The 56,473-nt window shown below is 74.3% G+C and carries 52 protein-coding genes and 1 pseudogene (1 of these 53 cut by a window edge); 29 read left to right on the top strand and 24 right to left on the bottom strand.

The genetic code is table 11. The annotated features are described in order from the left end of the window. Positions 1-1,784 carry the 3' portion of an alpha-glucan family phosphorylase gene (gene glgP, locus ABD223_RS08280; RefSeq protein WP_344035354.1) on the top strand. Its footprint begins 769 nt before the window's first position, so the window shows 1,784 of its 2,553 coding nt (coding positions 770-2,553); the start codon falls outside the window, past its left edge; the stop codon is at positions 1,782-1,784. A gap of 121 nt (positions 1,785-1,905) precedes the next feature. On the opposite strand, the gene ABD223_RS08275 is transcribed toward glgP, so the two are convergent. From ABD223_RS08275 to glgX, 4 genes are all read right to left on the bottom strand, one after another. After that, on the bottom strand, positions 1,906-3,003 hold the full coding sequence (locus ABD223_RS08275) for a hypothetical protein (RefSeq protein ID WP_344035353.1): 1,098 nt from the start codon (positions 3,001-3,003) through the stop codon (positions 1,906-1,908). Positions 3,004-3,244: 241 nt separating this feature from the next. Continuing rightward, positions 3,245-3,631 carry a rhodanese-like domain-containing protein gene (locus tag ABD223_RS08270; RefSeq protein WP_344035352.1) on the bottom strand — a complete coding sequence of 129 codons (387 nt, stop codon included), beginning with the start codon at positions 3,629-3,631 and terminating at the stop codon, positions 3,245-3,247. Next, positions 3,628-4,206 (bottom strand): cysteine dioxygenase, encoded by a 579-nt coding sequence (locus ABD223_RS08265; protein WP_344035351.1) that lies wholly within the window; start codon positions 4,204-4,206, stop codon positions 3,628-3,630. Before ABD223_RS08265 ends, ABD223_RS08270 begins: the two co-directional genes overlap by 4 nt. 284 nt (positions 4,207-4,490) lie before the next feature. After that, positions 4,491-6,599: a glycogen debranching protein GlgX gene (gene glgX / locus ABD223_RS08260; protein ID WP_344035349.1), complete on the bottom strand. Its 2,109-nt coding sequence runs from the start codon at positions 6,597-6,599 to the stop codon at positions 4,491-4,493. Positions 6,600-6,774: 175 nt separating this feature from the next. On the opposite strand from glgX, the gene ABD223_RS08255 reads away from it, so the two are divergent. The 4 genes from ABD223_RS08255 (at position 6,775) to ABD223_RS08240 (ending at position 10,515) form a co-directional block, all read left to right on the top strand. Continuing rightward, positions 6,775-7,545 carry an ABC transporter ATP-binding protein gene (locus tag ABD223_RS08255; protein ID WP_344035395.1) on the top strand — a complete coding sequence of 257 codons (771 nt, stop codon included), beginning with the start codon at positions 6,775-6,777 and terminating at the stop codon, positions 7,543-7,545. A gap of 72 nt (positions 7,546-7,617) precedes the next feature. After that, positions 7,618-8,397 carry an enoyl-CoA hydratase/isomerase family protein gene (locus ABD223_RS08250; RefSeq protein WP_344035348.1) on the top strand — a complete coding sequence of 260 codons (780 nt, stop codon included), beginning with the start codon at positions 7,618-7,620 and terminating at the stop codon, positions 8,395-8,397. After that, positions 8,387-9,364, top strand: a complete 978-nt coding sequence (locus ABD223_RS08245; protein ID WP_344035347.1) for a class I SAM-dependent methyltransferase — start codon at positions 8,387-8,389, stop codon at positions 9,362-9,364. The genes ABD223_RS08250 and ABD223_RS08245 overlap by 11 nt, the downstream gene beginning before the upstream one ends. Further along, positions 9,364-10,515, top strand: a complete 1,152-nt coding sequence (locus tag ABD223_RS08240; protein WP_344035345.1) for a THUMP-like domain-containing protein — start codon at positions 9,364-9,366, stop codon at positions 10,513-10,515. The genes ABD223_RS08245 and ABD223_RS08240 overlap by 1 nt, the downstream gene beginning before the upstream one ends. On the opposite strand, the gene ABD223_RS08235 is transcribed toward ABD223_RS08240, so the two are convergent. Both ABD223_RS08235 and ABD223_RS08230 read right to left on the bottom strand, forming a co-directional pair. Further along, positions 10,430-13,606 carry an NACHT domain-containing protein gene (locus ABD223_RS08235; protein ID WP_344035344.1) on the bottom strand — a complete coding sequence of 1,059 codons (3,177 nt, stop codon included), beginning with the start codon at positions 13,604-13,606 and terminating at the stop codon, positions 10,430-10,432. The two genes, ABD223_RS08240 and ABD223_RS08235, sit on opposite strands and share 86 nt — an antisense overlap. Positions 13,607-13,668: 62 nt before the next feature. Further along, positions 13,669-14,613, bottom strand: coding sequence for a nucleoside hydrolase (locus tag ABD223_RS08230; protein WP_344035343.1), 945 nt, complete (start codon positions 14,611-14,613; stop codon positions 13,669-13,671). 18 nt (positions 14,614-14,631) lie between these two features. On the opposite strand from ABD223_RS08230, the gene ABD223_RS08225 reads away from it, so the two are divergent. After that, positions 14,632-15,069, top strand: coding sequence for a GNAT family N-acetyltransferase (locus ABD223_RS08225; protein WP_344035342.1), 438 nt, complete (start codon positions 14,632-14,634; stop codon positions 15,067-15,069). A 9-nt stretch (positions 15,070-15,078) separates the two neighbouring features. Next, on the top strand, positions 15,079-15,828 hold the full coding sequence (locus ABD223_RS08220) for an acyltransferase (RefSeq protein WP_344035341.1): 750 nt from the start codon (positions 15,079-15,081) through the stop codon (positions 15,826-15,828). Here ABD223_RS08220 and ABD223_RS08215 read toward each other — a convergent pair. The 5 genes from ABD223_RS08215 to ABD223_RS08195 form a co-directional block, all read right to left on the bottom strand. Further along, positions 15,716-16,303, bottom strand: a complete 588-nt coding sequence (locus tag ABD223_RS08215) for a hypothetical protein (RefSeq protein ID WP_344035340.1) — start codon at positions 16,301-16,303, stop codon at positions 15,716-15,718. The genes ABD223_RS08220 and ABD223_RS08215 overlap by 113 nt on opposite strands. 47 nt (positions 16,304-16,350) lie before the next feature. Further along, entirely contained in the window at positions 16,351-17,151 is an 801-nt protein-coding gene (locus ABD223_RS08210) for an IclR family transcriptional regulator (RefSeq protein ID WP_344035338.1), read from the bottom strand. A gap of 246 nt (positions 17,152-17,397) precedes the next feature. Then, on the bottom strand, positions 17,398-18,648 hold the full coding sequence (locus ABD223_RS08205) for a glycosyltransferase family 4 protein (protein ID WP_344035337.1): 1,251 nt from the start codon (positions 18,646-18,648) through the stop codon (positions 17,398-17,400). Further along, the gene (locus tag ABD223_RS08200; RefSeq protein ID WP_344035336.1) at positions 18,636-20,183 is read right to left on the bottom strand and encodes a 1,4-alpha-glucan branching protein domain-containing protein; all 1,548 of its coding nucleotides are present in this window, start codon (positions 20,181-20,183) and stop codon (positions 18,636-18,638) included. Before ABD223_RS08200 ends, ABD223_RS08205 begins: the two co-directional genes overlap by 13 nt. After that, positions 20,180-20,926 carry a class I SAM-dependent methyltransferase gene (locus ABD223_RS08195; RefSeq protein WP_344035335.1) on the bottom strand — a complete coding sequence of 249 codons (747 nt, stop codon included), beginning with the start codon at positions 20,924-20,926 and terminating at the stop codon, positions 20,180-20,182. Before ABD223_RS08195 ends, ABD223_RS08200 begins: the two co-directional genes overlap by 4 nt. Positions 20,927-21,242: 316 nt before the next feature. Here ABD223_RS08195 and ABD223_RS08190 point away from each other — a divergent pair, with 316 nt between their 5' ends. Both ABD223_RS08190 and ABD223_RS08185 read left to right on the top strand, forming a co-directional pair. Further along, complete coding sequence (locus tag ABD223_RS08190) at positions 21,243-22,340, top strand: coiled-coil domain-containing protein (RefSeq protein WP_344035333.1); 1,098 nt, start codon at positions 21,243-21,245, stop codon at positions 22,338-22,340. Positions 22,341-22,469: 129 nt separating this feature from the next. Beyond that, positions 22,470-23,132 (top strand): hypothetical protein, encoded by a 663-nt coding sequence (locus ABD223_RS08185; RefSeq protein ID WP_344035332.1) that lies wholly within the window; start codon positions 22,470-22,472, stop codon positions 23,130-23,132. A 78-nt stretch (positions 23,133-23,210) separates the two neighbouring features. On the opposite strand, the gene ABD223_RS08180 is transcribed toward ABD223_RS08185, so the two are convergent. Both ABD223_RS08180 and ABD223_RS08175 read right to left on the bottom strand, forming a co-directional pair. Beyond that, positions 23,211-23,354: a hypothetical protein gene (locus ABD223_RS08180; RefSeq protein ID WP_344035331.1), complete on the bottom strand. Its 144-nt coding sequence runs from the start codon at positions 23,352-23,354 to the stop codon at positions 23,211-23,213. Between the two features lie 89 nt (positions 23,355-23,443). Continuing rightward, positions 23,444-24,286: a DegV family protein gene (locus ABD223_RS08175; RefSeq protein WP_344035330.1), complete on the bottom strand. Its 843-nt coding sequence runs from the start codon at positions 24,284-24,286 to the stop codon at positions 23,444-23,446. A 286-nt stretch (positions 24,287-24,572) separates the two neighbouring features. On the opposite strand from ABD223_RS08175, the gene ABD223_RS08170 reads away from it, so the two are divergent. The 4 genes from ABD223_RS08170 (at position 24,573) to ABD223_RS08155 (ending at position 28,146) form a co-directional block, all read left to right on the top strand. Then, positions 24,573-25,355 carry an electron transfer flavoprotein subunit beta/FixA family protein gene (locus tag ABD223_RS08170; protein ID WP_344035328.1) on the top strand — a complete coding sequence of 261 codons (783 nt, stop codon included), beginning with the start codon at positions 24,573-24,575 and terminating at the stop codon, positions 25,353-25,355. A 14-nt stretch (positions 25,356-25,369) separates the two neighbouring features. Then, positions 25,370-26,329, top strand: coding sequence for an electron transfer flavoprotein subunit alpha/FixB family protein (locus ABD223_RS08165; protein WP_344035327.1), 960 nt, complete (start codon positions 25,370-25,372; stop codon positions 26,327-26,329). A 147-nt stretch (positions 26,330-26,476) separates the two neighbouring features. Continuing rightward, positions 26,477-27,247: a GNAT family N-acetyltransferase gene (locus ABD223_RS08160; RefSeq protein ID WP_344035325.1), complete on the top strand. Its 771-nt coding sequence runs from the start codon at positions 26,477-26,479 to the stop codon at positions 27,245-27,247. Then, positions 27,244-28,146: a lysophospholipid acyltransferase family protein gene (locus ABD223_RS08155; RefSeq protein ID WP_344035324.1), complete on the top strand. Its 903-nt coding sequence runs from the start codon at positions 27,244-27,246 to the stop codon at positions 28,144-28,146. The genes ABD223_RS08160 and ABD223_RS08155 overlap by 4 nt, the downstream gene beginning before the upstream one ends. Positions 28,147-28,172: 26 nt before the next feature. Here ABD223_RS08155 and ABD223_RS08150 read toward each other — a convergent pair whose 3' ends face one another. Both ABD223_RS08150 and ABD223_RS08145 read right to left on the bottom strand, forming a co-directional pair. After that, positions 28,173-29,300, bottom strand: a complete 1,128-nt coding sequence (locus tag ABD223_RS08150) for a glycosyltransferase (protein ID WP_344035323.1) — start codon at positions 29,298-29,300, stop codon at positions 28,173-28,175. Positions 29,301-29,424: 124 nt separating this feature from the next. Then, positions 29,425-29,874, bottom strand: a pseudogene (locus tag ABD223_RS08145) (class I SAM-dependent methyltransferase); the annotation flags it as partial. Between the two features lie 56 nt (positions 29,875-29,930). Between ABD223_RS08145 and ABD223_RS08140 the strand changes: the two are divergent. The 4 genes from ABD223_RS08140 to ABD223_RS08125 are packed head-to-tail and all read left to right on the top strand — an operon-like array spanning position 29,931 to position 33,963. Continuing rightward, positions 29,931-31,301, top strand: coding sequence for an MFS transporter (locus tag ABD223_RS08140; protein WP_344035322.1), 1,371 nt, complete (start codon positions 29,931-29,933; stop codon positions 31,299-31,301). Continuing rightward, positions 31,301-32,476 (top strand): cysteine desulfurase family protein, encoded by a 1,176-nt coding sequence (locus tag ABD223_RS08135; protein ID WP_344035321.1) that lies wholly within the window; start codon positions 31,301-31,303, stop codon positions 32,474-32,476. The genes ABD223_RS08140 and ABD223_RS08135 overlap by 1 nt, the downstream gene beginning before the upstream one ends. Positions 32,477-32,481: 5 nt before the next feature. After that, entirely contained in the window at positions 32,482-33,567 is a 1,086-nt protein-coding gene (gene mnmA, locus ABD223_RS08130) for a tRNA 2-thiouridine(34) synthase MnmA (protein ID WP_344035320.1), read from the top strand. 36 nt (positions 33,568-33,603) lie between these two features. Continuing rightward, complete coding sequence (locus ABD223_RS08125) at positions 33,604-33,963, top strand: hypothetical protein (RefSeq protein WP_344035319.1); 360 nt, start codon at positions 33,604-33,606, stop codon at positions 33,961-33,963. Positions 33,964-33,994: 31 nt separating this feature from the next. Here the strand turns inward: ABD223_RS08125 and ABD223_RS08120 are convergent, their stop codons facing one another. After that, on the bottom strand, positions 33,995-34,870 hold the full coding sequence (locus ABD223_RS08120; RefSeq protein WP_344035318.1) for a serine/threonine dehydratase: 876 nt from the start codon (positions 34,868-34,870) through the stop codon (positions 33,995-33,997). A gap of 15 nt (positions 34,871-34,885) precedes the next feature. Further along, positions 34,886-35,392 carry a DUF6584 family protein gene (locus ABD223_RS08115; protein ID WP_344035317.1) on the bottom strand — a complete coding sequence of 169 codons (507 nt, stop codon included), beginning with the start codon at positions 35,390-35,392 and terminating at the stop codon, positions 34,886-34,888. 41 nt (positions 35,393-35,433) lie between these two features. On the opposite strand from ABD223_RS08115, the gene ABD223_RS08110 reads away from it, so the two are divergent. Together ABD223_RS08110 and ABD223_RS08105 are read left to right on the top strand one after the other, a co-directional pair. Next, positions 35,434-36,606, top strand: coding sequence for a hypothetical protein (locus ABD223_RS08110; protein ID WP_344035316.1), 1,173 nt, complete (start codon positions 35,434-35,436; stop codon positions 36,604-36,606). A 66-nt stretch (positions 36,607-36,672) separates the two neighbouring features. Further along, the gene (locus ABD223_RS08105) at positions 36,673-37,050 is read left to right on the top strand and encodes a hypothetical protein (protein WP_344035315.1); all 378 of its coding nucleotides are present in this window, start codon (positions 36,673-36,675) and stop codon (positions 37,048-37,050) included. A gap of 89 nt (positions 37,051-37,139) precedes the next feature. Here the strand turns inward: ABD223_RS08105 and ABD223_RS08100 are convergent, their stop codons facing one another. Beyond that, a complete protein-coding gene (locus ABD223_RS08100) occupies positions 37,140-38,486 on the bottom strand; it encodes a cellulose binding domain-containing protein (protein ID WP_344035314.1) in 1,347 nt (448 codons plus the stop codon). Positions 38,487-38,689: 203 nt separating this feature from the next. Here ABD223_RS08100 and ABD223_RS08095 point away from each other — a divergent pair, with 203 nt between their 5' ends. Then, the gene (locus ABD223_RS08095) at positions 38,690-39,700 is read left to right on the top strand and encodes a methionine synthase (RefSeq protein WP_344035313.1); all 1,011 of its coding nucleotides are present in this window, start codon (positions 38,690-38,692) and stop codon (positions 39,698-39,700) included. 161 nt (positions 39,701-39,861) lie between these two features. On the opposite strand, the gene ABD223_RS08090 is transcribed toward ABD223_RS08095, so the two are convergent. Both ABD223_RS08090 and ABD223_RS08085 read right to left on the bottom strand, forming a co-directional pair. Continuing rightward, entirely contained in the window at positions 39,862-40,365 is a 504-nt protein-coding gene (locus ABD223_RS08090; protein ID WP_344035312.1) for a GNAT family N-acetyltransferase, read from the bottom strand. Between the two features lie 34 nt (positions 40,366-40,399). After that, positions 40,400-41,314 carry a LysR family transcriptional regulator gene (locus tag ABD223_RS08085; RefSeq protein ID WP_344035311.1) on the bottom strand — a complete coding sequence of 305 codons (915 nt, stop codon included), beginning with the start codon at positions 41,312-41,314 and terminating at the stop codon, positions 40,400-40,402. A 72-nt stretch (positions 41,315-41,386) separates the two neighbouring features. Between ABD223_RS08085 and ABD223_RS08080 the strand changes: the two genes are divergently transcribed. The 5 genes from ABD223_RS08080 to ligA are packed head-to-tail and all read left to right on the top strand — an operon-like array spanning position 41,387 to position 47,551. Further along, positions 41,387-42,016, top strand: a complete 630-nt coding sequence (locus ABD223_RS08080) for a succinate dehydrogenase cytochrome b subunit (RefSeq protein ID WP_344035310.1) — start codon at positions 41,387-41,389, stop codon at positions 42,014-42,016. Positions 42,017-42,019: 3 nt separating this feature from the next. Then, positions 42,020-43,939: a fumarate reductase/succinate dehydrogenase flavoprotein subunit gene (locus tag ABD223_RS08075; RefSeq protein WP_344035309.1), complete on the top strand. Its 1,920-nt coding sequence runs from the start codon at positions 42,020-42,022 to the stop codon at positions 43,937-43,939. After that, a complete protein-coding gene (locus tag ABD223_RS08070) occupies positions 43,936-44,682 on the top strand; it encodes a succinate dehydrogenase/fumarate reductase iron-sulfur subunit (RefSeq protein WP_344035307.1) in 747 nt (248 codons plus the stop codon). Before ABD223_RS08075 ends, ABD223_RS08070 begins: the two co-directional genes overlap by 4 nt. A gap of 12 nt (positions 44,683-44,694) precedes the next feature. After that, positions 44,695-45,345, top strand: a complete 651-nt coding sequence (locus ABD223_RS08065) for a hypothetical protein (protein ID WP_344035306.1) — start codon at positions 44,695-44,697, stop codon at positions 45,343-45,345. Between the two features lie 31 nt (positions 45,346-45,376). Continuing rightward, on the top strand, positions 45,377-47,551 hold the full coding sequence (gene ligA, locus ABD223_RS08060; protein ID WP_344035305.1) for an NAD-dependent DNA ligase LigA: 2,175 nt from the start codon (positions 45,377-45,379) through the stop codon (positions 47,549-47,551). Between the two features lie 592 nt (positions 47,552-48,143). Here the strand turns inward: ligA and ABD223_RS08055 are convergent. Then, a complete protein-coding gene (locus ABD223_RS08055; protein ID WP_344035304.1) occupies positions 48,144-48,566 on the bottom strand; it encodes a protein-tyrosine phosphatase family protein in 423 nt (140 codons plus the stop codon). 127 nt (positions 48,567-48,693) lie between these two features. Continuing rightward, positions 48,694-49,941 (bottom strand): hypothetical protein, encoded by a 1,248-nt coding sequence (locus ABD223_RS08050; RefSeq protein WP_344035303.1) that lies wholly within the window; start codon positions 49,939-49,941, stop codon positions 48,694-48,696. Positions 49,942-50,064: 123 nt separating this feature from the next. Between ABD223_RS08050 and ABD223_RS08045 the strand changes: the two genes are divergently transcribed. Next, complete coding sequence (locus ABD223_RS08045) at positions 50,065-53,088, top strand: AfsR/SARP family transcriptional regulator (protein WP_344035302.1); 3,024 nt, start codon at positions 50,065-50,067, stop codon at positions 53,086-53,088. A gap of 102 nt (positions 53,089-53,190) precedes the next feature. Here ABD223_RS08045 and ABD223_RS08040 read toward each other — a convergent pair whose 3' ends face one another. Continuing rightward, positions 53,191-53,940 carry a Calx-beta domain-containing protein gene (locus tag ABD223_RS08040; protein WP_344035301.1) on the bottom strand — a complete coding sequence of 250 codons (750 nt, stop codon included), beginning with the start codon at positions 53,938-53,940 and terminating at the stop codon, positions 53,191-53,193. A gap of 149 nt (positions 53,941-54,089) precedes the next feature. On the opposite strand from ABD223_RS08040, the gene ABD223_RS08035 reads away from it, so the two are divergent. Then, complete coding sequence (locus ABD223_RS08035; RefSeq protein ID WP_344035300.1) at positions 54,090-54,590, top strand: GNAT family N-acetyltransferase; 501 nt, start codon at positions 54,090-54,092, stop codon at positions 54,588-54,590. On the opposite strand, the gene ABD223_RS08030 is transcribed toward ABD223_RS08035, so the two are convergent. Further along, positions 54,571-54,981 carry an SWIM zinc finger family protein gene (locus ABD223_RS08030; protein ID WP_344035299.1) on the bottom strand — a complete coding sequence of 137 codons (411 nt, stop codon included), beginning with the start codon at positions 54,979-54,981 and terminating at the stop codon, positions 54,571-54,573. The two genes, ABD223_RS08035 and ABD223_RS08030, sit on opposite strands and share 20 nt — an antisense overlap. 26 nt (positions 54,982-55,007) lie before the next feature. On the opposite strand from ABD223_RS08030, the gene ABD223_RS08025 reads away from it, so the two are divergent. Then, positions 55,008-55,715, top strand: a complete 708-nt coding sequence (locus tag ABD223_RS08025) for a 3-keto-5-aminohexanoate cleavage protein (RefSeq protein ID WP_344035298.1) — start codon at positions 55,008-55,010, stop codon at positions 55,713-55,715. Positions 55,716-55,761: 46 nt separating this feature from the next. Next, entirely contained in the window at positions 55,762-56,400 is a 639-nt protein-coding gene (locus tag ABD223_RS08020; protein WP_344035297.1) for a LysE family translocator, read from the top strand. Positions 56,401-56,473 lie beyond the last annotated feature (73 nt).

Raw genomic sequence — 56,473 nt, 5'->3', positions numbered from 1 at the left:
AGCAGGAGATCCTGGCGGGCGTCGGCGGCGTGCGGGCCGTGCGCACGTACTGCGACCTGACCGGGCACCCCTCGCCCGAGGTGTTCCACACCAACGAGGGCCACGCGGGCTTCCTCGGCCTGGAGCGCATCCGCGAGCTGGCCACCGGCGAGGGCCTGGACTTCGACCAGGCGCTGGCCGCCGTGCGCGCGGGCACCGTGTTCACCACGCACACGCCCGTGCCCGCCGGCATCGACCGCTTCCCGGTCGACCTCGTGCAGCACTACTTCGGCTCCGAGCAGCTGCTGCCCGGCGTGAACACGCAGCGGGTCCTCGCCCTCGGCGCGGAGGACAACCCCGGCCTGTTCAACATGGCGCACATGGGCCTGCGGCTCGCGCAGCGCGCCAACGGCGTGTCGCGGCTGCACGGCACGGTCAGCCGCGACATGTTCCGGGGCCTGTGGCCGGGCTTCGACACCGCCGAGGTGCCGATCGGGTCCATCACCAACGGCGTGCACGGCCCGACGTGGACGGCCACCGAGATGGGCGAGCTGCTCGGCGAGACCGACGACCCCGGCGTCGACCGGGGCGCCGAGCCGGTCACCGACCGGCGGCTGTGGGAGCTGCGCAACGAGCTGCGCGCCGAGCTGGTGGGCGAGGTCCGCCGCCGCACGCGCGCGTCGTGGTTGCAGCGCGGCGCCAGCGCGCTGGAGCTGGGCTGGACCGACTCGGTCTTCGACCCGGACGTGCTGACCGTCGGCTTCGCCCGCCGCGTGCCGACGTACAAGCGGCTCACCCTGATGCTGCGCGACGCCGAGCGGCTGCGCCACCTGCTGCTGCACCCCGAGCGGCCCGTGCAGCTGGTCGTGGCCGGCAAGTCGCACCCGGCCGACGACGGCGGCAAGGCGCTGATCCAGCAGATCGTGCGGTTCGCCGACGACGCGGGCGTGCGGCACCGCATCGTGTTCCTGCCCGACTACGACATGTCCATGGCCCGGTACCTGTACTGGGGCTGCGACGTGTGGCTGAACAACCCGATGCGCCCGCTGGAGGCGTGCGGCACGTCCGGCATGAAGTCGGCGCTCAACGGCGGCCTGAACCTGTCCATCCGGGACGGCTGGTGGGACGAGCTGTACGACGGCAGCAACGGCTGGGCCATCCCCACCGCGGACGGCGTCGCCGACCCGAACCGGCGCGACGACCTGGAGGCCGCCGCGCTCTACGACCTGCTGGGCAACCAGGTCGCGCCGCTGTTCTACGACCGCGGCGACGACGGCGTGCCCACCCGGTGGCTCGCGATGGTCCGGCACACGCTGGCCTCGCTCGGCCCGGCCGTGCAGGCTTCGCGGATGGTGCGCGAGTACGTGGAGAAGCTGTACGCGCCCGCCGCGGCGTCGGCGGCCTCCGTGGTCGGCGAGGGCTACCGGGGCGCGAAGGAGCTGGCGGCGTACCGGCAGCGGCTGCGGGCGTCGTGGACGCGGGTGCGGGTGCTCGACTCGGAGATGTCGCTGACCGGCTCGGCGGCGCCGCTGCTCGGCTCGCCGGTGGGCGTGCGGGCGCGGGTGGAGCTGGCCGGGCTGGAGCCGTCCGAGGTGGACGTGCAGGTGGCGCTCGGCCGCGTGGGCGACTCGGACGAGCTGTACGACGTGGTCACGCGCTCCATGGACTACGCGGGCCACGGCAACTACGAGGTCGAGGTGCCGCTGCCGCACGCGGGCGCGGTGGGCTACACGGTGCGCGTGCTGCCCCGGCACGACCTGCTGGCGTCACCGGCCGAACTGGGCCGGGTGGTCCTGGCGGGCTAGCCGCCCCCACCCCGCCCCGCCGGGCGCCCGGTTCTCGCCTCACCGGCGCCCGGCTGCTGCCTCTCGCCTCACCGGCGCCCGGCTCAGCCTCTCGCCCCCTCGACCCCGGTCGGGGGTCGTCTCAGGCGATGTTGAGCCGGGCGCTGGTCTCGGCGACGCGCGGCAGCCACCCGGCCAGCCGCTCGGCCTCGACCAGCGTGGCGCGGGCGGCCGCGTTGTCGCCGGAGGCCATCTGGGCCCGTGCCATGGTGGCCAGCGCGTCGGCCCGGTCCAGCCCGTCCTCGCTGGTCTGCCGGGCCTGGTTGGCGAGGGTGAACGCGGTGGCGTGGTCGTCCTCCAGCAGCGCCAGCCGGGCCAGCGCGCCCGCGCAGCGGTAGCGCGGGTAGCCGAGCTTGACCGCGCCGTCCAGCGAGTTGCGCACCGCGGGCGCACCCACCTCCAGGGGCACCAGGCCGACCTCCAGCGCGTTGACCGTGGACCCGGCCAGCTGCGCCATCACGAACGCCATGTCGCGCGGCCCGAGGTCCGCCCGACCGGCGAGCCCGCTGACCACCTGGAGCGCCTCCAGGTACCGGGTGCGCAGGCTCAGCACCGCCACGCGCGCCCCGGTGGACACCAGCAGCGCCGGGTACCGCCCCACCAGCTCGTCGGTCAGCGCCTCGGCCCGGTCCAGGTCGCCGACCGCGATCGCGTCGGTCACCTGGTTGAGGAGCGGCGTGGCCTCGTACTCCTCCAGCGGCCGACCCGACAGCCGGGGCAGCGAGAACAGGAACCAGCCGACCGAGGTGGTCCCGGGCCCGCGCCGCGGCCACAGCGCGTTGACCGCCACCGCCGTCCCGGCCACCGCGAACCCGCGCCAGAAGTCGCTCCCCCAGGCCCACCAGGCGGCGCCCGCCACCGCGACCAGCACCACCGAGGCCACGAGCGCCGTGCACCACAACCGAACCCGGACCGGCCCCCGGACCGAGGTCACCCCGACCGACATCAGCAACGGCACGTTCCGCAGCACCACCCGCCGCCCGGGCCGGGTCCACGTCCGCACCTCGCCGCCGACCCCGATCACCACCAGCGACACCCGGACCCCGGCCACCAGCGCCCCGACCAGCAGCCCGACCTGGACCGCGGCCAACACCGCCCACCACCCGACCGCGGCCCCACCGGCCGCCGCCACCGAGGGCCGCCACACCGCCAACACGACCAGGACAACCCCGGCCAACACCTTCCACACGCCACCCAGACGCACCCAAAACCCCCCAGGTTCCGCGAGTCGTACGTCCAGAACCCGCGAGTCGTACGTCCAGGACACCTGAGTTCAGCGTTCAGAACACGCGTGCCACGCACTCGGACCCGCCGAGTTCGGAGTTCAGCGGTTCCTGAACATGCAACTCAGGTGTCCTGAACGTACGACTCGGTGGTCATGGACGTACGACACGCTGGTTCTGGACGTACGACTCGCGGGGTCAGGTGATGGGGGGAGTCGGGGTTCGGGTGATGGGGAGGTTGGCGGCGGCGTAGGCGCGGAAGCCGCCTGCCAGGTCGGTGGCGTTGGGCAGGCCCACTCGTTGGAGGTCGCGGGCGGCGAGGCTGGAGGCGTAGCCCTCGTTGCACACGACCACCACGGTGGTGTCGGCGGTGAAGCCGGGGATGCGGTGGTCGCCCGTCGGGTCCAGGCGCCACTCCAGGACGATGCGCTCGATCGGGATCGAGCCGGGGATCTCGCCCTCGGCGGCCCGGTCGTGGTGGGGGCGGATGTCGACCACCAGGGCGTCCGGCAGGCCGGCCAGCTCGTGGGGCTCGACGCGGACGAGGTCGCGTCGGGACTCCTCCAGCAAACGCTCGGCGCTCACGGGCCCTCCTGCTCGGTCAGCACGCTCAACTGCTCCAACGGCAGCCGCCGGGCCGGCAGCGGCGGGATCCGGTCCGGGACGTCCAGCAGGCTCCGGTACTCGCGGGTCGGCACCAGCGGCGGTGAGTAAGCGTGCACGCTGGCCGCGCCCACCGCACCCCGGTTCACCACCCGGTGCGCCCGCCCGGCGCCGAACCCGAGCGCGCTGCCCACCGGCCGCGCCGCGCTGCGGACCGGCCCGCCGGGGTAGCGGTAGTCCTCGTGCAGCTCACCGGTCAGCACGGTGAACGACCCGGCCGCCCCGCCGTGGTCGTGCGGTTCGGTGCCCTGGCCGGGCAGCCAGCTCAACAGCCACAGCTCCACCCCCTCCGTCAGCCCCAGCCTGGCCCACCAGCGGCGCGCCGGGTCGTACTCCAGCACGCCCAGCAGCGGGGTGGTCAGCTCGGCGGCGACGGTGGAGGTCAGGTCGCGCAGCTCGCGCGGCGTCCACAGGTCTCGGGTCGGGTGGATCAGGTCGTGCAGCAGCGGCACGTCCAGTTCCGGGTGCAGGTAGGCGCCAGGGATCGTCGTGGTCACGACAGGTCGCTCCTCGATGGCTACGGAGAAGTGCGAGCAGCTGTCAGGACGCGACGCGGCGTATTCCGGGTGGGGGAACGTCGGCTCGCGGGTGGAGGGACGTCAGCTCACCGGCCGCGCCGCGTCCGGCTACAGCCGCACGACGCCACCAGCAGGAGGTCGACCGGGCGGTCGCACCAGGTCAGCAGCTGTCGGGCCATTCCGGAATGGTGGCACGGGGCACGCCGGCACGCAGCGCGTCCCAGCGACCGGGAATACCTCTGTGATAGAGGGAGGGGAAGGGGTTAGTCCGGGACGCGGAACAGCATCAGGGAGCGGGCTCCCAGGGGCACCTTCGTGCCGGCGGCCAGCGAGCCCGGTGACGCGGGGGAGCCGTCGGCCGTGGTGGTGTCCAGCACGGGTTCGTAGCGGCCGCCGTACTCGGGGCCCGGGAGGGTGACCTCGATCGCGTCCGGGCCGGCGTGCACGAGCAGCAGCCACGAGTGGTCCGACACCAGTTCGCCGTCGCGGGAGCGGGACAGCGACGTGGACCCGTCGATCCACATGCCCAGGAACCGCCTGCCGTCGTCGAACCAGTCCGTCTCGGCCATCTCCTCGCCGTCGGGGCGGAACCACACCAGGTCCGTCGCGCCCGACGGCGTGGTGCGGCCGTCGAAGAACTCCGGCTGCCGCAGCGCCGGGCTCTCCGCCCGCAGGTTGATCACCCGCCGGGCGAAGGTCAGCATCGACTCGGCCTCCGGCGACAGCTCCCAGTCGACCCACGACGTCTCGTCGTCCAGGCAGTACGCGTTGTTGTTGCCCAGCTGCGTGCGCCACTGCTCGTCACCGGCGGTGATCATCGGGGTGCCGGTGGACAGCAGCAGGGTGGCGAACAGGTTGCGCGCCTGCCGCGCCCGCAGCGCCAGCACCACGGCGTCGTCCGTCTCGCCCTCGACGCCGCAGTTCCACGACCGGTTGTCGTTGGTGCCGTCGCGGTTGTCCTCGCCGTTGGCCAGGTTGTGCTTCTCGTTGTACGACACCAGGTCGCGCAGCGTGAACCCGTCGTGCGAGGTGACGAAGTTGATCGACTGCCACGGTCGCCGCAGGTCGTCGGCGTACAGGTCGGACGACCCGGACAGCCGGTAGGCCAGGTCGCGCACGTTCGTCATGCCTCGCCAGAAGTCGCGCGCGGTGTCCCGGTACCGGCCGTTCCACTCGGCCCACTGCACGCCGAAGTCGCCCACCCGGTACCCGTCGCCGGTCGCGTCCCACGGCTCCGCGATCAGCTTGCACCGCGACAGCACCGGGTCCGAGGTGATCGCGGTGAGCATCGCCGACGCCCGGTCGAACCCCCGGCCGCCCGGCCGGCCCAGCGTGGACGCCAGGTCGAACCGGAACCCGTCCACGCCCATCTCGGTCGCCCAGTACCGCAGCGAGTCCGTGACCAGCCTCACGAACTGCGGCGAACCGGCCTCGGTGGTGTTGCCGCACCCGGTGATGTCCAGGGTGCCGCCGCCCTCGATGTGCAGGTAGTAGCCGGGCGCGTCGAAACCCCGGTAGCACAGCGTCGGCCCGTCCGGCCCGCCCTCGCAGGTGTGGTTGTAGACGACGTCGATCAGCACCTCGATGCCCGCCGCGTGCAGCGCGGACACCATGGTGCGGAACTCCTCGACCTCGCGCCCCGGCTCGCTGGCGTACCCGGGGTGCGGCGCGAACCAGCTCAGCGGCGAGTAGCCCCAGTAGTTGCGCCGACCGGCCTTGACCAGCGACGGCTCGTCGACGAACGCCTGCACGGGCAGCAGCTCGACCGTGGTCACGCCCAGCCGCGCCAGGTGCTCCACCACGGTCGGGTGCGCCAGCCCCAGGTAGGTGCCGCGCAGGTGCTCGGGCACGCCGGGGTGCCGCTGGGTGAACCCCCGCACGTGCAGCTCGTAGACCACCGCCTCCTCGAACGGCACCTGGGGCTTGACCCCGGTGTCCGGCCCGCCCGGCGAGGTCACCACCGACAGCGGCACGCTGCCCAGCGAGTCGACCGGCGACGGGCCGCCGTGCATCGGGTCGCCCACGTAGCCCAGCGCCGCCTCCAGGTCGGTCAACCCGCCCGTGATCCTCGTCGCATACGGGTCCACGAGGATCTTCGCCGGGTTGGCGCGCAGCCCGCGCGACGGGTCGTAGGGGCCGTGGACCCGGTAGCCGTAGCGCTGGCCGGGGGTCACGCCGGAGATCTGGCCGTGCCAGACGCCGAACGTCCGCTCGGTCAGCTCCACCCTCTCCTCGGTGCCGTCGTCGCTGATCAGGCACACCTCGACCGCGTCGGCGGGCGGCGCGGAGACGGCGAAGCGCACCCCTCCGGCCTCGGGGTGGGCCCCGAGGGGGAACGGTCGGCCGGCGAGCAGGATGGAGTCGGCGGGCATGCCCTGATCCTCCCAGCACGCACCGACGGTTCGGGAACGAGCACGCCGCGCCACGACAACGTCACACCAACCGCCCCCGCCGCACCCGCCGCGACGGGCCTTGCAGAACAATGGCCGGGGGTAGGTGTCGATCGGGGCGAGGACGAGCGTGGAAAACGAAGATCTGGTCATCCACATGCAGGGTGTTTCGGTTCGACGGGGCAGGACCACGCTGGTCGGGGACGTCGACTGGGGCGTGGAGCTGGACGAGCGGTGGGTGGTGCTCGGGCCCAACGGCGCGGGCAAGACCACGCTGCTGCGCCTGGCGGGCGCCGAGCTGCACCCGACCAGGGGCGAGCTCCACCTGCTCGGCGAGCGGGTCGGGCGCACGGACGTGTTCGAGCTGCGGCCCCGCATCGGGCTGTGCTCGGCGGCGCTGGCGAACCGCGTGCCGAACGAGGAGAAGGTCGTCGACCTGGTGGTCAGCGCCGGGTACGCGGTGCTGGGCCGGTGGCGCGAGGAGTACGACAAGCTCGACACGGGCCGGGCGCGGGAGCTGCTGGGCGCGCTGGGCATCGAGCACCTGGCGGACCGCACGTTCGGCACCCTGTCCGAGGGCGAGCGCAAGCGCACGCTGATCGCCAGGGCCCTGATGACCGACCCGGAGCTGCTGCTGCTCGACGAGCCGGCGGCGGGCCTGGACCTGGGCGGCCGGGAGGACCTGGTGGCCCGGCTCTCGGAGCTGGCCCTCGACCCGGACGCGCCGGCGATGGTGCTGGTCACGCACCACGTGGAGGAGATCCCGCCGGGCTTCACGCACGCGCTGCTGCTGCGCGACGGCGGTGTCGTGGCGCAAGGCCTGCTGGACGACGTGCTGACCGAGGAGAACCTGTCGAAGACGTTCGACCAGCCGCTGGAGCTCCAGCGGGCGGGCGACCGGTACTTCGCCCGCCGCAAGCAGGCGTAGCGGGTTCGACGGGCGCTCTGGCTACCCAGGGGTAACCTGCGGGGCCTACCGACACGGGTCGAGGAGGACTGCGTGGCTGAGTTCGTGGGGCTCGAAGTCGAGGGCGGTATCGGCACCATCCGGCTGGACCGCCCGCCGATGAACGCGCTCAACAGGCAGGTCCAGGAGGAGATCCGGGCCGCCGCCCTGGAGGCCGCCGACCGCGCCGACGTGTGGTCGGTGATCGTCTACGGCGGTCCGAAGGTGTTCGCCGCGGGCGCGGACATCAAGGAGATGGCCGAGTTGACCTACGCCGAGATGGCGGCGCGCGCGGGCGCGCTGACGTCGTCGCTGCGCGCGGTGGAGGAGATCCCCAAGCCGACCGTGGCCGCGATCACGGGCTACGCGCTGGGCGGCGGCTTCGAGCTGGCGCTGTGCGCGGACCGGCGCATCGCGGGCGACAACGCCAAGGTCGGCCAGCCGGAGATCCTGCTCGGCGTCATCCCCGGCATGGGCGGCACCCAGCGCCTGCCCCGCCTGATCGGCCCGTCGCGCGCCAAGGACCTCGTCTACACCGGCCGGTTCGTCGGCGCGGAGGAGGCGCTGCGCATCGGCATGGTCGACGAGGTCGTCGCGCCGGACGACGTGTACGAGGCGGCCAAGCGGTGGGCGGGGCAGTTCGTCAACGGCCCGTCGCGCGCGTACGCCGCCGCGAAGGCCGCGATCGACGGCGGCCTGGACACCGACCTCGGCAGCGGCCTGAAGCTGGAGAGCCACCTGTTCGCGGCGATGTTCGCCACCGAGGACCAGAAGACGGGCATGGCGTCGTTCATCGAGAACGGGCCGGGGAAGGCGGAGTTCAATGGCCGTTGATCCAGTCGGCCCCCCGGGGGCGGACCCCCGGCCGCACCCGCACGCCACCGCCGAGGAGGTCCAGGCGGCCTACGGCGACCCCAAGCTCGCCAACGTGCTCTACCACGACTGGGAGGCGGGCACCTACGACGAGAAGTGGTCGATCTCCTACGACGAGCGCTGCATCACCTACGCCACCGACCGGTTCCGCGCGGCCGCGGGCGACGTCGGGCCCTACGGGCACGCGCTGGAACTGGGCTGCGGCACCGGGTTCTTCCTGCTCAACCTCATGCAGGGCGACGTGGTCGAGAAGGGCTCGGTGACCGACCTGTCGCCGGGCATGGTCGAGGTGGCGCTGCGCAACGCGGAGAACCTGGGGCTGCCGGTGGACGGCCGGGTCGCCGACGCCGAGCGCATCCCTTACGACGACGACACCTTCGACCTGGTCGTCGGGCACGCGGTGCTGCACCACATCCCGGACGTCCCCGCGGCGATGCGCGAGGTGCTGCGGGTGCTCAAGCCGGGCGGGAAGTTCGTGTTCGCGGGCGACCCGACGAACATCGGCAACACCTACGCGCGCAAGCTCGGGCAGCTCACCTGGTGGCTGACCACCAACGTGACGAAGCTCGGCCCGCTGGGCGGCTGGCGGCGCCCCCAGGAGGAGCTGGACGAGTCGTCGCGGGCGGCGGCCCTGGAGGCGGTCGTCGACCTGCACACCTTCGACCCGGGTTCGCTGGAGCGGGTGGCGCGCGGCGCGGGCGCGGTGGACGTGCGGGCGGTGACCGACGAGCTGTCGGCGGCGCTGTTCGGCTGGCCGGTGCGCACGTTCGAGGCGGCCGTGCCGCGGGAGAAGCTCGGGTTCGGGTGGGCCATGTTCGCCTACCGCACCTGGCAGCGGCTGTCGTGGGTCGACCAGAACGTGCTGGCGAGGGTCCTGCCGCGCGAGGTCTTCTACAACGTGTCGGTGACGGGCCGCAAGCCGGTCTAGTGGGGTACGCGTTCAGCCTCGACGACGTGGCGCACCTGCGGTCGGACGCCGGGCGCGCCGCGTTGTCGGCGTTGGCGGACCTGCCGCTGACCGACGCCTCGCGGCTGCGCGACGCGCAGGTCGCCAAGGAGGTGTCGCCGGACCGCTTCGCGGCCGTGCTGGAGACCCTGCTGCTGCGCCGCCGGGCCGCCGGCAAGGTGCCGTTCGCGGACGGCCTGTTCACCTCCGACGCCCTCCAGCAGGCCACCGCGCACCCGGTCGCGGTGCACCGGGCGAGCCGGTTCACCGGGCCCGTGCACGACGTGACCTGCTCGATCGGGGCGGACCTGGTGGCGCTGCCGCCCGGTTCCCTCGGCTCGGACCTGGACCCGGTGCGGCTGGCGATGGCGCGGCACAACCTGGGCGACGCCGTGCCGCTGGTGCGCGCCGACGCGCTGCGGCCGGTGTCCCGGGGCGTGGCGGTGCTCGCCGACCCGGCGCGGCGGGACTCGGCCGGGCGGCGGACGTGGCGCCCGGAGGACTTCGCGCCGCCCCTGGACGGCCTGGCCGCCGCCCACGCCTCCCGCGACCTGGCGGTCAAGTGCGCGCCGGGCGTGGACTTCGCGGTGGCGCCGTGGGCGGACGAGGTCGAGCTGGTGTCCCTCGACGGCCAGGTGCGCGAGGCGTGCCTGTGGACCAGGGGCCTGGCCACGCCGGGCGTCTCGCGGCGCGCCACGGTGCTCCGCTCGGGCGGTCCGACCTGGACGATCACCTCCGCCGAGCCGGACGACTGCCCGGTCACCGCGCCCGCCGAGTGGCTGGTCGACCCGGACGGCGCGGTGGTGCGGGCCGGCCTGGTCCGGCACTACGCGGCCCGGCACGGGCTGGCGCAGCTGGACGAGCGGATCGCCTACCTGACCGGCCCGACGCCGCCGCCGGGCGTCCGGGCGTTCCGCGTCGTCGAGCACGGCCACCACAGCGAGAAGACCCTGCGGCAGGTGCTGCGCGCGCACGACGTGGGCCGGCTGGAGATCCTGGTGCGCGGCCTGGACGTGGACCCGAACACCCTGCGGCGGCGGCTGAAGCTCACCGGGTCGGGCGAGGCGACGGTCGTGCTGACCCGCGTGGGGTCGCGGCCGGTGTACCTGCTGTGCCGCGCCGAGCGGACGTAGCCGCGTAGGTGGCGGCGAGGCGGCGCTGCACCTCCAGGTGGCGGAACTGATAGGTGGCGCCGTTCTGGCGCAGGACGCCGTGCACGGTGTGGGCGTCCTCCAGGAACGCCATCAGCCGCCACGGCGCGCGGCCGGTCAGGGCGAGCGCGCACCGGGTGACGAGGTAGTGCAACCACTGCGCACGGCCGGTCGCGATGAGGACCCCGGTGGCCACGCCGTACGACAGGCCGCCAACGAGGCCGGCCCCCGTGTTGAACTCCTCGCCCGAACCAGCGACGAAGCCGGTGGTCACGGCGATCGTCAGCACCGTGGCCGCGAAGACGACCAGGAACACACCGCGGTCACGGGCCAGCACCCGCGCGGGCGTCCTGACCGCGGTCACCCGCCGTGGCACCTCCACCCCGTAGGCGAGGCCCACGGCGCAACCGACCGTCGCGCCGATCACGCACGCCGTCACCGGGCCGTACCTCCAGAGCAGCACCGCGCTCACCACCGCGGCGACGAGCGCGCCCGGCAGGAGTCCCCGCTTCGCCAACCTCAGTTCCTGGGCCGGTGCCCTGGCGGGGAGGTGCGAGGCAGCCAGTTCGACCACCAGGCCGACGACCACGCCGACGGCGAGACCGTACTCCGGGCTGTCGAACAGCACGTGCACGAAGCCGTAGCTCAACCCCGCGAGCAAGGGTGAGGTCAGCCAGTCCCGCGGTTCGCGAGCCCGAGCCGCGAGTCGGAATGCGAGGATGAACGCGATCGCCGCGAGCGCCTCGACGACCGCGGCCTCGAAACCGTAGATGCCGGCGGTGACCACACCGAGCACGACCACGCTCACGCCTCTCCCCACCGCGAGCACCGCGCGAGCACGAGGAGCGCGCACGGCGCGTCGGGCGGAGAGGCACACGACGAGCCCCAGCAGTGCCACGGCGACGCCGTTGGGCAGGCCGTATCGGAGTGCCTGGGCGAACACGACCATCGTCGTGGCGAGTGGGAGCGCCCCCCACGGGTGCGGGCGGTCGTCCCCGATCCCACGAGCGACGAGGATCGCGATCAGGGCGATCGCCCCGGTCAGGACGAGGTTGGTCGAGCCCGCCAGCACCGCGATCACCACGTGGTCGTCGGTGACGATCGCCCCGTACCGCTCATCCCGCGACAGCCACATGGTGAAACCGCGCACGGCTCCCATGACCACCGCGAAGGCGAGCAGGGCGGACCACCGGGGCCGTTGTCCGTTGCGAGCCGTGTCCAAGGTGATACCGGCCAGCAGCAGGAGTCCGGCGCGGACCGCGACGGCGCTCGCCTCGTGCAGCGCGTCGGGGAGGTCTGTGCGGAGGGAGTAGAGGGCGGTGTAGGCGACCAGCGCCACCGCGCCGAACCACATCCCGGCCGACACGGCCGACAGTTCCCCCCGCCGGTCCGGGTGGGCGAACCCGGTGGCGAGCCCGATGCTGATCAGCAGTAGCGGCATGGGCGACATCAGGTCCGTGACGTCGCCGATGACGCCGATGGCGAGCCCTCCCGCGATGCCGGTCACCGCGCTCGCGCTGATCGCGGCGCCGAACTGCCCGGTGAGCCACCGGACCACCCCGAAGACCAGGGAGGTGGTCACGCACACCGTCAAGCCCGGTACCAGGAAGAAGGAGAGCGTGACGATCGTCGTGTGCGAGTAGGCCGAGCCGTACAGGAATCCCGAAGCGATCCCCGCCACCGCGCTCAACGAACCGGCGGCGGCCAAGCCGACGACCGGTGAAGGTGCTCTTGGCGCGGGGCGCAGGTGCAACTGCCACCACGCCAGATCGGGACTGGCCGCACGGTGGTGCTCCAAGTGGTGGGCGAGGTGCTCGAGCCACTCGTGGGCATGGTCGGCGCGCCACCGCGTCGGCCCGCCCGGGTGCCGCCGGTAGGCGGCCGGCACGAAGCCGTCGAACAGGTGCTGTTCGATCGCCTCGCGGTCGGGCAGCCCGACGAGCACGTCCGGACTGGGCACGCTGCCCGGGTCCACCCCCGGTGGCGGGTTATGCACGATCCGGGCCAGGGTCGCCATCAAGGGCGTCACCATCGTCGTCGCCAACGGCCCGCTACCGGCCAGTGCCGCCGCAACCCGGTCCCAGCGCCGTTCGCCCGCCGGGCCGCCCGCACTGCTGCGCAGGTAGGAAACCACGTCAGCGGTGTCCAGCGGTCGTAATCGGATGCCCGCGGCGCCGGTCAGCGTCACCTCGGCGCCACCCGGTGGGCGGGTCGCCTCCCGATAGGCGTCCGTGCGGCTGCTGACGACCAACCGCGCGCCGCCGGCCAGCCATGCGTTCATCTCCGCAACCGCCCTCGACCGCAATCGCTCCGGGATCTCGTCCAGACCGTCCAGCACCACGAGGACCAGTCCCTCGTCCAGCAGGCGGCGGAGCAGCGACGTGCCTCCCGCGGTCCGACGGTCCAGCGCGGGGTGGTCGACGGCCAGGCGTTCGGCCAGCCAGGTCGGCAGGTCCTGGTCGTTCGGGTTCCACGAGGCGGCGGAGACCAGCACGGGCACCGGGGTGCCCTTGACGCGAGCGGTCGGGTCGAGCACGTCGACGACGAACCGCGCGAGCAGCATGGTCTTGCCCGTGCCCGGTGCGCCCAGCACCACCAGCCGACCGGTGGGCACCCTGCGCCAGATTTCGATCAGGTCGTCGCCCACGAGCTCATCGGCCGAGGGCGCCCACGCGGTGCGGTCCTCACCGCGCGGGCGACCGACCCCGTCCACCGCCAACCGCGTGATGTCGGCCCAACTCGCGACCAGGTCGGCGGGGGCGGGGTCCCAGCGCACCGGCAAGGGGTACGGGTCGTTGAGCGACCGCCGGGCGACCTCGTCCCGCCACTGCTTGCGTACCACCGTGGCCAGGTGGTCGACGAGCGCGGGCAGGTCCTCCTCTTGCCCGAGGGCGCCCGGCGCACGCCGCTTCTCCAGCAGCACGGCCGCCACGACCAAGGCGGCGACCGCAACCCAGACCGTGACAGGCCACCACGGCCGGTTGACGGAGACGGTGTTGGTGGCCATGTTCCCGACCAGGGCGATGGCGATGCCGACCACCAGGGTGGTGCTCGGCGACGGGCGCCAGGCCACACGCGGCTCCAGGATCGTCGACTTCGGTTGTGCGGAGAAGATCGGAAGGCTCGGAGGTGGTGTTACGCGCCGCCCAGCGACGACAGCCGCTCGAACAGGAAAGCCCGCAGGCCGTCGAAGTCGGTGTCGGTGGCGATGCGCAGGTTCTCCGGCCCCGGCGCCTGGAGCCGCCGGTCCACCACCAGCCCGCCCCGGCCGGGGCCGTGCGAGCAGTCGACCTCCAGGGCGTAGGGCTTGGCGGCCAGGAGGCCCGGCCGGATCGCCTCGGCCACCGCGATGGCGTCGTGCACCACGATGCCGTCCAGGTCCAGGATGCGGCGGTAGGTGGCCAGGTAGTCGGCGGTGAGGCCGACGAGCGCGCCCGCCGTGGCGGAGGTCCGCCCCAGCTCGGCCAGCCACTCGGCGGACACCGCGCACCGGTGGGTGACGTCGATCGGCACGAGCGTGGTGGGCACGTCCTCGTCGACCAGCACCCGGCGGGCGGCCTCGGGGTCGCTCCACACGTTGAACTCGGCGGCGGCGGTGATGTTGCCGCCGTTCACCCCGCCGCCCATGACGACCAGCCGGCCGATCTTCTCCTTGAGGCGGGGGTGCGCGGCCAGCAGCAGCGCGACGTTGGTCAGCGGTCCGATCGGTACGATCGTCACGGGCTGGTCGGCCGCCTCCAGCAGCTCGCGCATCAGCGTGACGGCGTCGCGCGGGTCGGTGGCGCGGGTCGGCTCGGGCAGGGTGCCGCGCGCGCCGGACAGCCCGTCGGAGCCGTGGGCGCTGGACAGCTTCGGCTGCGGGTGCACGAGCGGGCGGTCCGCGCCCGCCGCGACCGGCACGTCCTCGCGGCGCAGGAGGGCGCGAAGTCGCAGGGCGTTGGCCGTGGTGTCGGCCAGGGGGACGTTGCCGAAGACCGTGGTCACGCCGATCAGCTCGACCTCCGGGCTGGCGGCGGCGAGGGCGAGGGCGAACGCGTCGTCCACGCCGGGGTCGGTGTCGATGATGAGAGGGGTCGTCACGTGCACCATCCTGGCCCGGTGATCGAAATTCGGCCGCTCGAAGCCGACGAGTGGGCGCTGTGGCGGTCGTTGCGCCTGGCCGCCCTGCGGGAGGCGCCCGACGCGTTCACCTCCCGGTACGAGGACTGGGCGTCGGCGTCGGAGGCGCGGTGGCGGCAGCGCCTGTCCGGGTGGCTGAACCTGGTGGCCGCGCTCGACGGCGAGCACGTGGGCATGGTCGGTTGCGGGGCCGGCGACCCGGCGCCGGTGGTCTCGCTGTGGGTGGCGCCGCGGGCGCGCGGGCGCGGCGTGGGCGACGCGCTGGTGGCGGCGGTGGTGGCGTGGGCCGCGCCCCGGTCGGTGGAGCTGGGCGTGGCGGCCGGCAACGACCGCGCGCGGGCGCTCTACCTGCGGCACGGGTTCGTCGAGGTGGGCGGGGGACGCCTGGTCCGGGCGGGTGCGCGGGCGGGCGGTTAGGGTGCCCGCATGACGAGCATGTGGGGAGCACCGGTGTGGCGCAGGTGGCGCGGCTCGCGCCGCGACCCCGCGCAGGCCCGCTTCCTCACCGCGGCGTCGCTGCGCTGGGTCCTCAGGCACCGCGCCTACACCCCCTGGTACCTGGTGCGGTACTGGCGGCTGCTGCGGTTCCGCCTGGCCAACCCGCACGTGGTGCTGCGCGGCATGGTGTTCCTGGGCAAGGGCGTCGAGCTGCACTGCCGCCCCGGCTACGGCCGGCTGGAGATCGGCCGCTGGGTGCACATCGGCGACGGCAACGCCATCCGCTGCCACGAGGGGTCGCTGCGCATCGGCGACAAGGCCGTGTTCGGCAAGGACAACACGGTCAACTGCTACCTGGACGTGGAGATCGGCGGGTCCACCCTGGTCGCCGACTGGGTCTACATCTGCGATTTCGACCACGTCACCGCCGACGTCACGCTGCCGATCAAGGACCAGGGCATCGTGAAGTCGCCGGTGCGCATCGGCCCGGACTGCTGGCTGGGCACGAAGGTCACCGTCACCCGCGGCACGCGCGTCGGGCGCGGCTGCGTGATCGGCGCGCACGCCGTGGTGCGCGGCGACGTGCCGGACTTCAAGATCGCCGTCGGCATCCCGGCCCGCGTGGTCAAGGACCGGCGCGAGGACTACGAGGCCGACGCGGTGCGCCGCGCCGCCGTCGCCGACATGGCGCGCAAGGCCGACGAGGCCCTGGAGCGCTCGCGCAACGGCTCCTCGTGACGGTCCGCGCCCGGTAGGCCGCGCGGCGGTCCTCGGGCGGTCGGGGTGGTCGACCGGTCGGGGTGCCGTCGAGCCGGTTGGGCCGGTCGCGGTCGCCGTCGCGGTGGTTGAGCGCGGTGCAGTGCCGCCTGCGGGTGAACACGTGGTAGGACAGGTCGTCGCCGACCGGCCCCGGCACGACGCGGACCGCGACGCCGCGGCCGAGGAGCTCCGCGCCCGCCCTCAGGCAGTGGTGGTGCTGCCCGGTCACCAGGCGCACGCCCAGCTCGCCGTTGATCCGCTGCCACTCGACCTGGAGGTCGCGCAGCGCCTCGTCGTGCCCGGCGGGCCGGAGGTTGGGCACGAACGCGTCCAGGCGCTCGACGTCCTCGCCCCGCGAGATGCGCAGCACGGTGTCGAGGTAGCTCCGCCGCCGCACCCAGCGGGACGGCGCTCGCGGCACCTCGCGCCGGCGGGCGGTGACGACCGCGGCCACCAGGCCCCCGCCGGTGATCGACGCGGGCAGTTGGTCCCAGGGCGCGGCTACACCTCGTCCGGCAGGTCGTGCACGAAACCCGGGTACGGGTCCGCGCGGTGCTCGTTCATGGCCTGGGCGATCTTGGCGGCTTCCGACTCGAGGTCGGTCACGTAGCGGGTGAGGTTGGCGCGCGCGCTGTGCACGACCACGCCGAGCGCCGCCTCGACCCGCCCGTCGGCGTCGAACACCGGGACGGCCACCGAGCACGACCCGGGCGTCATCTCCTCGTTGGTCAGCGCGTAGCCGCGGGCGCGGGTGAGGGCCAGCTCCCGGCGCAGCCTGCCCGGCTCGACGATGGTGTGCCGGGTGCACCGCGCCAGCGGCCGCGCGCAGTAGGTCTCGATGAACTCCTCGCTCGCGAACGCCAGCAGCGCCTTGCCGACGCCGGTCGGGTGCATGGGCAGCCGGGCGCCCTCGCGCGAGGTGATCGGCACGGCCTTGTGGCCGGTGAGCTTGGCGATGTAGAGCGCGTCGTGGCCCTTGCGCACCGCGAAGTGGATGTTCTCCTTGCTGCGCTCGTAGAGGTCCTGCATGAACGGCAGCGCGATCTCCCGCAGCCGGCGCGGCACGGGCGACAGCAGGCCGATCTCCCACAGCCGCAGGCCGACCTGGTAGCGGTTGTCCGCGTTGCGCTCCAGCGCCCGCCACGCCTCCAGCTCGCCGACCAGCCGGTGCGCCGTGGCCATCGGCATGTCGCACCGCGCGGCCAGCTCGCTCAGCGTCAGCGTCGGGTGCTCGACGTCGAACGCGCCGAGCAGGTCCAGCGCGCGCGAGGTGACCGAGCGGCCGTTTCCCCCGTTGCCCATCCCCGTCCGTCCTCCGGATCAGTGGTCCGTGTCGCCGCCGGAGGATCCTCGCGACGCGCGAGTAGGCACAGACCTCGGTTCCGTTCGGCGGGAAGACCTCCGGGCGGCGCTGGTGGAACCACGATCCAACCGGGTGCCCGGACGCCGATCCACGCCCTGGTTCCGCTCAACGGAACCGCCGTCGCGCCCCGGTGGGCCGGGTCGGCGACGGGAAACCGGCCTGCCGCGCGCCCGGTCCGCGCGCACCTACAGGAACGCGTTGCCCGTCGCGATCTTCGGCCGCCCCAGCGGCTCGCGGGCCCGCACCCGCGCCGCCCGGTAGACCTCCGCCGTGTCCCGGGCGATCGTCGCCCAGTCGAAGTCCGTCGCCAACCGGGCCTTCGCCGCCCGGGCCCGCCGCGCCGCCGCCGGCCGGTCGTCCAGCACCGAGCGGACCGCCCGCGCCAGCCCGTCCACGTCGCCCGGCGCGAACGACAGCCCCGTCACGCCGTCCACCACGACCTCGCCCAGCCCGCCCGCGGTGGAGGCGACCAGGGGCGCGCCCGCCGCGGCCGCCTCCAGCGCCACGATCCCGAACGGCTCGTACCTGGACGGCAGCACCACCGCGTCCGCCGCCGCCAGCAGCGCCGCCAGCGACCGGTCCGGCAGGTGCCCCGCGAACGACACCGCCCGCCGCACCCGGTGCTTGCGCGCCTGCTCCGCCAGCCAGTCCCGGTGCGTCCCGGAGCCCGCCACCACCAGCCGCGCCCCCGGCCGCGACCGCCGGACCCGGGGCAGGGCGGCGATCAGGTCCTGCACGCCCTTCTCCCACTCCAGCCGCCCGAAGAACAGCAGCAGCGGCTCGCCGGCCGGGCTGTGCTCCGCCCGCGCCGCCGCCACGTCCGCCGCCCGCACGCGCCACCGCCGCGGCTCGATCCCGTTGTGCAGCACGGTGATCGCGCCCGGGTCCACCTCGAACAGGTGCGCCACCTCCGCGCGCATCGCCGCCGAGCACGTGATCAGCGAGTCGGCCCGGTTCGCCAGCCACCACTCCACCGAGTGCACCTGCTGGTTCAGCGGCTGCGACAGCCACCCGCCGTGCCGACCGGCCTCGGTCGCGTGCACGGTCGCCACCAGCGGCGCGCCCGCCGCCCCGGCCAGCGCGACCGCCGCGTGCGTCACCAGCCAGTCGTGCGCGTGGACCACGTCCGGCCGCCAGTCGCGCAGCAGCGCCAGGCCCGCGCGCGTCATCGCGTGCCCCATGGCCAGCGTCCACGCCACCAGGTCCCGCTCGAACACCAGGTGCGCCGGGTCCTCGGCCACGCGCACCAGCCGCACGCCCTCCACCGGCTCGTCGGACGTCGGGTGCGTCACCGCGTCGGTCCCGGTGGGCTGCCGGCACAGCACGACCACGTCGTGCCCCTGCGCGGCCAGGCCCGTGGCCAGCGCGTGCACGTGCCTGCCCAGCCCGCCCACGACGACCGGCGGGTACTCCCACGACACCATCAGCACGCGCATGGCCCATCCTCCCAACCGCCGGCCACACCCCGGGCGTCCAGGTGCCCGAACGGCCCGTCGACCCGCCGCAGCTCGGCGGCCCGGACCGCGCCGCGCCCGGTCCGGTCCGCGCCGCGCCCGGCCCGCAGCAGCGCCGCCAGCTCGGCGAACCGGTCCGCGTGCGCCTTGGCCCGGTACCGGGCGTAGTCCGCGGCCGAGTCCTTGGTGACCATGAACGCCCAGTCGCTGGACAGCGCCAGCAACGCCTCCCGCACCGCCTGGTCGGCCACCGGCGAGCGCACCGGACCGGACAGGTCCAGCGCCAGCAGCTCCCGCTGGACCTGCTCGTTGCCCCGCACGACGTCGGCGACCTGCGGCCCGTTCCACACGCGCCAGTCCTTGCCCGAGCCCCACGACGACGGCGGCAGCTCCACCGGCGCGCCGACGTGCCCCGCCTCGACCGCGCCGCGCAGCGTCGTCACCCGCACCCCGGCCTCGGGCAGCGCCCGCAGCACGGCCTCCAGCCACGCCGGGCCCTCGTGCCACCAGTGCCCGTACAGCTCGGTGTCGTACGCGGCGACGACCAGCGACGGCCGGCCGTGCCGCTCCTTCAACGCCCGCAGCCGCGCCACGACGGTGCCCACGAAGTCGGCCGCGTGCCGCCGCACGGCCTCCGCGGCCTGCGCCGGGTCGTACGGCCGCTTGTCCTGGGGCGCCACGTTCTTGCCGGTCACCCGGGACGGCTTGAGCCCGCTGGGGTGGTCGTAGGTGTGGAAGTCCCGGTACGCCGGGTCGCCCGGGTAGCCGACCTTCGGCGACCACACCCGGTAGGACACCTCCAGGTCCCGCCCGAAGCACACCACGCCCGAGTCGCCCACCGGCCGGCCCGCGGAGGTGTCGCCGTGCAGCGCCGGACCGTCCACCAGGAACCGCCGCACGCCCGCCCGCGCGTAGTCGCGCTCCAGGCCGGGCGCGTACGCGCACTCCGGCGCCCAGATGCCCTCGGGCGTCGAGCCGATCCGGTGCGCGGTGTCGGCCAGCCCGGTGCGCAGCGAGAACGCCCGCAGCCGCGGGTCCAGCAGCGGCTGGAACGGGTGCGCGGCCGGGCCGCCGAGCAGCTCGACCACCCGCGAGTCGACGAGGGGGCGCAGCACGGGCGAGAAGCCGTGCCGCCACCGCGACTCGAACCGCTCCAGCGCCCACGCCGAGCCGCGGTGCTCGCGCGCGGCCAGGTCGGGCAGCCGGTCGGCGGCCCCGTGCGCCCGCAGCTGCCAGTCGCCCAGCCAGTCGTGCAGGCCGCGCAGGCAGTACGGGTCGTCGAGCTGCGCGGCCAGGACCGGCGTGACGCCGAGCGTCAGCACGTCCTCGCGGCCCTCGGCGGCGAACCGCTCCAGCAGGTCCACCACGGGCAGGTACGAGTGCGCCCACGCCTGGTACAGCCACTCCTCGCCGACCGGCCACGCGCCGTGGTGCGCGAGCCACGGCAGGTGGCTGTGCAGGACCAGGCAGAACGCGCCCTCCGCGCCCGTCTCGCCCCCGGTGTTCGACGTGGTCACGGCCGCACCGCCACGGCCACCAGGTCGAGCGAGGCGTCCAGGTCCTCGGTGGTGATCTCGAAGTCCTCGCTGCGCACCGACGCCACGGCCGCCAGCAGGTCGGCGGGCCACTCGCCGCCGCCCAGCGCCACCGCGACCTGCGCGTCGATGATCGACCCGCCGAACGCGCCGTCCAGCGCGCGCAGCGCGGGCCCGTGCCGCAGCCCGGCGAGCAGCTCGACCTCCAGGCCCGCGCCGACCAGCAGCCCGCGCAGCTCCTCCGGCGCCAGCTCGCGGGTGTGGAACGGGTTGAGCGGCGCGTCGCGGCCGGGGGAGAAGGTGATCCGGTTCGGCGTGGTGACCAGCAGCCGCCCGCCGGGCCGCAGCACCCGCGCGCACTCGGCCAGGAAGCCCTCCTGGTCCCACAGGTGCTCGATGACCTGGAGGTTGGCCACCACGTCCACGCCCGCGTCCCGCACCGGCAGCGCCGCGAGGTTGCCGCGCACCGCGGCCAGCTCCGGGTAGGCGCGGCCGACGTGCGCGGCGGTCGCCTCGTCGTAGTCGAGCGCGACGACCCGCGCGGCCCGGCCGGCGATCAGCGCGGCGCCGTAGCCCTCGCCGCACCCCGCCTCCAGCACCACCAGGCCGGCGCAGTGCCGCACCAGGTCCAGGTACGCCGCCTCGTGGCGCCTGAACCAGTAGTTCTCCTCGACGATCCCGGGCACGGTGCGCTCACCGGTGAGGGGCAGCGGCTCGACGGTCACCCGACCAGCCTAGTTGCTCGTTACTCGCGGGTAGGCAGCGCCCGTCCGCTGAGTTGTCACTAATTCGGGCGAAGTTTTTCTATTGATTACGGTGTGTTGGTGGAACGGGGAACTCCCACGCTGCGCGCTCCTTTTCGCAAAGTAACACCATCGAGTGACCTCGGCCCTTCTCGGGTTGATCTCCCACGATGGTGTTTGTCCTGATCCGGCGCGCATCGGCCCGGTGTCGGCGGGGTAGTCCGAGCTGGTCATGTGCTGGATGGGGTGCCGGGTGATCGGTACTCTCGGCCAATCTTCGCGAACGAGTGGGGCCGCCATGGGTGCGAAAGAACCGGAGATCGTTCCGCTGCACGCGGGTTTCGACGTCGTCTACCGAGGTTTCCACCGCAAACAGGTGATCGAGCACCTGGAGAACCTGGAGGAGCAGCTCAAGTACGCGTGCCTCGACCGCAACGAGGCACTGGCCCAGGCGACGGACCTGCGCAAGCTGCTGGAGATGACCAGGCACGACCTGGAGGAGGCGCGGACGCGGGTCGAGCGGCTGGAGCGGTCGCCCGGCACGACGGCCGGCGCCACCGAGCGGATGCACCGGATGCTGGTGATGGCCGAGGACGAGGCCAACGAGCTGCGGCTCAACGCCGAGCGCGAGGTCGAGTCGCTGCGGGAGCGCACCCGGGTCGAGCTGGCCGAGCGGGTGCGCGAGGTGGAGGCCCGGATCGCCGAGAGATGCGACGAGGCCGACGCGTACGCCCGCGAGCAGCGCGAGGTCTCCAACCGGCGGGCCGCGGAGGTGGACCAGCGCGAGATCTCCGCGGAGCGCCACCGCGTGGAGGTCGAGGCGCACCTGAAGGCGCGCGTCGAGGAGGTCGAGGCCGAGTGCGACGCCGCCGCGGTGCGGGCGCGGGAGGCCGGGGACCGGCTGCTGCACGAGACCGCCGAGCGGTGCCGCCGGCTGGAGGCGGAGGCGGACGCCAAGCGCGCCAAGGTGCAGAACTTCTTCGAGCTGACCATGAACCGCCGCCGGCACGAGGCCGAGCAGCACTTCGCCGAGCAGGAGGAGCTGGCCAAGGGCCGGGCGGCGTTCCTGATCAAGCTGGCCGCCCGGGAGGCGCGCCGGCGCATCGACGAGGTCCAGCGGCGGACCGACCAGCTCCAGGAGCTGCGCCGGGTGGTGGCCGACCAGCTGGCCGCGTCGCGGGAGGCCTTGGAGGAGGCGGTGGGTCGCGTGCCGAGCCTGATCCCGGAGCAGGCGACCGCCGAGCAGGCGGACGCGGCCGTGGGCCAGGTGCGGGACGGGCAGGCGCTCGACGCGCAGTCCCGTGACGGGCAGGCGCTGGACGGCCAGGTGCTCGACGGCCAGGTGCTCGACGAGCGCGCGGGGAAGGGTTCGGCGGACCGGCGGGTGGGAGCTTGACGGTCCCGAGGCAGTTCGCCGCCCTGCCGCCGGCGGCGGTCGCCGCGCGGTGGGTGGAGTCGGTGCGCGGCCCGTCGGTGGGCGGCGGGCCGCGAGCCGAGGTGCTCGTCGGGTAAGGGGGTGCGCTGAATGTCCGGTGCGATCACGTTCGGGTTGTGCGCCCTGTCGTTCGCGGCGGGGTGCGTGCTGACGGCGGTCATGCTCCGCCGCGAGCCGCCACCCGCGCCCGCCGTCGAACCCGCTCCGCCGCCGATCGCGGAGGAGCCGCCGGAGTCGCCGGAGGAGCCGCCGGAGGAGGTGCGGTGGCCGCCCTGGGACTACGTGGGCAAACCGATCCACCGCAACCCGGTGATGGGCCTCCCGGCCGCGCTGCCCGCGTCGGAACCGGCCCGGCCGGTGCTGGTGCTGGTGCCCGACCTGGAACCCGCGGAGCCGGTCGAGCGGGCCGGGGTCCGCCGGATGAGCGTGGTGCCCGACCCGCCGGAACCGCTGGAACCGCCGGAACCGTCGCGGGCCGAGCCGGTCCACGCGGAACCGGCGTCCGACGGGCCCCCGCCCGACGAGCGCTCGCCCGACCGGCCCGTGCCCGACCAGCTCCCGCCCGACCAGTCCTCGGGCATGGCAATGCCGGCGCACCCCGCACCCGTCACCGGGCCGGAGCCGCCGGCACCCACCACTGAACCTGCGACGGCCGAACCGCCGTCCTCGTCGTTCCCGCTTCCGGACGCGACCGAGTTCCGGCAGCGCTACCTGCGCACCTTCGACGCCGCCCGTCGCGGGCCGAACCCGTAGCGCAGACCCCGGCGGAACCCGCCGGGCCGCGCGATCACGGGTGCTCGGCCCACGTGCGACCGGTCGTCGTGCGCCCCGTCAGCGCTTGCGGAACTTCCGCAGCACCTCTTGCGCCTTCGCGCGCTTGTGGGGGTCTCGTGCCGCGAACTTGGCCTGGTCGACCAGCCGCCGCCCCTGGGGGCTGCGGGCGAATGCCGCGATCTTGTTGAACAGCGAAGCCATGACCCACCTCCTTGCCCTGCCCGGGTGTCTCCCCGGCAAGCTTCCCCGTCCGTTCAACGCCCAAACCCGGTGCGGAGTTCCGAACCGGCCTAAACCGGCGAAACGGTCACCCCCACGGCGCCCGGCCCGACGTGCGCGCCTATGGCCGAACTGACCTGCGTCAGCATGAACCGCCGCACGCGGGGCAGCTCGTCCCGCAACGACCGCAGCACCTCGCGGGCCCGCTCGGCGGCGTCGAAGTGCTCCACCGCGATGTCCACCTCGTCGCCGCCCGCCCGCCGCACCGCGAGGTCGACCAGCTTGCGCACCGCCCGCTCGGCGCCGAGCACCTTCTCCAGCGGCGCGATCCGCCCGTCCGCCACGGTCAGCAGCGGCTTCACCGACAGCGCCGACCCGAGCAGCGCCGTCGCCCGGCTGACCCGGCCGCCCCGCTTCAGGTGCTCCAGCGTGTCCACGTAGATCAGCTCGGTGCTGCGGGTGGCGGTGCGCTGCGCGGCGGACAGCACCCGGTTCACGTCGCCGCCCGCGGCGGCCGCCGTGGCGGCGGCCACGACCGCGTACCCGAGGCTCATCCCGCACGTCTTGGTGTCCACCACGTGGACGGGCGCCCGCACCTGCGCCGCGGCCTGCCGCGCCGCCCCCGCGGTCTCCGACAGCCCGGTCGACACGTGCAGGGACACGATCGCCTCCGCGCCCGAGGCGGCCGCGTCGGAGTAGGCCCAGAAGAACGCGCCGGGGTCGGGCGGCGCGGTGGTCACGTCGAGCTGCTCGCGCAGGGCTCCCACCAGTTCGGTCACGGGGACGCGGCACTCCTCGTCGACCCGGTCCCCGATGCGCACCCGGATCTGCGCCACGGTGATGCCGAGCTTCTCGGTCAACTGCGGCGGCAGGCACGCGGTGGAGTCCGTGACAATCGCTACGCGCCGGTACATGCGCCCGAACCTAGCCCAATGGGACGAGGCCCAGTAACGCTGCGGCGATCAGCGACGACATTCCGCGAATATCGTAAAACCGATCAGTGAGCATCATCACGCGCACGTGGTGCTTGCTGTGGTTTGCACCTCTGCTACTGGCGGGTAACATCCGGGTGGCAGACACCACCGTGCCAATGCGGCGACGACATGGCAGGGTCACGGGCACCGAGTGAAGAATCCGCGACGGGCGCCAACCGTCGCCCCGGCACGTCGCCGCCCGTCCGCAGGAGGTCGAAGAGGACCCATGAACATCGTCGTCCTGGTCAAGCAGGTGCCCGACACCTGGTCCGAGCGCAAGCTCACCGACACCGACCACACCCTCGACCGCGACTCGGCGGACGCCGTGCTGGACGAGATCAACGAGCGCGCCGTCGAAGAGGCGCTGCTGCTCCAGGAAGCCCACGGCGGCGAGGTCACCGTCATCTCGATGGGTCCCGACCGCGCGACCGACGCCATCCGCAAGGCCCTGTCCATGGGCGCGGACAAGGCGATCCACGTCTCCGACGCGGCGCTGCACGGCTCCGACGCGATCACCACCGCGAAGGTGCTGGCCAAGGCCATCGGCACGGTCGAGGGCTTCGACCTCGTCATCGCGGGCAACGAGGCCACCGACGGCCGCGCGGGCGCCGTGCCCGCCATGCTGGCCGAACTGCTGGGCCTGCCGCAGGTGACCCAGGTCCGCAAGCTGAGCGTCGAGGGCGGCACGGTCAAGGCCGAGCGCGAGACCGACGAGGGCCTGGCCCACCTGGAGGCGAGCCTGCCCGCGGTGGTCAGCGTGAACGAGAAGATCAACGAGCCGCGCTACCCCTCCTTCAAGGGCATCATGGCGGCGAAGAAGAAGCCCGTGAGCACGCTCACCGTCGCCGACCTGGGCCTGGACGCGGGCGAGGTCGGCCTGGGCGCGTCGTGGTCGCAGGTGCTGGAGGCGGCCCCGAAGCCGCCGCGCAGCGCGGGTCAGCGCGTCGAGGACTCGGGTGACGGCGGTTCGAAGATCGCCGAGTACCTGGTCGGCCAGAAGCTCATCTGAAGGCGAGGAATCACATGTCTGAAGTCCTGGTCCTCGTCGACCACGTCGACGGCGAGGTCAAGAAGGTCACCTATGAGCTTCTATCCGCCGCGCGCCGTCTCGGCGACCCGGCCGCGGTGGTGGTCGGATCGCCCGGCACCGCGGGCAAAGTGAGGGAGTCGCTGGGCAACTACGGCGCGACCAAGGTGTACGCGGTGGAGTCCGAGGACGCCGCCAACTACCTGGTGACGCCCAAGGTCGACGCGCTCGCCGCGGTCGTCGCCACCGCCTCCCCGGCCGCCGTGCTGGTCTCGGCGACGCTGGAGGGCAAGGAGGTCGCGGGCCGGCTGGCCGTGCGCCTGGGCTCCGGCCTGCTCTACGACGCCGTCGACCTCGACGGCGAGGGCGTCGCCACGCAGTCGATCTTCGGCGGCGCCTACGCGGTGAAGTCGAAGGTGAGCAGCGGCACGCCGGTCATCGCGGTGCGCCCCGGCGGCGTCGAGGCCGAGGAAGCGCCGGCCGAGGCGGTCGAGCAGGTCGTCGAGCTGCCGGCCGCCGACCGGGCGAAGGCCACCCGCGTCACCGGCCGCGAGCCGGTGGTCGGCGGCGACCGGCCGGAGCTGACCGAGGCGTCGGTCGTCGTGTCCGGCGGTCGCGGCGTCGGCAGCGCGGAGAAGTTCGACGTCGTCGAGAAGCTGGCCGACAGCCTCGGCGCAGCGGTGGGCGCCTCGCGCGCCGCCGTCGACTCCGGCTACTACCCGCACCAGTTCCAGGTGGGGCAGACCGGCAAGACGGTGTCCCCGCAGCTGTACATCGCGCTGGGCATCTCCGGCGCGATCCAGCACCGCGCGGGGATGCAGACGTCGAAGACCATCATCGCGGTCAACAAGGACGCGGAGGCGCCGATCTTCGAGATCGCCGACTTCGGCGTCGTCGGTGACCTGTTCAAGGTCGCGCCGCAGCTCACCGACGAGGTGAGCAAGCGCAAGGGCTGACACCCGCGGTTCCCGGAGGGCCGTCCCGCGTCGAGCGGGGCGGCCCTCCGGCCGTTCCGGGGTCGCACCCGGCCGTAACCGAGGACTCACCGAGGCGTCACCGAAACGACCTGCTCCCGGTTGCGAGGCGCGGTTCACCCTGTGCTCATGACGCAGCCGCAACTGCTTGTCAGCACCGGTGACGCCGCCAACGACGCGCCGCGCTACTCCCTGCTGGTCGCGCGCGAGGGCGACGAGGTCGTGGCCGCCCAGCGGCTGCGGCACCGGGTGTTCGCCGAGGAGATGGGCGCCACCCTGCGCACGTCCGCGCCGGGCCTCGACGTGGACCGCTTCGACGAGTTCTGCGACCACCTCGTGGTGCGCGACGACCGCACCGGCGAGATCGTCGGCACCTACCGGATGCTGCCGCCCGCCGGGGCCGCGGAGTCCGGTCAGCTGTACACCGAGACCGAGTTCGACCTGTCCCGCCTGGACCCGCTGCGGCCCTCGCTGGTGGAGACCGGCCGGTCGTGCGTGCACCCCGACCACCGCAACGGCGCCGTCGTGTCGCTGGTGTGGGCCGGGCTCACCCGCTACATGCTGCTCACGGGGCACGCGTGGCTGATCGGGTGCGCCTCGGTGCCGCTGCACGACGGCGGCTCGTTCGCGGCGGGCGTCTGGGACGTGGTGCGCGCCAAGCACCACGCGCCCGACGAGTACCGGGTGGAGCCGCTGGTCCCGTGGGACGTGGACGCCGTCGCGCGACCCGACCGGACGGTGCTGCCGCCGCTGCTGAAGGGCTACCTGCGGCTGGGCGCGTGGGTGTGCGGGCGGCCGGCCCTGGACCCGGACTTCGGCGTGGCCGACCTGCCCGTGCTGATGCGCATGGACCGGATGGACCGGCGGTACCTGAAGTTCTTCCTGGGTGAGACGGCGTGAGCGCGCACGCGTGGATGCCCACCTCGCCGTGCGGCGACGGGTGCGTGGACCTGTCGACGCCGTCGGTGGGGCCGCTGCGGGCGGCGTGGCGGGCGTGCGCGGCGCTGACCGTGCTGCTGTGCGGCGCGCTCGTCGCGCCGGCGGCGCTGGTGACGCGGGGCGCGGTGCGGGAGGCGTTGCTGCGCCGGTGGTTCCGCGTGCTGCTGGGCGCGTTCGGGGTGCGGCTGAGGTCGGTCGGGCCGGTGTTCCAGGCGACGCCGGGGCGCGGGGTGCTGGTGGTGTCCAACCACGTGTCCTGGCTCGACGAGCTGGCCATCGACGCGGTCCAACCGATCCGGCTGGTGGCCAAGCGGGACATCCGCGACTGGCCCGTGCTCGGCCGCCTGATCACCGCCGCCCGCACCGTCTACCTGGACCGCGAGCGGCTGTCGCGACTGCCCGGCACGGTCGCCGAGCTGGCCGCCGCCCTGCGCGACGGCGCGGCCGTCGGGATCCACGCCGAGGGCACCACGTGGTGCGGCGTGGCGTCGGGCCGGTACCGGCCGGCGCTGTTCCAGGCGGCGCTGGACGCGGGCGTGCCCGTGCGGCCGGTGGTGCTGCGCTACGTCCAGGGCGGCGCCGCCACCACCCGCCCGGCGTTCATCGGCTCCGACACGCTGGTCGACTCGGTGCGCCGCGTCCTGCGCGCCCGCGACCTGGTCGTGGAGGTGCACGTCCTGCCCGAGATCGCCCCGGGCCGCGCCGCGACCCGCCGCGCCCTGGCCGCCCTGACCCAGCACGAGTCCGAACGCGCCACCTTCACCACGACCCCCCTGCCCACCCACCCCCGCGAGTCGAACACCCGGGTCGACCGTGTCGAACACCCAGGACCCCCGAGTTCCACGTTCGCGGCCTCCTGAGCGACCCCGCGTGTCGGCGCGGGGTGTCAGAGCCGGCTGGTGGTCAACCGCTCCAGCAGCGGCACCGCGCGGGCGGGTTCGGGCAGCTCCAGCACCTCCTCCCGCACCCGCTCGGCGGCCCGCCGGCAACCCGGGTCCGCCAGCACCGCCGCCACCGCGTCCCGCACGTCCCCCGGGGTGGCGGCGACCGGGTCCAGCTCCCGCCCGACGCCGAGCCGCGCGCACTGCTCGGCGTTGTGCGGCTGGTCCGCGCCCAGGGGCAGCAGCACCACGGGCAGGCCGTGGGCCAGCGCCCCGATGACGCTGCCCGAGCCGCCGTGGGAGACCACCAGGTCGCAGTGCGGCAGCACCTCGGCCTGCGGGAGGTAGCGGGCGACGCGCACGTTCGCCGGCTGCTCGCCCAGCTCGGCCGGGTCGACGTGCTCGCCGACCGTGGCGACCACGTCGACCGGCAGCTCGCGCAGCCCGGCCAGGACGCGGTGGAACAGGTCGCCGGACTCGGTGTTGAACACCGTGCCCAGGGTGAAGTAGACGGTGGGTTTCACCGACCGCGCCAACGGGCCGACCGGCGGGCGGATCGGGAAGGCGGTGCCGGGCAGCGGGCAGGCCGGGTCGCGGAAGCTCGGCGGGAACGGCGAGAGCAGCAGGCGCCGGTGCAGCATGTCCAGGTCGGGGTCGGGCGGCAGGTTCCACTCGGCGCGCAGCTCGGCGAGGGCCGGCCCGACCACCGCGGGCCGCACGAACGCGCCGGACGCGATGACCTGGGCGTTCGCGTAGCGCAGCCCGAGCATCTCGGCCGCGAGCATGCTGCCGAAGTCGACCTCCTCGCAGACCACCACGTGCGGGCGCCACTTCGCGAACAGCTTCAGGTAGAGCGGCAGGCTGCGGCCGGCTCCGCGCCGGACGAAGCCGTCACGCAGGTCGCGGTCCTCCCGCTCCCGGTCGGGCGCCGGCAGCGGCCGGCGTTCCGGGACCTCGTCGCCGTTGCCCTCGCCGACCGCGAGCGCGGTGAACCCGGCCGCCTCGATCGCCCGCCGGAGGGCCGGGGCGGCCGCGAACGCGACGGTGTGACCGGCGGCGGCCACGGCCGCGGCGAAGGGCGTCAACGGCTGGAAGTGACCCAGCCCGCCCGCGAAGGTGAACAGCACGCGCACCGCGCCAACCTATCCACCGCCCCGCGACGGCCCGCAAACCCTTTTCGGCGCCGACCCCCGACCGCACGGGCGAGCCCCGGTCGTCGCCGCGAACCCGGACGCCGGCGGGCGCCGGGCACGGCGGCTAGACGGCCTCCAGCACGAAGAACAGGAAGCACGGGAAAGAACCGGAGGGGAAGTTCGCGAGTTCGTCGGGGAACAGCTCGCGGGCTTCCGGCGCGGGCGGCGGTTCGCTGATGACCGAGATCCGGAAACCGGCCGAGGTGAAGGCGTCGGTCATCGCGTGCAGCGGGCGGTGCCGGCACTCCAGCACGGCCCTCTGCCCGCCGAACGCGTGCTCGCTGGTCCACCGGGCGGTCGCGAAGTAGTCGGCTCCCGGGTTGGCCAGCTTGTAGGCGGCGGGGTGGTCGACCGCCAGGATCAGCCTGCCGCCGGGCCTGAGCACCCGCCGCAGCTCGGCCAGCGGCGCGGTCCAGTCCTCCAGGTAGTGCAGCACCAGGGCGGCGACGACGTCGTCGAACGCGTCGTCGGCGTAGGGCAGCGGCGCGGCCAGGTCGGCGACCCGCGCCGGCGCCGGTGTGCGCCACATCGCCTTGACCTCCACCGAGGTGGAGGTTGAACCATTGGCCCGTGACGACGACGGGGCCCCCGACCGGCAAGAGCAACCTCTGGACGGCCGAACGGCGGGGTCCGACGATCGGCATGGTGCTGCTCGTCACGCTCCTCGCCTTCGAGAACATGGGTGTTTCCACGGCCATGCCGCGCATGGTCTCCGAGCTCGGCGGCGAGGAGCTGTACGCCTGGCCGTTCCTGGCCTTCCTCGCCGCCAGCGTGGTGGCGACCGTGCTGTCCGGCCGGTTGAGCGACCTGCGCGGCCCGCGCCCGTCCCTGCTGATCGGCCCGGCCCTGTTCCTGGTCGGCCTCGTCGTCGCCGGCGTCGCGCAGGACATGACCCTGCTGCTGGCCGGCCGCGTGCTCCAGGGCCTGGGCGGCGGCGCGCAGGTGGTCGCGGTCTACGTCCTGATCGCCCTGGTCCACCCGGAGCGCGACCGGCCCGCCGTGTTCGGGCTGCTGGCCTCGGCGTGGGTGGTGCCCTCGCTGGTCGGCCCGGCGTTGTCCGGGTGGCTGACCGAGGTGTTGAGCTGGCGCTGGGTGTTCCTGGGCCTGGCGCCGTTCGTGCTGCTCGGGGTGCTTCTGGTGGTGCCCGTGCTGCGGGGCCTGCCACCGCACAACCCCGACCGCAACACCCGTCGCGGCCTGCCGCTCGCGGCGTTCGGCGCGGGCGCGGGCGTCGCGGCGCTGAGCTGGGCCGCGCAGCACCCGCGCGGGCTGAACCTGCTGGTCGGGCTGGCGGGCCTGGTCGCGCTCGTGCCGTCCCTGCGGGTCCTGCTGCCCAAGGGCACGCTCACCGCCCGCCCCGGCCTGCCCATGACGATCCTGGCCCGCGGCCTGCTCGCCGGGTCGTTCTTCGCCGTCGAGGCGTTCATCCCGCTGACCCTGACCTCCGTGCACGGCTACTCGGCGATCGCGGCCGGCATCCCGCTCACCCTGAGCGCGCTCGGCTGGTCCTCGGCCGCCTGGTGGCAGTCCCGCCGGCCGGACCACCCGCGCGAGCGGTTCGTCCGCTGGGGGTTCGCGCTCAGCGCCGCGGGTATTTCCGGGGTGACGCTCATCGCACCGGAGTGGGGTCCGGCGTGGGCGACACCGGTCCTGTGGGCGGTCGCGGGCGCGGGGATGGGGTTGGCGATGTCGAGCCTGAGCGTGCTCACCCTGGCGGCGTCCTCCGACGTCGACCGGGGTTTCAACTCCGCGGCCCTCCAGATCAGCGACATGCTCGGGTCGGCGCTGCTGGTCGGCCTGGGCGGGGTGCTGATCGCCTCGGTGGCCTCCGCCGACGCGCCGACGGCGGCCGTGCTGCCGTTCGACCTGCTGATGGCGGGGGTGGCGGTGCTCGGTGCGGTGCTCGCCGGACGGCTGCGCCCGGCTACCCTGGGAGACTGATGGCCTACTTCGACCACGCCGCCACGACCCCGGTGCTCCCGCAGGCGATCGAGGCGATGACGAGGGCGTTGTCCACCACGGGCAACGCCTCCTCGCTGCACACCTCGGGCCGGCGGGCGCGGCGCGCGGTCGAGGAGGCCCGCGAGGACATCGCCGACGCGCTCGGCGCGCGCCCCTCCGAGGTGATCTTCACCAGCGGCGGCACGGAGAGCGACAACCTCGCCGTCAAGGGCGCCTACTGGTCCCGCCGCGCGAACGGCCGCGAGCGGGTCGTGGCGTCGTCGGTCGAGCACCACGCCGTGCTGGACGCGGTGCAGTGGCTGGTCGACCACGAGGGCGCCGAGGTCACCTGGCTGGAGCCGGACGACCTCGGCCGGGTCCAGCCGGAGGCGCTGGCCGAGGTGCTGGGCGACGACGTCGCCCTGGCCACCGTGATGTGGGCGAACAACGAGGTCGGCACGATCAACCCGGTGCCCGAGCTGGCCCGGGTGGCGGCGGCGCGCGGCGTGCCGTTCCACACCGACGCGGTCCAGGCCCTGGGCGCGGTGCCGCTGGACTTCGCCGCGTCGGGCGCCTCGGCGCTCACCGTCACCGGCCACAAGATCGGCGGGCCCTACGGCGTCGGCGCGCTGCTGCTGGGCCGCGACGTGGCCGCCACGCCCCTGCTGCACGGCGGCGGGCAGGAGCGCGAGGTGCGCTCGGGCACGCTGGACGTGCCGGCGATCGCGGGCCTGGCGGCGGCCGTGCGCCACGCGGTGGACGGGCAGCCGCGCGCGGCGGCCGAGCTGGCCGCGCTGCGCGACGAGCTGGTCGAGCGGGTGCGGGCGGTGGTGCCGGACGTGGTGGTGAACGGCGACCCGGTGCACCGGCTGCCCGGCAACGCGCACCTGACCTTCCCGGGCTGCGAGGGCGACAGCCTGCTGATGCTGCTGGACGCCAAGGGCGTCGAGTGCTCGACCGGCTCGGCGTGCACGGCGGGCGTGGCGCAGGCCAGCCACGTGCTGCTGGCCATGGGCGTCGACCCGGTGGCGGCGCGCGGCTCGCTGCGGTTCTCCCTCGGGCACACGTCGACGCGCGCCGAGGTGGACGAGCTGGTCGAGGTGATCGGCCCGGTGGTCGAGCGCGCCCGCACGGCGGGCATCGCGGGCCTGAAGCGGATGAAGGCGGAGGTGTGACGGGTATGCGGGTGCTGGCGGCGATGAGCGGCGGGGTGGACTCCGCCGTGGCCGCGGCGCGGGCGGTGGCGGCGGGGCACGACGTGACCGGCGTGCACCTGGCGCTGTCGGCCAAGCCCGGCACGCTGCGCACCGGCGCGCGGGGCTGCTGCACGCTGGAGGACGCCCGGGACGCGCGGCGCGCGGCGGACGTGCTCGGCATCCCGTTCTACGTGTGGGACTTCGCGGAGCGGTTCACCGAGGACGTGGTGGAGGACTTCGTCGCCGAGTACGCGGCGGGCCGCACGCCCAACCCGTGCCTGCGGTGCAACGAGAAGATCAAGTTCGAGGCGCTGCTGGACAAGGCGGTCGCGCTGGGCTTCGACGCGGTGTGCACGGGCCACTACGCTCGGTTGTCCACTGTGGACGGCCAGGTGGAGCTGCGCCGGTCGGCCGACGACGGCAAGGACCAGTCCTACGTGCTGGCGTCGCTGACCCGCGAGCAGCTCGCGCACGCCCTGTTCCCGCTGGGCGGCTCGACCAAGACCGAGGTGCGGGCCGAGGCCGACCGGCTCGGCCTCCAGGTCGCCGGCAAGCCCGACAGCCACGACATCTGCTTCATCCCCGACGGCGACACCCGCGGCTTCCTGACCGGGCGGTTGGGCGAGCAGCCCGGCCTGCTGGTGGACGACGCCACCGGCGCGGTGCTCGGGCGGCACGCGGGCGTGCACGAGTTCACCGTCGGCCAGCGCAAGGGCCTGGGCATCGACGCGCCCGCGCCCGACGGGCGGCCCCGCTACGTGCTGTCGCTGGAGCCGGTGACCGGAACGGTCCGGGTCGGTTCGGCCGAACGGCTGAAGGTCACCGAGATCGTGGCGCGGCGGCCGGTGACCCGGGTCGAGTTCGACGGCCCGGTGGAGTGCGTGGCGCAGGTGCGCGCGCACGGCGGCCTCGCGCCCGCCGTCGCGGAACTCGTCGGCGAGGAGCTGCTGGTGCGCCTGCGCGAGCCGCTGAGCGGCGTCGCCCCCGGTCAGGCGGTCGCGGTGTACCGGCCGGACCCGGTGGCGGGCGACCTGGTCCTGGCGAGCGCGACCATCAGCTCGACGGGTTGACGGGTTTTTGTCGGTGCGGCCTGACACACTGCTGGTGTGCCGCATGACAACGAACGACGACGACGCTCGCTGGTGGACGTCGAAATCCGGGTGGGTGTGCTGGGGAGCAAGGTCGACCACCCGTCCGCGCAACGCCTGACGGCCGAGCAGCACGAGAGGCTGCGGGCCGAGGCGCGGACGTTGCAGTGGGTGGTCCGGGAGCGCCGGCACCGGGCCGAGTGGGCTGACCTGCTGGCCCGGGTCGAGGTGCTGGTGGAGCGGGTGGAGCAGCTGGAACCGGTGGCCGAGGTCGACGTGCCGGTCCAGTCCAGGGGTTCGGACGACCGGGTGGCGCGCCGCCGCCTGGGCGACGGCCCCCCGGTGGTGTCCTACCCGTCCGCGAACCGGGGCTGCTAGGGAACGGGGCGCCGTGGGGCCCTCGGCGGCCTCACGGCGCCCAGTCCGTGTTCGCGCCGCACAGCACGACGCACGCCGCCTCGCCGGGCACGCGCCCGGCCAGCCACGCGGCGAACGGCACGGCCGCCGCCGGTTCCACGGCCAGCCGGAAGTCCTCCCACAGGCGGTCGCGGGCGGCCAGCAGCTCGGCGTCGGACACGAGCACCGACCGCACGTCGTGCGCCCTCAGCACCTCGAACGGGACCTCGCCCACGCGCGTGGCGCCCAGCGCCGACGCGGCGACGGAGACGACCTCCGCGTCCACCGGCCGGCCCGCCTCGAACGCGAGGTTCAGGGCGCGGCACCGCTCGGGCTCCACCGCGACGGTCGGCCGACCGGACGAGCCGAGCGCCGTGCCCGCCGCCAACCCGCCGCCGCCGACGGCCACCGCGATGACGTCCACGTCCGGCGCGTCCGCCACGACCTCCGCGGCCACGGTGCCCTGACCTGCGATGACGTCAGGGGAGTCGTAGGCCTCGACGTAGTGCCCCGGCGCCTCCCGCGCCGCCAGCACGGCCTCCGCGTAGGTCTCGCCGTGCCGGACCAGCTTCGCGCCCGCGGCCTCGATCCGCCGCACCTTGCCCTCCGGCGCGCCCAGCGGCACGAACACCGTGGCGGGCAGGCCCAGCTGCCGGGCGGCCTCGGCGACGCCCAGGCCGTGGTTGCCGCCGGAGGCCGTGACCACGCTGTCGGGTGATCCCGCGGTGAGCAGCGCGTTCAGCGCGCCGCGCAGCTTGAACGAGCCGGTGAGCTGGAGGTGCTCCAGCTTGAGCACGAGCGGTCGGCCGTCGACCTCGGTGCGCCACAGCGGCGTGCGGCGGGCGTAGGGGCGGATGCGGTCCGCGGCGGCGGCTACGTCGGGGTTCATGCACCCAGGATGCGCTCACCCGGTGAGCCACCTGTAGGCCGACATGACGATGGTCACGGCGCCGACCACGAAGCACAGCAGCACGACCACCAGGCCGAGCAGGACCAGCGCGTTGGCCACCCAGGAGGAGTCGCGGTCGTCGGCGACCAGCAGCTCCTCGCGCAGCTGCGCGTTCGCCGCGCCGTGCAGCGCCACCAGCCGCTCCCGGGCGGTCCGCGTGCCGGCGGCCTGCTCGCCGCCGGTCCAGTTCAGGGCCGCTAATCGGGCCGTCGGGGTGCGGTAGGCGCGTTCGAACGCGGCCACCTCGGCCTCGTCGCGGTCCTCGGACAGGTAGCTCCACCGGCCGGCCTGGGCGGCGTCGCCGAGCACCCGGTAGACCCGCGCGAGGTGATCTCGCAGGTCCAGCCGGTGCGGGAAGCTCGTGACCAGGCCGATCAGCCGTTGCCGCGCGCGCAGCACGCTGGCCAGGTCACCGCGCGCGACCTCGGCGGAGGCCTTGTGCAACGTCAGCTCGACGGGCATGACGCACATGGTCCCAGCACGGGCAACCGTAGGATCTCTTGGTGATCGCGGTGGCGGTGGTTGCGTTCGGGTTGGCCTGGTGGCTCGGGCTCTACCTGGTGACGAGGAACCCGCGGAAGCCCCTGGTCCAGCGAGCCTCGTTCGGGCTGCTCGCTTACGCGCTGGTGATCGTCCTGCCGGTGCCGCCGGCGGCGCTGGCCGTGCCCGCGGTGGCGTGGACGGGCGCGGTGGTGTGCTGGCTGCCCGCCCGCCACGACCGCTGGTGGCGCTGGAGCGCGGCGCCGCTGCTGGTGGCGGCGTGGTTCGCGCCCTGGGTGGCGCTCGTGCCGCTGGCCGTCGCGGTCGCGCTGTGCCTGCGGCTGCGGCGGGGGCTGCTGGTCGCGGCGACGATCATGTTCGGGCTCAGCTGCGCGGTGCTGCTGCTCGACGTGCTGCCGGAGGTGCTCGTGCTCGCCTCGGCGGGCTTCGACCTGCTGCTGTTCGGCGTGGTCGTGGCGGTGTCGGACGCGTTCGACGAGGGCGAGGCGGTGCGGGCCGACCTGGTCCGGTCGCTGCTCGGCGCGGCCGGGTTGGCGCTGGTGTTCGGCGGGCAGGTGGCGCTGTTCCTCGACGACCGGCTGGTGCCCCTGCTCCACGGCACGGTGGCCGCCGCGATCGCGGTGCAGGTGCTGGCGAACCCGCTGGCGCTGCTGGTCGACCGGGTCGCGGTGCCCGACGTGGCCGACTCGCGGGCGGAGCTGCGCGAGGCCGCCGAGGCGCTGCCCCGCCGCGCGCCGCTCGACCCGGCCGAGTTCGCCAAGCTCACCAGGCGCGCGCTGAGCCATTACGGCGACCTCGGGAAACTGGTCGCCAGCCCGTTGACGCGGTTGCCGGTGATCGACGCCAGGTTGGCCGCGCGCGGCGCGTCCGACCAACCGCTGGAACGCGCCGCGGAATTGAAATCGCTGCTGCTGGAGAGCATTTCGCGGCTCAAACCGCGCGACGGCGATTTCGGCACCAGCGACGAATGGCGGCACTACAACGCCCTGTACTTCTACTACGTGGCCGGCATCCGCCCCTACAGCAGGCGGACCAAGCGGGAGGACCTGGACCCGGTGGCCCGCCGGGCGCTCTCGTGGTTCGTCGACCAGGTGCCGGAGCGGACCCTGCACAACTGGCAGAACGCGGGGGCGAAGTTGGTGGCCGAAGACCTGTCCGCCCAGGTGGAGGGCTAGAAATCGGCAGTCGTTGGCAGTGTTCGACGTACCGCCGGCAGTGCCGCCGGGTCCAGTGTCGGTGCCATGACGACCACTGGGGTCCGCAATGACGACCTTCTCCGCTTCGCGCTCAAGCTCGACGGTGTCGCCTCGGGCGGCCTGGGCCTGCTGGCGCTCCTGTTCGACTTCCCGCTGGGTTTGCCACGAGGCCTGGTGATCGGTCTCGGCGCATTCCTGGTCGCCTACGGGATCGGCGTCTTCCTGCTGGGCGTGCGCCCGATCCGCCCACTGGTCGCGGTGGTCGTGATCGGCAATTCGCTGTGGGTGGTGGACAGCTTCCTCACCGCGTTCGCCGACTGGTTCCCGGTGACCGGCCCAGGCGTCGTCGTGATCGTCGCCCAAGCCCTCGCCGTGCTGGGTTTCGTCGCGCTCCAGGTGCTGGGGCTGCGGCGCTCGGCCTGAGCGCCCGCCCCCGCGGGACCACCGCCCGCGCCTGTGTTCGCCGCCCGCGCCGCCACGGTCACCGAGCCGTGGCGGCCGGGCTCCACCGGCTAGCCGGTGAAGCCCTTGAAGAGGGTGGTGAACTCGTACTGGGACTGGGCGATGCTGCTGCACGTCGGCGAGATGCCGCCACCCGGGCAGCCGCCGTTGTCGCGGCCCGCCGACCAGAACGCCAGCAGCCCGATCCTGTTGGTGTTCGCCCAGTTCACGAGCTTGCGGGCGTGGGCCTGGGTGAAGACCTTGCCGTTGAAGTTGCGGCCGATCATCGGGGTCACCCCGAGCAGTCGCTTCAGCTCGGCGTCCGACTTGGCCGGCCAGATCTGCTTCATCTGCCGCAGGCTGCTCTCGGCGGCGGCGATGACGGCGTCGCCCCAGTCCGCGCGGGAGGAGCCGAACTCCATGGTCATCGGGTTCACCAGCACGGTGAGGCCCTTCGCCGCCGCGTTCTGGAGCACCTGCACCGAGTACGGGTCCATGCCGTAGTCGTCGCCCTGCACGCGCATGGTGTAGCTGATCGACGTGCCGCGCTCGGTCTGGAGCTCCTTCAGCGCGGTGTTGACCAGGTCGTGCGGGATGGTGGCCTCCACGTCCACGTCCAGGTGGTTGCCGCCGACCGCGTCCAGGACCTCCTCGTACGCCGCGAGCAGGGCGTCGGCGGTGGAGCAGGAGTGCTCCAGGTAGGGCCCCGCGGCCCCGCCGGTGGCCACGATGACGTCGCCACCGAGGGCTTTCAGCGCGCGCACGTCGTTGACGATCCGGCTGTCGTCGATCGGGATGGTGCCGCCCCACGAGGGGTTGCAGCCGGTGCTGTCGGCGAGCGCGAACGCGAGCGTGAAGACCTTCTGGCCGGTCGCCCGCGCCACGGATTCCAGCGACGGGGTCGGCATGGTGATGTCCACGTACGGCGCGGACTTCAGGCCGCCGGGCGGCAGCGGGACGTCCGAAGTCGTGGTCGTGGTGGTGGTCGACGTCGTGGTGTTCGTCGTGGTCGTGCCGCCGGTGCAGGGTTGGCCGTTGAGCTTGCAGTTCCGCGGCAGCCCCGAGCCGGTGACCAGGAAGCCGAAGGACGCGGACGCGCCGGCCGCCAAGGACCCGTTGTACTCGCGGTTGGTGAACGCGTGGTGGGTGCCGCTGCTGGTCAGCGTCGCGTCCCAGTACGACCCCGGCGTGGCGCCCGCGGGCAGGTCGAACTCGACCCTCCACCCGGTCATCGGCGCGGAGCCCGCGGTGACGGTGAACCTGCCCTGGTAGCCGGAGCTCCACGAGGAGTCCTGCCCGAACACCGCGGTGGGCGTCGGCGCGGCGCCGGCGGGGGCGGTCAGCAGCAGTCCGGCGGTCACGACCGCGGCGGCGCTCGCCGCCGGCGCGAACAGGACCTTGCGCTTCGAGGACGACATCGCACCTACTCCCGTGCAGGGGAACGGGGTGGGAGTGGTGCGGGAGCGTGGGGCGCGGCACGCCCCCACACCACGTTCTCGGCGGTGCCCTCGCCACTGTCGGCACCGACAAGGTGACGGTAGGTGGCCTAGACCATCGCGTCAATGGGTCTAGACCTTTTCGCCGTACACCCACCGGAACCCGTGAATGGGAGACTGGGCGGGTGGACGCACCCCCCTGGCCCGCCGGCACCGCGACCGGCATCGGTTCGCTGCCCGGCACCGACCCCCTCGAAGCCGCCCGCGTGGTGCTCGGCGAGCTGCCCGACCTGCCGCACCTGCCCGAGCTGCCCGCGCGGGGCGTCGGCGCGGACATGATCGGCCGCACCGCCGGCCTGCTGGTCGACCTGCCGGTCGAGGTGGTCCCCTCCGGCTACCGGGCGGCCTCCCACCCCGGCCGCGACCACCGGCGGGCGGTGGACCTGATGCGCCGCGACCTCGACGCGTTCGAGGAGGCGGCCGACCCCGCGCCGCCGCGGGTGGTCAAGGTCCAGGCCGCCGGGCCGTGGACGCTCACCGCGAGCGTCGAGCTGCTGCGCGGCCACCGCGTGCTCACCGACCGGGGCGCGCTGCGCGAGTTCACCGCGTCGCTGACCGAGGGGCTCAACCGGCACGTCGCCGAGGTCGCCAAGCGCACCGGCGCGCGGGTCGTGGTGCAGCTGGACGAACCGGCGCTGCCCGCCGTGCTGCGCGGCCTGCTGCCCACGCCGTCCAAGCTCGGCACGGTCGCCGCCGTGCCCGAGCCCGAGGTCCAGGCCACCCTCCAGGCCGTCATCGAGGCGCTGGAGGCCGACGTGGTCCTGCACTGCTGCGCGCCGAAGCCGCCCATCACCCTGATGCGCCGGGCGGGCGCGCGCGCCGTCTCGTTCGACGTGACCGCGCTGGACGAGACGAGCTGGGACGAGGTCGGCGAGGCCTGGGAGGAGAAGACCACGCTGTTCCTGGGCCTGACCCCCGGCACCGACCCGACCCACCCGCTGACCCTGAAGGCCGCGGCCGCACCCGCCCTGGCCCTGGTCGACCGCCTGGGCTTCCCGCGCGACGTCCTCGGCGCGCTCGCCGTGCCCACCCCGACCTGCGGCCTGGCCGGCGCGACCGCCGGCTGGGTGCGCCGGGTCCTCCCCCTGACCCGGGACCTGGGCAAAGCCTTCACCGAACCCCCGGAAACCTGGTAACCCCCGCGAGTCGTACCTCCAGACCGCGCGAGTCGTACGTTCCGGTCCACCGTGTCGCACGTTCGCGACCCCCGAGTTCAACACTCAGGACGTCGCGAACGTGGAACTCGGGGGTCCTGAACGTACGACACGACCGTCCGGAACGTACGACTCGCGCGGGGTCAGAGGGTGGTGAACGGGGTGGCGTAGTGGAACTCGCCGCGCAGGCCGGGGTGGTAGGTGGTGAGGGCGCGCACCTGGAAGTGAGGGGCCCACTCGGCGACCGGGGGTGTGATGCCCAGGTCCGCGGCGGGGCGGAAGCCGAAGCGGGAGTAGTAGGCGGGGTCGCCCAGCAGGACCACCAGCGGCTCGCCCAGGCCGTCCGCCACGCCCAGCGCGGTGTGCACCAGGGCCTTGCCCACGCCGGTGCGCTGCCGCGCGGGCAGCACGCTCAGCGGTCCCAGCCCCAGCGCCGGCGCGCCGCCCACCGAGCCCCGCGTGCACACCACGTGCCCCACGACCTCGCCGTCCGCCTCGGCCACCAGGGACAGCGCCGGGATCCACCCCGGGTCGGCCCGCAGCTCGTCGACCAGCCGCACCTCACCGCCGGGGTTCGCCGCGAACGCGGCCCCGGTCACGGCCCGGATCGCCTCGACGTCGGCGTCCGCCTCGCGTCTGATCAGCACGCCGCGCAGCCTACGACCCGGGTCGGGGCGCCGTTCAAGACCCCGCCGAGCCCACCGCGCGCACCCCGGCGGGCAGTTCCGCGCCGCGCAGGAACCCCAGCAGCACGTCCCGGAACGCCCGCCCGGCCGACGTCGGCGCCACGTCGGTGCGATGGGCCAGCGCGACGGTCCGCCCCGCGCCCGGCGTCAGCGGCGTGCCGTGCAGCGACCGCGCGGCCAGCACCGTCGACGGCACGACCGCCACGCCCAGCCCGACCTCCACGAACCGCAGCACCGCGTCCATCTCGCCGCCCTCCACCGCGAACTCCGGCTCGAACCCGGCCCGCCGGCACTCGGCCAGCGTGGTCTCCCGCAGGTCGTAGCCGGGCCGGAACATCACCAGCGGCTGCCCGCGCAGGTCGGTCCACCGCATCCGGGGCACGCCCAGCGGCTCGGCCGAGGCCACCACCAGCTCCTCCCGCAGCACCGGCACCACGGTCAGCGCCCGGTCCGCGTCGGCGGGCGACACGATGACCAGCGCCAGGTCCAGGTCACCGGCCTCCAGCGCGGTCACCAGGTCCCGCGACCCGCCCTCGGTCACCGACACGCGCACGCCGGGGTAGGCGTCGTGGTAGCGCTTGATCACGTCCGCGAACAGGCTGCCGCACAGGCTCGGCGTGGCGCCCACCCGCACGCGCCCGCGCCGCAGCCCCACCAGCTCGGCCACCTCCAGCCGCGCCGTGTCCACATCGGACAGGATGCGGCTCGCCACCGGCAGCAGCGCCTCGCCCGCGGGCGTCAGCGAGATGTTGCCGCGGGCCCGGCTGAACAGCGCCGCGCCCAGCTCCTTCTCCAGCGCGTGGATCTGCTTGGACAGTGAGGGCTGCGCCACACGCGCCTCCACCGCGGCGCGCGTGAAGTGCCGCGTCCTGGCCACTGCCAGGAAGTACGCGAGCTGCTGGAGCGTCATAGCGCCAGGCTATCGTCAGGCAGCCCACGATGTATTGGACGACTCGTCAGGCGCGTTCCTAGCGTCTGATGGGTGGACACGATCCGGCTCTACCGCACCACCGTCGGCAAGAAAGCCGTCATGGCGGTCACCGGCGCGGTGCTGCTGCTGTACGTCGTCGCGCACATGCTCGGCAACCTCACGATCTTCTCCGGCCCGGAGGCGATCGACGGCTACGGCCGGTGGTTGCGCGAGGTCGGGGCCGTGTGGCCCACCCGGGTCGCCCTGCTCGTGGCCGTCGCGCTGCACTTCACCGCCGCGTACCAGCTCACCGCGCGGGCCCGCCGCGCCAGGGGCCGCTACGCCCACCGGCGGCCCGTCCGGGGCGGCTACGCGGCCCGCACCATGCGCTGGGGCGGCGTGGTCATCGCCCTGTTCGTGGTCTACCACCTGCTCGACCTGACCGCCGGGTGGCTCAACCCGCACGGCGTGCCCGGCGAGATCCACGCGAACGTGGTGGCGGACTTCCAGCACTGGTACGTGGTGCTGGCCTACACCGCCGCGGTCCTCGCCCTCGCCCTCCACGTCCGCCACGGCGTGTGGAGCGCGACCCGGAGCCTGGGCGTCACCACCTCCCGCGCGATCGGCCTGGTGGCCGCCACCGCCATCGCCGCGGGCTTCCTGTCCGTCCCCTTCGCCGTTTTCACCGGGTTGGTGAGCTGAGACATGCCGGAGAACCTCTACACCGAGGGCGCGCCCCTCCACGACCACCGCGTGCCCGCGGGTCCGATCGAGCACCGCTGGGACCGCCGCCGCTTCTCCGCGCGCCTGGTCAACCCCGCGAACCGGCGCAACCGCACGGTGATCGTGGTCGGCACGGGCCTGGCCGGCGGTTCGGCCGCGGCGACGCTCGCCGAGCTGGGCTACCGCGTCACGTCGTTCTGCCACCAGGACAGCCCGCGCCGCGCCCACAGCATCGCCGCGCAGGGCGGCATCAACGCCGCCAAGAACTACCGCAACGACGGCGACAGCGTGTGGCGGCTGTTCCACGACACCGTCAAGGGCGGCGACTTCCGCTCCCGCGAGTCGAACGTGCACCGGCTCGCGCAGATCAGCGTGGAGATCATCGACCAGTGCGTGGCGCAGGGCGTGCCGTTCGCCCGCGAGTACGGCGGCCTGCTCGACACCAGGTCATTCGGCGGCGCCCAGGTCTCCCGCACCTTCTACGCCCGCGGCCAGACCGGGCAGCAGCTCCTGCTGGGCGCCTACCAGGCCCTGTCCCGCCAGGTCGCCGCCGGCCGCGTCGAGGTGCGCGCGCGCACCGAGATGCTGGACCTGGTCGTGGTCGACGGCCGGGCCCGCGGCATCGTGGCCCGCGACCTGGTGACCGGCGAGGTGTCCACGCACCTCGCGGACGCCGTCGTGCTCGCCACCGGCGGCTACGGCAACGTGTTCCACCTGTCCACCAACGCCAAGGGCTGCAACGCCACCGCGATCTGGCGGGCCCACCGCCGCGGCGCGCTGTTCGCCAACCCGTGCTTCACCCAGATCCACCCGACGTGCATCCCGGTCAGCGGCGACCACCAGTCCAAGCTCACCCTGATGAGCGAGTCGCTGCGCAACGACGGCCGCGTGTGGGTGCCGCGCGACCGGCACGACCGCCGCGCGCCCGGCGACGTCCCCGAGGCCGAGCGCGACTACTTCCTGGAACGCCTGTACCCGAGCTTCGGCAACCTCGTGCCCCGCGACATCGCCTCCCGCGCCGCGAAGAACGCCTCCGACGAGCAGCGCGGCGTGTACCTCGACTTCGCCGACGCCCTCGCCCGCCTCGGCCGCGACGCGGTGGAGCAGCGCTACGGCAACCTGTTCGAGATGTACCAGCGCATCACCGGCGACGACCCGTACCGGGAGCCCATGCGCATCTACCCGGCCGTGCACTACACCATGGGCGGCCTGTGGGTGGACTACGACCTGAGGTCCACCATCCCCGGCCTGTACGTGATCGGCGAGGCGAACTTCTCCGACCACGGCGCGAACCGGCTGGGCGCGAGCGCCCTCATGCAGGGCCTCGCGGACGGCTACTTCGTGCTGCCGGGCGTGATCGGCGACTACCTGGCCGACGCGCCCTTCGAACCCGTGACCGCCGACCACCCGGCCGTGGCCGACACGGCGTCCGAGGTCCGCGGCCGGCTCAAGACGCTGCTGGCGGTGAGGGGCGACCGCACGGTCGAGTCGTTCCACCGCGAGCTGGGCCGGCTCATGTGGGACGAGTGCGGCATGGAGCGCGACGGGACCGGCCTGCGCAAGGCCCTGGAGCGCATCCCGGAGCTGCGCGACGAGTTCTGGCAGCGGGTGCGGGTGCCCGAGGGCGCCGACCTCAACCAGGAGCTGGAGAAGGCCGGCCGCGTCGCGGACTTCCTGGAGCTGGCCGAGCTGATGTGCCTGGACGCCCTGCGCCGCGCCGAGTCCTGCGGCGGCCACTTCCGGACCGAGAGCCAGACCCCCGACGGCGACGCGCTGCGCGACGACGCCCGCTTCGCCCACGTCGCCGCCTGGGAGCACACCGGCGTGGGCCGACCGCCCGTGCTGCACCGGGAAGAACTCGTCTTCGAGCACGTCACGCCCACCACCAGGAGCTACGCGTGAAACTCACCCTGAGGATCTGGCGGCAGCACGGCCCCACCGGCCGGCTGGTCGACCACGACGTGGACGGCCTGTCGCCGGACATGTCGTTCCTGGAGGCGCTGGACGTGCTCAACGAGCGGCTGATCACCTCCGGCGGGCAACCCGTGGCGTTCGACCACGACTGCCGCGAGGGCATCTGCGGCGCGTGCGGGGTCGTCATCAACGGCGAGGCGCACGGCCCGCAGCGCGCCACCACCGCCTGCCAGCTGCACCTGCGCCACTTCCGCGACGGCGACACCATCACCGTCGAGCCGTGGCGGGCCGGGCCGTTCCCGGTGGTGCGCGACCTGGTGGTGGACCGGTCGGCGCTCGACCGCGTCGTGGCCGCGGGCGGGTACGTCGGCGTGCCGACCGGCAGCGCGCCGGACGCCCACGCCGTGCCCGTGCCCAAACCCGACGCGGACACCGCGTTCGAGGCGGCGGCCTGCATCGGCTGCGGCGCGTGCGTGGCGGCCTGCCCGAACGGGTCGGCCATGCTGTTCACCGCCGCCAAGGCCACCCACCTCGGCGTGCTGCCGCAGGGCCAACCGGAACGGTGGTCGCGGGCCCGCGACATGGTCGACGAGCACGACGCGGCCGGGTTCGGCGGGTGCACCAACACCGGCGAGTGCGCGGTCGCCTGCCCCAAGGGCATCCCGCTCACCACCATCGCCCGCCTCAACGCCGACCTGCTGCGCGCCCACACCACCCGCCGCGGCGCGTAGTTCAATGGGGCCATGAGCTGGTTCCGCCGACGCCGGGAGCCCGACCCCGCGCCCGTCCACCTGCCCAACCCGGCCGAGGCGGCGGTCGCCTTCTGGACCGCGTGGCACGACCTGCTGCCCTCGGTGAGCGCGGCGCTCGGCGACCGCGCGCCCGAACTCGTCGAGGACCGGCTCGCCGAACTCGTCGCCGACGTCCACCCCGACCTGCGCTTCTCCCTCGAACGCGGGCACCGGGCCATCTACGCGCTCGTGGTCACCGGCCAGGAGGACCCGCGGCTGCGGCCGTGGACCGACGCCTGGATCGCCGCCGCGCCCGCCGAGGACGTGATCTGGGAGTACCACGACTCGGTGCCGCCCGTGCCGGACCCGACGGAGGTGACGATCAACCTCGGCCCGCGGCGGCTGCGGCTGGCGGACGTGCGGGTGGTGGCGCAGGAGTCCGACGGCCTGGTCGACGTCGCGGTCTGGCACCCCGGGTTCGCCGAACTCGACGACGCGTCCCGGGAACGGCTGACGTTCCTCCCCCTGGACGTCACGCTGGGTGAGCGGCTGGCCGGTGAACGCCTCGGCCGGGTGGAGACCGCGGTGGTCGAACCGGAGGGCGCGATCGGCCTGCTGGAGTTCCGCGACCTCGTCCGCGGCACAGGTGAGCACCCCTCCTGAAATTGTCATACCCCCTGGCTAGGCTCACCGCGTGACCAGCAGCGACCCGTTGAACCCGGCCGAGGTTCCCGCCGAGGGCGTCGAGGACGTGCCCGCCGACGTGCGGGAGGAGCACGCCGCCCTCGCGGAGGTGGTGCGCGACCACCAGTTCCGCTACTACGTCAAGGACGCGCCCACGATCAGTGACGGCGAGTTCGACGCGCTGCTGCGCCGGCTGGAGGCGCTGGAGGAGTCGCACCCCGGCCTGGTCACGCCCGACTCGCCCACCCAGCGGGTCGGCGGCGCCTTCTCCACCGAGTTCACCGCGGTCGACCACCTGGAGCGGATGCTCAGCCTGGACAACGCGTTCTCGGCCGACGAGCTGCGCGCCTGGTTCGAGCGGGTCCACCGGGAGGTCGGCGACGGCGCCCACCTCCTGTGCGAGCTGAAGATCGACGGCCTCGCGATCAACCTGCTGTACGAGAGGGGCAGGCTGGTCCGGGCGCTCACCCGCGGTGACGGGCGCACCGGCGAGGACGTGACGCTCAACGTCCGCACGCTGCGCGACGTGCCCGAGACCCTGACCGGCACGGACGAGTACCCGGTGCCCGACCTGGTCGAGGTGCGCGGCGAGGTGTTCTTCGCCGTGGAGGACTTCCTGGAGCTCAACGCCAAGCTGGTCGAGGCGGGCAAACCGCCGTTCGCCAACCCGCGCAACACCGCCGCCGGGTCGCTGCGGCAGAAGGACCCCAAGGTCACCGCGTCGCGCAGGCTGCGCATGATCTGCCACGGCCTCGGCAAGCGCGAGGGCTTCGAGCTGACCAGGCAGTCCGAGGCGTACGAGGCGCTCAGGGCCTGGGGCCTGCCCACGTCCCCGCACACCCGGGTGCTCGGCGCGGTCGACGAGGTCGAGGCGCACGTCGCCTACTGGGGCGAGCACCGGCACGACGCCGTGCACGAGATCGACGGCGTGGTGGTCAAGGTCGACGAGGTGGCGTCGCAGCGCAGGCTGGGCAGCACCTCGCGCGCGCCGCGCTGGGCGATCGCGTTCAAGTACCCGCCGGAGGAGGCGACCACCACCCTGCTCGACATCAAGGTGCAGGTCGGCCGCACCGGCAGGGTGACCCCCTACGCGGTGATGGAGCCGGTGAAGGTGGCGGGCTCCACGGTCGCGCGGGCCACCCTGCACAACGCGAGCGAGGTCAAGCGCAAGGGCGTGCTGATCGGCGACCGCATCGTGATCCGCAAGGCGGGCGACGTGATCCCCGAGGTGCTCGGCCCGGTGGTCGACGCGCGCCCCGCCGACGCCCGCGAGTTCGAGATGCCCACGACGTGCCCGGAGTGCGGCCACCTGCTGCGCCCCATGAAGGAGGGCGACGTCGACATCCGCTGCCCCAACGCCGCCGGGTGCCCCGCCCAGCTGCGGGAACGCCTCGCCCACCTGGCGTCGCGGTCCGCGCTCGACATCGAGGTGCTGGGCTACGAGGCGGCCGCCGCCCTGGCCGAGTCGGCCGCGTACGGCGACGAGGGCGACCTGTTCGCGCTGACCGCCGACGACCTCGGTTCGGTCGACCTGTTCCGCACCAAGGAGGGCGCCCTCACCGCCAACGCGGCCAAGCTGCTGGACAACCTGGAGACGGCCAAGGGACGTCCACTGTGGAGGATCCTGGTGGCCCTCTCCATCCGCCACGTCGGCCCCACGGCGGCCCGCGCCCTGGCCCGCGAGTTCGGCTCGGTCGACCGCATCGTGACCGCCTCGGAGGAAGAGCTGGCGGCCGCCGAGGGCGTGGGCCCCACCATCGCCGCCGCCGTGCGCGAGTGGGTCGGGACGCCATGGCGGCAGGAGGTGGTCGAGAAGTGGCGCGCGGCCGGGGTGCGGGTGGCGGAGGAGCGCGACACCTCGGTGCCGAGGAAGTTGGAGGGGCTGTCGATCGTGGTGACGGGTTCGCTGGAGGGCTTCTCTCGCGACGAGGCCAAGGAGGCGATCCTCGGGCGGGGCGGGAAGGCCGTGGGGGCGGTGTCGAAGAAGACGGCGTTCGTGGTGGTGGGGGAGTCGCCGGGGTCGAAGGCCGACAAGGCGGTGCAGCTGAAGGTGCCGGTGCTGGACGAGGCGGGGTTCCGGGTGCTGCTGGAGGAAGGGGCGGAGGCGGCGACCAAGGTGGCGATCGTCCAGGAAGAGCAGGAGGTCGAGGAGGAGCCGAGCCCCGGCCCCACCGAACAAACCTGACCCACCGCCACACGATGGAGTGACAATCCGCAGCCGATGTACGAAAACGCCGTTACGGCCATCGGTTGAAGAATGAGGCCCCGACCAACCCGCCCCACATGACCACCCACCCCTCCCGCCGACTCACCTCACCTCGCTCCGCCCCACCCGCTCCGCCCCACCCGCTCCGCCCCACCCGCTCCGCCTCACCCGCTCCGCCCCACCCGCTCCGCCCCACCCGCCCCGCCCCGCCCGCTCCGCCGCCTCGCCTCGCCGCTCCGCAGCCTCGCTCCGCCCCGCCCGATCACAGACGCTGCCCGACCCGAGACACCACCCGACTCCAGCCCCATCACCTGGCCCGGTATCGACCCTCGGTCCCTGCCCCCAGCCCCGGCCCTCGGTCTCAGCCCGGCCCTGACTCGGCTCCAGCCCTTGCCCCCGGCTCTCGGTCCCAGCCCGGCTCCAGTCCTGGCTCCCGGCCCCGGCTCCCGGCCCGGCACCCGGCCCCGGTCCGCGCCCGTCCGACCCGGCATTCCCCGCCCCCGCCCCAACCCGGCCGGTCGGCCGGCGACAGGTCGCCCAGTCGACGCGCTGGGCGTTCGCGGCAGCCGGGTCAATGGGGGAAGCGCGCCACCCACCGCTTCTGCCACGGCGTCTCCACGGCCCGCCGGTGGTAGTGGGAGCGCGTCCACGCCACCGCCTCCTCCGCCGGCACGCCCGCCAGCACGGCCAGGCACGCCACGGTGGTGCCGGTGCGCCCGATCCCGCCACCGCACGCCACCTCGACCCGTTCACCGGCCAGCGCCCGCGCGTGCAGGTCCCGGATCAGCGACGTGGCCCGTTCGTGGTCGCGCGGCAGCCGGAAGTCCGGCCACTCGACCCACTCGTGCGCCCACGTGAACGAGTGGGCCCGTCGCATCCGGTTCGATCCCAGGTAGAGCCCGTAGTCGGGCGTGCCCTCCGGGGTGGGGTCGCGCAGTCCCCGACCGCGCACCGCGGCGCCGTCGGGCAGTTCGATCGCTCCGGGCAACATCATCCGCGCATCATCCCCGACACCGCTTCCGACCCGGCGCGTCGGTCACGGGCCTTCCCGTGACCGACGCGCCGGGTCGGAAGCGGGCCTTCCCGTGACCGACGCGCCGGGTCGGAGTGCGGAGCGCGGATCAGGCTTGCAGCTCCCAGAAGACGTTCACCCGGTAGCACCCGCCGTCACCGTAGAACCACAGCGACTGCTTCGGGGTGCGCAGGTTGTCCCAGCCCGGCAGCTTGTTGTTGTCGAACATGTGCTTGTAGCGGTACGGGATGGTCTTGCTCACCACGCTGGGCGTGAGCACCTCGTCCCCGAACAGCTTGACCAGCCACTTGAGGAACACGTCGACCAGCCAGGCGACCAGCTTGCCGATCAGGGTGATGATCACCTTCGCCACCGACTGCGGCAGCACGAAGCCGACGCCCTGCTCGATGGCCTTGGTGACGATGCCCTTGATCTTCTCCCAGGCCGCGCCGATCGCCTTGGCGAACCCGGAGCTGTCCTTGTCGGCCAACATGACCTTGCTGACGAACGACAGCGGCGCGGACGGGTCGGTGCCGGTCACGTCGTGGTGGGCGAACGTCAGGCCGGGCGCGGGGAAGACCACGATGTCACCGGTGTCGAAGCTGGAGCTCACCATGAACTCGTCGACCTTCTTGGCGACGCCCTTGTGGTTGACGTTGACCCCGCCCATGGCGATCTCGTCGTCCGTGCCCCAGTCGGAGGTCTCCTCCACGGCCTTCACCGAGGTGACGCGCAGCCGCACCGACTTGACCAGGGCGGTGGCGGCGGTGGTGTCGACGCCCTCCGCGGCCGCCACGTCCAGGGCGTGCTGCCCGGCCACCGCGCTCTCCGCCTCGACCTGCGCGGCCTGGGCCCGGAGGCTGCGGCCGAGCTCGTTCCAGTCGACCGGGATGGTCGCGGCGGTGAACGCGCCCTCGAAGCCGAGGCGCGCGTACTCCCGCGGCTCCACCCGGCTGTGCCGGCCGAACTCCGCCGCCCGGGTCCCCGCGTCGGCGGTCACCATGGCCTGGGCGTTGCGCGTGGCCAGGGCCTGCCGATCGGCGGGCAGCGCGCGCAGGCCCTCCCGGATGTCGGCACCCACGGTGCCCGCCGCCGGCTCGATCTCCGGGTTGGCGGCCAGCGACGCCACCAGGTAGTTGAGCGCCTGGCCGGCGTCCTGCGCCAGGGCCAGGCCCTGCGGCTGGTCCCGCAGCGACGTCGGCGCCTCCGCGGCGGGGTAGTCCATGTCCTCCGGGGTGGTCGTGCTGTCCGTGAACGCCTGGGCCGGCATCGTGGACGCGACGACCGCGGCCGCGGTCACCACCGGCAGGGCGTAGCGCCACAGCGGGTTCGAGCGAGGACGGAGGTGTGTTCTCATCGGAGTTCCCCTTCTGGTCGGCCGGTGGGTCCCGTCCACCGGACAACCACAGGTCTACGGAGGCGGGGTTGTCGGCCTGTTGTGCCGCGGTTGTGGCCCGCGGGGACCGGGGAGGGGAAGCGCGTGACCACCTCCGAGCGGTGTGAGGTGCGGGTGCTGGGCCCGGTGACCGCGCTCGGCCCGGCCGGTCCCGCCGCGCTGTCCGGCGCCCGGCAGCGGGCGGTGCTGGGGGTGCTCGCGCTGCACGCGGGCGCGGTGCTGCCCGGGAACCGCCTGGTGGACGTGCTGTGGGGCGAGGACCCGCCGCGCACCGCGCTGCGGACCCTGCACAGCCACGTCGCCCGGATCCGGCAGGCGCTGGCCGCGTGCGGCGCGGGGCCGGTGCTGCGGACCAGCGAACCGGGTTACGTGCTGGACCTGCCCGCGGCGCAGGTCGACGCCCACCGCTTCGCCGACCTGGTGGCCGCCGCCCGGCGCGACCTCGTCGGGACGCCCGACCGGGCCGCGCGCACGCTGCGCTCCGCCCTGGGGCTGTGGCGGGGCGAGCCGCTGGCGGGGGCCGGGTTGGCGGGCTGGGGCGAGCGGGAGGTCGAGCGCCTGCACGAGCTGCGGTTGTCGGCGGTCGAGGACCTGTGGGACGCCGAGATCCGCTCCGGCGGGCACGGCGCGGCCGCGCTCGAACTGCCGCGCCTGCTGGCCGAGCACCCCACCCGGGAACGCCTGGTCCGCCTGCACATGCTGGCCCTCTACCGCTGCGGCCGGCACACCGACGCCTTGGAGGTGTACGGGCGGCTGCGGCAGGACCTGGCCGAGGAGTTCGGCGTCGACCCCGGCCGCGAGCTGGTCGAGCTGCACACCGCGATCCTGCGGCGCGAACCGGTGCTGGACCCGCCTCCCGCGGCGCCGGCCCCGGCCGTGCTGCCCAGGCAGCTCCCCGCCCGGGCCGGGCACTTCACCGGTCGCGCGGCGGAGCTGGCCGCCCTGGACGGGGCGGTGGCCGCCGCGGCCGACGACCTGCCGGTGCTGGTGGTGACCGGTCCCGCCGGCATGGGCAAGACGTCGCTGGCCGTGCAGTGGGCCCACCGGGTGGTCGACCGCTTCCCCGACGGGCAGCTGTTCCTGGACCTGCGCGGACACGACCCGGAGCGCGCCGTGTCCGCCCACGACGCCTTGGCGCACTTGCTGCGCGGGCTGGACGTGCCCGAGGACCGCGTCCCCGGCGGGCCGGACGACCGGGCCGCGCTGTACCGGTCGCTGCTGCACGGCAAGCGGTGCCTGGTGCTGCTGGACAACGCGGGCAGCGCCGAGGACGTGGCACGGCTGGTGCCCGGCGGCGAGGGCAACCTGCTGCTGGTGACCAGCCGCCGGGTGATGTCCGCCTTGGCCGCCCGGCACGCCACCCGGGTCGTCGTGGTCGACGCGCTGGGCCACGACGAGGCCGTGGCGCTGCTGGGCAGCGTCGTCGGCGACGACCGGGTGGAGCGGGAGGCCGGCGCGGCGGCCGGGCTGGCGCGGCTGTGCGGCGGGATGCCGCTGGCCCTGCGCATCGCCGCGGCCCGCCTGGTCGGCCAGCCGGTGCGCCCCCTGGCCGAGTTCGCCGCCGAGCTGACCGGGGCCGACCGGCTCGACGGCCTGGCCGTCGAGGGCGATTCCCGCACCGTGCGGACCGTGCTGGCGGGGGCGTGCGCGCCGCTGGCCGAGGGCACGGCCCGGGTGTTCGACCGGCTCGGCCTGCACCCGGGCCCCACGTTCGGCCCGCACCTCGGCGCGGCCCTGTGCGGGTTGCCCCCGGACGGGGGCAGGCGCGCGGTCGCGGAGTTGGCCGCCTCGCACCTGGTGAGCGCGGTGGCCGCGGACCGCTACCGCTTCCACGACCTGATCGGGGAGTTCGCCCGCCGTCGGTTGACGGCCCGCGAACCCGGCGGCGACACCGCCGACCGCCTCGTGGACTGGTACCTGGCCGTGGTGGACGCGGCCAACCGGCTCCTCGACCCGGCCCGCGGCCTGGTGACCCCGGCCGTGGTCCACCCGCCGGCGGAGCTGCCGTTCCCCGCGCGCCAGCAGGCCGCGCTGGCGTTCCTGGAGTCCGAGCGGGGCAACCTGGTGCCGGTGGTGCGGCAGGCCAGGGCCTGGGGCCACCTCACCGCGGCCTGGCAGCTGACCTACCTGCTCACCAGCTTCTACGCCTCCGCCGGCCACTGGCAGGAGCGGGTCGAGCTGTGCCGCGAGGGCGCCGCCGCGGCGGAGGGCCTGGGCGACCGGGCCGCCGAGGTGGAGATGCTGCGGGCGCTGGGCGTGGCCTACTCCATGACCCGGAGGCTCCGCGAGGCGCTGGAGACCAACGAGCGGGCCCTGGAACTGGCCCGCGCCATCGGCGACGTGCCGGGGCAGGGGCACATCCACAACAACGTGGCCAACATCCACACCAAGCTGCGCCGCTTCGACGAGGCGGTGGCCGCCTACCACCTGGCGGTGGAGCGTTGCGCCGCCGCCGGGGACGGCCTGGGCGCGGCGCTGGTGCAGCGGAACCTGGGCAACGCCTACGTGCGGATGGGCCGCCCGGAGCCGGCCTTCGCGCCGCTGGAGGAGGCCCTGGCCCGGTGCCGCGAGCTGGGCCACCCCCGGGTCGAGGCGGCGGCCCTGGACACCCTGGGCGAGGCGTGCCTGCTGCTCGGCGACCCGGAGCGGGCGTTGGCGCACTTCGGCCGGGCGCTGGCGATCAGCCGCGACATCGGCGACCGCTGGCTGGAGTGGGAGATCCTGCTGGACACCGGTGCGGCCCACCTCGACGGTGGCGACCCCGGTCCGGCCCTGGCGTGCTTCGAGCGGGCGCTGGCCATCAGCCGCGAGGTCGGCGACCGCCACGGCGAGTCCTGCGCCCTCGCGCACCTCGGGCGTGGCCACCTGCTCTCGGGCGACCTGGCCGCGGCGGGCGAGCACCTGGACGCGGCCCTGGTCGTGCGGGCCCGGGTGCCCGACGACCACGAGGAGGCCCACCTGCACCGGGACCTGGGCGAGCTGTGGGGACGCCGCGGCGACCCGGCGGCGGCGGAACGGCACCGGCGGACCTCGGCCCGGCTCCGCGCCCGCGCGAACGCCGCGGGCGATGAGGGCGCCGAGGGCGAGGCGGGCGAGGCCGGGTCCTGACCGGCCTGCCGCAGCCGACCGCCCGCCCGGTCGGGACCGGCCGGCCGGCCGCGGCCCGCGTCAGCAGGCCCGCGTCAGCAGGCCCGCGTCAGCAGGACGGCCTCAGCGCACGGCCCCGGGGTCGGCCTCGGCGGGCGGCGCCGGTGGCACCTCGATCCGCGGCGTGCCGATCGTGCCCGCCGACGGCGCGAACAGCTCGACGAAGAAGCGCGCGCCCGGTTCCGCCGCCGCGCCCGGGAGCTCGATCCGCGCGGTCGCGGTGTCCTGCCCCACCTCGAAGGTGACCAGGCCGTCCGACCCGGGCACGTGGCGCACGCCGCCCGCGACCGCGTCCTCGACGGCGCGGAAGCGGACGGTGACCGGGGCCCTGGCGGGCGAGGTGAGGCGCAGGTCGAGGTCCAGGTGCGGCGGGTACCAGTCCATCCTGCCGCCGTGGATCTTGACGCCCGCCTCGTCGTCGAGGATCGACCCGGTGGCGACCCGGTGGCCCACGGTCACCCCGCTCTCGCTGTGCAGGGCGACCCGGAACAGCTCGTCGGGTTCCTGCACCTCGTCCGCGGCGACCCACACGACCACCGACTGCGAGCCGCCGCCGGCGATCTGGAGGACCTCGTCGACCGCGGTGTAGTCCACCGAGCCGGTCGCCCACCCCTGGCCCTGGTCGTGCAGGGTCCGGTACCCGACCGACCCCGCGCAGCCCGCCGACGCGGTCACCGTGAACTTCACGGCGGTGTCCGCGTAGCTGCCCTCGTACACCGCCGCCGCGTCGTGGACGTCGACCACGCACCCGGTGCCGGCGGCGGCCACCGCGGGCGCGAACCCCAGCACCACCGCGACCGACGCGGTTCCCACGACTGCCCGAAGCACCATCGTCCTCATCCCCCCTGCTGCCCGTTCGGATCTGTGCACAGTGGTAGTCCCCGGCTGTTGTGGTTCTGTTGTGGCGCCGGTCCGCGGGGGAGGCCGGGGACACCGCACCGGGCGAGCGGAGGGCAGGGACGATGACCGATGTCGTGGTGAGGTCCGCGCGGGAGGACGAGTGGTCGACGGTCGGGGCCGTCACGGTGGCCGCCTACCTGGCCGACCGGCACGTCGACAGCCACACCGGCGGTTACGCCGACGTGCTGGCCGACGCGCGGACCAGGGCCCGGCAGGCGGAGCTGCTGGTGGCCGTCGACGAGGGGGGCTCGGTGCTCGGCACCGTCACCATCGCCCAACCTGGCTCCCCGTACGCCGAGGTCGGCGAGGCGGGCGAGGTCGAGTTCCGGATGCTCGCGGTGAACCCGCCCGCGCGCGGGCGCGGCGTCGGCGAGGCCCTGGTGCGGGCGGCCATCGCGCGGGCGCGCGAGCTGGGCGCGCGGCGGCTGGTGATGAGCAGTTCCGAGCGCATGGCCGCGGCGCACCGCCTCTACCGGCGGCTGGGTTTCCGCCGGCTGCCCGAGCGCGACTGGCGCCCGGTGCCCGGCGTCGTCGCCCAGGCGTTCAGCCTCGAACTCCCATGACCTCGTCGTACAGCGACCGGTCCGCGCACGCGCGGTCGTAGAGCAGGGCCACCAGCGTCGCGTGGTCCAGGGACGCCAGGCGCTCGCGCAGCTCCTCGTCCTCCGCGTCCGGCGGCGGCACGGTCAGGCCCCGGTCGAGCAGCACCAGCCCGACCGCCACGCAGTGCTTGCAGAAGAAGCCCTGCGTGCCGTAAGGGCACGAGCAGGTGCCCGCCAGGTGGTTGTCCCGCCACGCCAGCGACACCCGGTACGGGTCCGCGCCGACCACGACGCCGTCCACGTGCCGGGAGCGCACCACCAGCTCCACGACGGCGTCCCGGTACGTCAGGCCGCGCCAGTACGACTTGGCGCCCGCGTGGTGCCGGAGCAGGGCCTGGGTGAGCGTCTGCATGGCGGTATCCAACACCGTGTGGTTCGGTGGGCTTCGTGCTCCAGGCCTGTCTGAACGGCGCCCGCGAGCCGGGCGGCCACCCGAACCTGCCGATCACGCCCGACCAGCTGGCCGGGGCCGCCGCGGACTGCGCCGAGCTGGGCGTGGCGTCGTTCCACCTGCACCCGCGCGACGTGCTGGGCCGGGAGGTGCTGGCGGGTCCCGAGGTGGCCACGTCGGTGGCGGTGGTGCGGGCCGCCGTGCCGCACGCGGGGATCGGCGTGACCACGGGCGCCTGGATCGTGCCGGACCCGGCGCTGCGGGCGGACCTGGTGCGCGGCTGGGCGGGCCTGGCGGCGGGCCGGCCGGACTTCGCCTCGGTCAACGTGCACGAGGACGGCTGGCTCGACACCGCGGCGGCGCTGCGCGAGGCGGGCGTCGGCGTCGAGCTGGGGGTGTTCCACGAGCGGGCCGCCCGCGTGCTGCTCGACCACGGCCTGCCCCGCGGCGTGGTGCGCGTGCTGGCCGAGGTCCAGCCGGGCGAAGGGGTGGCGCACGCCGACCTGCTGCTCGACCTGCTCGTCCCGCTCGGCGTGCCGGTCCTGCTGCACGGCGAGGACGACAGCGCGTGGCCCGTGCTCGACCACGCGGTCGCGCGGGGCCTCGACACCCGCATCGGCCTGGAGGACACCCTGCTGGACCGCTCCGGCGCGCCCGCGCCGGACAACGCGGCGCTGGTGGCCTCGGCCCGCTGAGGAAAATGCCGCCGGCCCGGCCGGTGACCGGGATTACGCTGCCGCCATGGTGACCACCGACCGGCTGCTTGCGTTCGCGGCCATGTCGTTGCTGCTGATCGTCGTGCCCGGCCCCAGCGTGCTGTTCGTGGTGGGTCGGGCGCTGGCGCAGGGCCGCCGCACCGCGCTGATCACCGTCCTGGGCAACACGCTCGGCGCGTACGCGCTGGTGGTGGCCGTGGCGCTGGGCGTCGGGCCGGTGGTGGAGCGGTCGGCCCTCGTGTTCACCGCGCTGAAGCTGGTCGGCGCGGCCTACCTGGTCCACCTGGGCGTCAAGGCGCTGCGGACGCGGGGTTCGCTGCGGGCGGCGTTCGACGGCTCCGCGCCCGCGCAGGGCGGTCTGCGCACGCTGTGGGAGGGGTTCGCGGTCGGGGTGGCGAACCCGAAGACGGTCGTGTTCTTCGCCGCCGTGCTGCCCCAGTTCGTCGACCGGGCGCAGGGGCACGTGGTGGCGCAGGTGCTGGTGCTGGGGCTGGTGTTCAACGTGATCGCGGTGCTGTGCGACAGCACGTGGGGCCTGGTGGCGGCGACCGCGCGGGACTGGTTCGCCCGCTCGCCGCGCCGGCTGGAGCTGGTGGGCGGCGTCGGCGGCGTCACCATGATCGGCCTGGGCGTGGCGGTCGCGGTGACCGGCCGCGAGGACTGACCGCCGCGCGGGCGCTCGACCGGTCCCGCAACACCGCAACCGGGCAGCGCCCCAACCGGGCAGCGCCCTCGAC

Source organism: Saccharothrix xinjiangensis, assembly GCF_039527585.1.
GTDB classification, from domain to species: Bacteria; Actinomycetota; Actinomycetes; order Mycobacteriales; family Pseudonocardiaceae; genus Actinosynnema; species Actinosynnema xinjiangensis.
This window is presented reverse-complemented; position numbering and strand designations above follow the sequence as displayed.

What these genes read in the sequence shown, in the direction of transcription:
- glgX (WP_344035349.1), bottom strand. Translation starts at nt 6,599, where the DNA reads ATGCCCGCCGACTCCATCCTGCTCGCCGGCCGACCGTTCCCCCTCGGG.
- ABD223_RS08255 (WP_344035395.1), top strand. Translation starts at nt 6,775, where the DNA reads ATGCAGGGTGTTTCGGTTCGACGGGGCAGGACCACGCTGGTCGGGGAC.
- ABD223_RS08245 (WP_344035347.1), top strand. Translation starts at nt 8,387, where the DNA reads ATGGCCGTTGATCCAGTCGGCCCCCCGGGGGCGGACCCCCGGCCGCAC.
- ABD223_RS08220 (WP_344035341.1), top strand. Translation starts at nt 15,079, where the DNA reads ATGACGAGCATGTGGGGAGCACCGGTGTGGCGCAGGTGGCGCGGCTCG.
- ABD223_RS08210 (WP_344035338.1), bottom strand. Translation starts at nt 17,151, where the DNA reads ATGGGCAACGGGGGAAACGGCCGCTCGGTCACCTCGCGCGCGCTGGAC.
- ABD223_RS08205 (WP_344035337.1), bottom strand. Translation starts at nt 18,648, where the DNA reads ATGCGCGTGCTGATGGTGTCGTGGGAGTACCCGCCGGTCGTCGTGGGC.
- ABD223_RS08190 (WP_344035333.1), top strand. Translation starts at nt 21,243, where the DNA reads ATGGGTGCGAAAGAACCGGAGATCGTTCCGCTGCACGCGGGTTTCGAC.
- ABD223_RS08185 (WP_344035332.1), top strand. Translation starts at nt 22,470, where the DNA reads ATGTCCGGTGCGATCACGTTCGGGTTGTGCGCCCTGTCGTTCGCGGCG.
- ABD223_RS08180 (WP_344035331.1), bottom strand. Translation starts at nt 23,354, where the DNA reads ATGGCTTCGCTGTTCAACAAGATCGCGGCATTCGCCCGCAGCCCCCAG.
- ABD223_RS08175 (WP_344035330.1), bottom strand. Translation starts at nt 24,286, where the DNA reads ATGTACCGGCGCGTAGCGATTGTCACGGACTCCACCGCGTGCCTGCCG.
- ABD223_RS08170 (WP_344035328.1), top strand. Translation starts at nt 24,573, where the DNA reads ATGAACATCGTCGTCCTGGTCAAGCAGGTGCCCGACACCTGGTCCGAG.
- ABD223_RS08165 (WP_344035327.1), top strand. Translation starts at nt 25,370, where the DNA reads ATGTCTGAAGTCCTGGTCCTCGTCGACCACGTCGACGGCGAGGTCAAG.
- ABD223_RS08160 (WP_344035325.1), top strand. Translation starts at nt 26,477, where the DNA reads ATGACGCAGCCGCAACTGCTTGTCAGCACCGGTGACGCCGCCAACGAC.
- ABD223_RS08135 (WP_344035321.1), top strand. Translation starts at nt 31,301, where the DNA reads ATGGCCTACTTCGACCACGCCGCCACGACCCCGGTGCTCCCGCAGGCG.
- mnmA (WP_344035320.1), top strand. Translation starts at nt 32,482, where the DNA reads ATGCGGGTGCTGGCGGCGATGAGCGGCGGGGTGGACTCCGCCGTGGCC.
- ABD223_RS08120 (WP_344035318.1), bottom strand. Translation starts at nt 34,870, where the DNA reads ATGAACCCCGACGTAGCCGCCGCCGCGGACCGCATCCGCCCCTACGCC.
- ABD223_RS08115 (WP_344035317.1), bottom strand. Translation starts at nt 35,392, where the DNA reads ATGCCCGTCGAGCTGACGTTGCACAAGGCCTCCGCCGAGGTCGCGCGC.
- ABD223_RS08105 (WP_344035315.1), top strand. Translation starts at nt 36,673, where the DNA reads ATGACGACCACTGGGGTCCGCAATGACGACCTTCTCCGCTTCGCGCTC.
- ABD223_RS08100 (WP_344035314.1), bottom strand. Translation starts at nt 38,486, where the DNA reads ATGTCGTCCTCGAAGCGCAAGGTCCTGTTCGCGCCGGCGGCGAGCGCC.
- ABD223_RS08085 (WP_344035311.1), bottom strand. Translation starts at nt 41,314, where the DNA reads ATGACGCTCCAGCAGCTCGCGTACTTCCTGGCAGTGGCCAGGACGCGG.
- ABD223_RS08075 (WP_344035309.1), top strand. Translation starts at nt 42,020, where the DNA reads ATGCCGGAGAACCTCTACACCGAGGGCGCGCCCCTCCACGACCACCGC.
- ABD223_RS08065 (WP_344035306.1), top strand. Translation starts at nt 44,695, where the DNA reads ATGAGCTGGTTCCGCCGACGCCGGGAGCCCGACCCCGCGCCCGTCCAC.
- ABD223_RS08055 (WP_344035304.1), bottom strand. Translation starts at nt 48,566, where the DNA reads ATGATGTTGCCCGGAGCGATCGAACTGCCCGACGGCGCCGCGGTGCGC.
- ABD223_RS08050 (WP_344035303.1), bottom strand. Translation starts at nt 49,941, where the DNA reads ATGAGAACACACCTCCGTCCTCGCTCGAACCCGCTGTGGCGCTACGCC.
- ABD223_RS08035 (WP_344035300.1), top strand. Translation starts at nt 54,090, where the DNA reads ATGACCGATGTCGTGGTGAGGTCCGCGCGGGAGGACGAGTGGTCGACG.
- ABD223_RS08030 (WP_344035299.1), bottom strand. Translation starts at nt 54,981, where the DNA reads ATGCAGACGCTCACCCAGGCCCTGCTCCGGCACCACGCGGGCGCCAAG.
- ABD223_RS08020 (WP_344035297.1), top strand. Translation starts at nt 55,762, where the DNA reads ATGGTGACCACCGACCGGCTGCTTGCGTTCGCGGCCATGTCGTTGCTG.